Origin of the sequence: Pseudomonas sp. PGPPP1, from assembly GCF_002255865.1 — a bacterium.
Classification (GTDB): Bacteria; Pseudomonadota; Gammaproteobacteria; order Pseudomonadales; family Pseudomonadaceae; genus Aquipseudomonas; species Aquipseudomonas cremoris.
Map to the genome: position 1 here is coordinate 173,015 of NZ_NKIG01000006.1, position 45,380 is coordinate 218,394.

Genomic DNA, 45,380 nt, shown 5'->3' on the forward strand with positions numbered 1-45,380 from the left:
AGAACCTGTTGGCGGCCGTCGAAAAGTTGATGGGGTAAACCTGTGTTCACCTTGATCCCTTCAGCCTTCGGCGGCGCGACGCGTATCCGCATCGACGGTGACCTGAGCATTTACCAGACCAGCGAAGCACGCGATGCCTTTGCCGCACTGCTGCCGCTCAATGCCAGCGCCTGGCAGCTCGATCTTGCCAGCATCGGCGACTTCGACAGCGCCGGCCTGCAACTTTTGCTGGTGATACAACGCACGTTGTCCCAAGGCGGCAGCCCGGTCACGGTGGTCGATGCGACGCCCGCGGTGCGCGAAACCATCGCCCTGCTGCGCCTGGAATCACTGCTGCCCAACGCACGGATCGAGGATTGAACAATGCTCACAGGCGAACAGTGGAACCAACTGCTCCAAGGCTTCCTGAGCGAAGGCCGCGACTTGCTCAAGGACGCCGAAGACAGCCTGTTGCAACTGGAAACCACACCCGATGACAACGAGGCCGTCAACAGCCTGTTCCGTGCGGTGCATACGCTAAAGGGCTCGGCGGGGATTTTTTCGCTGACGCCCTTGGTCAATCTCACGCACCACCTCGAAAGCCTGTTGATGCAAGTGCGCGACGGCCAACGCACGCTCAACGAAGACCTCACTTCGTTGATGCTGCGGTGCATGGACGAGCTGCGCACGATGCTCGAAGCGGTCGAGCCTGACACCGGTGAGTTGCACGTCGACCTGGCCGAACAAGCGCGACTGCTAGAAGCCCTGGCCCAGGCGCGAGGCTTGAACGAGGACACCTCCCCCGTCGAAGCCGCGCCCGCCACACCCGCCATTACAGCTGATGAGCAACTGTGGAACCTCTCGATCGAGTTCAGCGAAGCCTTGCTGCGCAACGGATTCGACCCGACGGCGTTCCTGCGCTATCTCAGCCGCCTGGGCGAAATCGTCACCCTGCAAACCCACACCGAGCGGTTGCCGGGGCTGGACACCTTCGACCCCGAAGCCTGTTACCTGGGTTTTACATTGACCTTGCGCAGCGCCGCGAGCCGCCAGGAGATCGCCGACGTATTCGAGTTCATCGTCGACTTCTGCACCCTCACCCTTGAGCCCTTTGCCGAACCTGCACCCATCCTCATCGCACCAGCGGAAAAACCGCCTGTGGCCCGCGAGCGCCGCACGCAAGACACCACCATGGTCAAGGTTGCCGCACACAAGCTCGACGAATTGATCAACCTGGTTGGCGAACTGGTCATCAGCACAGCCGGTGCGCAGATGCAGGCCAAACGCACGGGCGACAACGCCTGCATCGAAAGCGCCCTGGCGGTGCATCAGCACGTCGAGCAAATTCGCGAGAGCGCCTTGAAATTGCGCATGGTCGAGGTCGGCGAAACCTTCAACCGCTTCCACCGTGTGGTCCGCGACGTGAGCAAGCAACTGGACAAGCAGATCCTGTTGAGCATCCACGGGGGCGACACTGAACTGGATAAATCGGTGATCGACAAGATCGCTGACCCGCTCACCCACCTGGTGCGCAACGCCATCGACCACGGCATCGAGTCGGCCGCAGAGCGCCTCGCGCTCGGCAAACCCGCCGAGGGCAACCTGCAGCTCAATGCCTACCACGACTCGGGCATGATCGTGCTGGAAATCAGCGACGACGGTCGCGGGCTCAACACCGCACGCATCCGCGAAAAAGCCGTCGGCAAAGGCATGATCGAGGCCGACGCGGCGCTCAGCGACCCCGCGATTCATCTGCTGATTTTCGAGGCCGGTTTTTCCACCGCCGAACAGGTGTCCGACCTCTCCGGGCGCGGCGTGGGCATGGACGTGGTGCGCAGTGCCATCGAGCGACTGCGCGGCACCATCGAGATCGACTCACAGCAAGGCGTGGGCTGCACCTTTCGGATTCGCCTGCCGCTGACCTTGGCGATCATCGACGGCTTTCATGTGGGGGTTGGCCAGGACAGTTTTGTCATTCCGCTGGACATGGTCACCGAATGCATGGAGGCCAGCGACGCGTTGCTCAACAGCGACTATGGCTACCTCAACCTGCGCGGCAGGCCGTTGCCGTGTATCGCGCTGGACAAACACTTCGGGCTTCCCGCCAGTACCGCCCGGCGCCGCAACATCGTGGTGGTCAGCCAAGGCCGGCACCACGCCGGCTTGATCGTCGACCACCTGCTGGGCGAGCTGCAAACCGTGATCAAACCGCTCGGCCAGATGTTCCAGCACCTTCGCGGCATCAGTGGCTCGACCATCCTGGGCTCCGGGCAAGTGGCGCTGATTCTGGATGTGCCCAGCCTGTTCCGGCAGTTGCAGGCCCCGGCCAACCTCGATGCAAACCTTTTAGAACCCCTTGCCTAGCCTTTTCAGGAGAAACCGCATGCAATTTGTTCGCAATATGAAAATAGGCATCCGATTGACCGCAGGTTTCCTGGTGGTGGTCGCGTTGACCGCGATCATCGGCTTTATCGGCATCCGCAACCTGGAACAGGTCAACAGCCTGTCCGACCGCATGTACGAGCTGGATGTGACCGGCTTGAGCACCATGCAGGAAGCCAATATCCAGCTGATCGTTGCCGGCCGCTCGATGCGCCAGAGCCTGCTGTCGACCAACCATGCCGCGCGCGAACAGGCGGCCACTCAAGCCAAGGCAGCGCTTGAGAAAACCCGTGCACTGATCCTCAAGGCACGCGCCAGCTTTATCACCAAGGAAGGCATGGCCCAGATCGACCAACTGGAAACGCCGCTCAAGAATTACGAAAACCTGGTGCTGCAGGTGTTGACCCTGCATCAGCAATCCAGCCAATTGCAGGAAACCAGCGACGTCACCGAACTGCTGCCCAAGGCCGTGGTCAGCGGCGAGCAGATTGATCGCCTGATCGGTGAGGTCAGCACCAACAAACAGGAACGCGCCCGTGAGGCCAATCAGCAGATTTCCGAAATCGCTGACCGCTCACGCCTGCAAATGATCGCATTGGTCATCGCCGCCACCCTGCTGGGCGTCGTGATTGGTGTGTTGGTGACCCGCAGCATCACCAAGCCGCTCAATGGTGCCGTAGCCGCCGCCAACCGCATGGCCGCCGGTGACCTGAGCCAGGACTTGCAGGCCAACAGCCGCGATGAAACCGGTCAGTTGCTTGCCGCCATGCAGAACATGACCGAACGCCTGCGCAGCATCCTCGGTGATGTACGCAGCTCGGCGGATTCGCTCTCCTCCGCCTCCGAACAAGTCAGCTCCACCTCGCAGTCGTTGAGCCAGGCGGCGAACGAACAAGCCGCCAGCGTCGAGCAAACCAGTGCCTCGGTCGAGGAAATGTCGGCGTCCATAGCCCAGAACACCGAGAGTGCAAAAATCACCGACGGCATCGCCGGTAAAGCAGCCAACGACGCCGTACAAGGCGGCGGCGCGGTCAGCGACACGGTGCTGGCCATGAAGCAAATCGCCGACAAGATCAGCATCATCGACGACATCGCTTACCAGACCAATTTGCTCGCGCTCAACGCCGCCATCGAAGCGGCCCGTGCCGGCGAACACGGCAAAGGCTTTGCAGTGGTGGCTGCGGAAGTGCGCAAGCTCGCCGAACGCAGCCAGGTCGCAGCGCAAGAGATCGGCCAAGTGGCCTCTAGCAGCGTGCACCTGGCCGAGCAGGCCGGTCGCCTGTTGAACGAGATCGTGCCGAACATTCAGAAAACCTCGGACCTGGTGCAGGAAATCACCGCCGCCTCCCAGGAGCAAAGCGGCGCGGCCGGGCAGATCAATATCGCCATGGGCCAGATGAACCAGATCACCCAGCAAAACGCTGCCGCGTCGGAAGAGCTGGCGGCCACTGCCGAAGAAATGAATGCCCAGGCTGGGCAATTGCAGGAACTGATCGGCTTCTTTCGCTTCGAGCAGGAATCTCCCTCGGCCAAACGCGGCCAGCCGCGCAGCCAGGACACTTACGCCAGCACCTCGCACAGCTGGAACAAGGGCAAGACGACGGTCGATGAAGGCCAGTTCGTCAGTTTCAATTGAGCACTGTGCCCATGACTTCTCTTGCCAATCACCGCTTTCAAACGGCCGACGCACTGGCCGAACCGCTGAGTATCCAGCACTTGTCATTCCGCGTGCGTGACGCGGACTACGCACTGCCGATCGAACTGGTGCGCGAGATCATCGAGTACGCACAAGTGACCGCCGTGCCGATGATGCCGGCGTTTATCCACGGCGTTATCAACCTGCGCGGCAATGTCGTGCCGGTGCTCGATCTGGCTGCGCGCTTTGGTTTCGAGCTGACCCGTGCGGGCAACCGCACCTGCATTGTGATTATCGAGTTGGCCTTGAGCGACACCACCCAGCACATCGGCCTGGTGGTGGACGCAGTGGATGCGGTGCTCGACATCGACCCACAGCAGGTGGTCGCGCCCCCGCCTTTCGGGGCTGGGATCCGCACTGACTTCATCGCCGGCATGGCGCGCAGCGACCAGGCGTTCACGATCATTCTGGATATCGGCCAGGTGTTGTCGCTCGATGACATCGAGCAACTGAGCCTTGCCGTCACGAACGGCCTCTGAATGTCGACGCTTTTGAAACTGCCAAAACTCGCTGAATACGAGTTTCGCCAACTGCAAAAACTCATGGCCGAGGCGTCGGGCATCCAGTTGGCGCCGAATAAACGCCCGCTGGTGGCCGGGCGCTTGATGAAACGCCTGCGCCACTATCGCCTGGACAGCTACGCCGAGTACCTGCAGATGCTCGACAACCCTCTGTTCATCAACGAACGGCGGTTGGTGGTGGACTTGCTGACCACCAACGAGACCTACTTTTTTCGCGAGCATCCGCACTTCGATTTCTTCGGTGAGTGGCTGGCCGGGCAGCGCGGGCCGATCAAGGTCTGGAGCGCCGCCTGTTCTTCCGGTGAAGAGCCCTACAGCCTGGCGATGGTTGCCAGCGAAAGCGCGCGCACTCAAGACTGGTCCATCGTGGCCAGCGACCTGAGCCAAAGCATGCTCGCCCGCGCCCGCGATGGCATCTATGACATGGCCCAGGCCAAGTACTTCCCCGATGGCTGGCTCAAGCGCCATTGCCTGAGCGGCGTCGGCGACATGACCGGACGCTTTCGCGTACAAGCGGCTTTGCGCGAGCGCGTCAGCCTGCGCGAGATCAACATCACCCAACCACTGCCTGAACCACTCGGGCCCTTCAATGTGATTTTCTTGCGCAACGTACTGATCTATTTCAACAACGAAGAGAAGCAGCGGATTGTGCGCCGACTAATTACCCAGTTGGCCGTCGGCGGCCTGCTGTTTATCGGGCATGCGGAAAGCATTCACGGTTTTGATCTGCCGATGCGCCTGGTCTGTCCTTCGGTCTACGAGCTTTTATGAGTCCTTCGATATTCCTGCGCCCCGGCGACTACTTTTTTGGCACCCACGACGGCGTGGTCACGACATTGCTCGGCAGTTGTGTGGCGGTGGTGTTGTGGCACCCGCGCCGGCAGTTGCTGGCGGTTTCGCACTTTTTGCTGCCCAGCGATCCAGGCGCGAGTACACGCCTGGATACCCGTTACGGCGAGGCGGTGTTCAAGCGCATCCACGCCGACATGGCCCGCCACGGCACGCGGCCCGAGGAGTACCGCAAAGGCATTTTCGGCGGCGGCAGCCTGGTGCGCTTCGAAGGCAACCCACGGCGCAGGGTCGGCGATGGCAACAGCGCCTTCGCCCGTGAACAGTTCAGCCTGCGCAATTGGGCGGTCGATGCTTGGGACTTGAGCGGCGATCACTACCGACGCCTGCAGGTCAACGGCCGCAGCGGTGCGATTGAGTGCCAGCGCAACAGCGTGCCGGCATTGCCGGTACGGAGGCTGCGTTGATGATCAAGGTGTTTATCGTCGACGACTCAGCACTGGTACGCCAGGTGCTCACCAGTTGCCTGGCCAGCCACCCCGGGATCACTGTCATCGGCCAGGCGGCCGACCCGCTCTACGCCATCGAGAAAATGCGCCGTGACTGGCCGGACGTGCTGGTGCTCGACATCGAGATGCCGCGCATGGACGGCCTGACGTTTTTGCGCCAGATCATGCGTGAGCGCCCAACGCCGACCATCATTTGCTCCACGTTGACCGAGCAAGGCAGCAGCGTCGCCGTCGAGGCGTTGTCGGCAGGCGCCGTGGGTGTATTCACCAAGGCGCGGCTGGGGCTCAAGCAAAGCCTGGAGGCCTTGTCGGGCGAGTTGATCCGCAAGATCGAGGAAGGCGCCAGAACCCGCCCGCGCATGCTGCCGGCCGTGGCGCCAGCCAGCGCCGAAGAAACGCGGACGACGAAGGTCAACCTGTTGCGCACCACTGAAAAAGTCGTCGCACTGGGCTGTTCCACCGGGGGCACGCAAGCACTGGAATTCCTGTTGCGCCAACTCCCTCGCGACTGCCCGGGCATTGTCATCGTTCAGCACATGCCAGAGAAATTCACCGCCGATTTTGCCCGTCGGCTGAACACGCTGTGCCAGATAGAAGTGCGCGAGGCCAAGCATCTGGACCGCGTCCACAGCGGCCTGGCGCTGTTGGCCCCGGGCGGGCTTCACATGCAACTCAAGCGCAGTGGCGCGCATTACAGAGTCGAAGTGCTGGATGGCCCGCCGGTGAATCGGCATAAGCCGTCCGTCGATGTGCTGTTTCGTTCTATCGCCAAGCACGCAGCGCCCAGCACATTGGGTATCATCATGACCGGCATGGGCGACGACGGTGCGCGCGGCCTACTGGCCATGCGGGAAAATGGCGCCCAGACCATCGCCCAGGATGAGGCCAGTTGCGTGGTCTTTGGCATGCCCAAGGAAGCCATCAAGCTGGGTTCGGCCCAAACAGTTGAGCCGCTTAACAAGTTCCCCCGCTTAATCCAGGAGTTTGCGGATAACACGCGCCACGGCTGAAAAGTCTTCACACTTCACGACTTGCGCGTTCCCCCAAGCGGGCACGGACACTACACCGTCAATCACTGCAGCGAGATAAACGCTGCCTCCCGTTCTCTGCGATTTGGGCTGAAGCCTATGCGTTGTCGAATTCTTGTAGCCAATATATATCCATTGTTACGCGCCGGCCTGCGCGCATTACTGGAGCAAAAACAACACTACGAAGTGATTGCAGAAGCCGACCATGAACACTCACTCCTGGAACTCGCAACGCATTGGCAGCCCGACATTATTCTGTTTGATATGGATATTGAACGTGGGGCCTGCCTGAAAGTACTCAAAAGCCTGTCGATCCACGCACCCACTAGTCGGGTCTTGATGATATCAATCCACAAGGATTCAAGCTTTGTGATGCAATGTCTGCAACTCGGTACAAAAGGCTACCTATTGAAAAGCGCAAGCGTACTGGAGCTTGACCTGGCCCTGGAGGCCCTGCGGGGCGGCAGCCAATACCTGTCGGTTCCGGTAGTTTCGTTGGTGGTCAATCAGGCAGTAAAACAATCGCGCGAAGAAACAAAACATGTCTCGCATTCGAAACTGACCGTGCGCCAACTCGAAATACTCCGATTGATCGCCCGGGGTGAAACGACACGCACTATTGCAAATGGGCTGAGGTTAAGTATCAAAACGATCGAGGCCCATCGCTCTCAGATCATGCACCGGCTACATATTCACGATGTCGCCAGTTTGGTGATGTTTGCAGTCCGCGAGGGCATCGTACAAATAAACGACTGAACTTTTTGTGAAAAACGCAAAGTTCGCTTAAGCACTGCCTGACCCAAAAATCGACAACACCACTCTTGAGGCGTTTAGAAAATCAAAGTGTGTTTTTAATCTGCCCCGTGTCATTTTCCTGAATGGTGTTTTCTACGCCCGCTCACGAAAATACTTCTGCAAAAAATCCACAGCGACCCTGACTTTCGCCGACGTCAGTAGCGGCGAGCAATGAACGGCCCAGATATCCGCAGGCTGGTAATAATCCGACAGCACCTGCAGGAGCCTCCCCTGCTTCAGGTCGTCGTTGATGTCCCACATTGATCGCAACAGCACGCCGCGACCGTCCAGGCACCAGTGCCGGGCGATTTCACCGTTATTGGTGGAGAAGCTGCCTGTCACTTTTGCCGTTTCAACGCCTCGTGGTCCTGTTAACTCCCAGACACCGAAGGGATGGTCACGCTCCTTGATCACCAGGCAATCGTGATGCCCCAGATCAGCCAGGGTTCCAGGCGTTCCGTGGGCTTCCAGATAGCGAGGGCTGGCGCAGAGCACCCGCCGGTTGGCTACCAACGGTTTAGCGATGAAGTGCGGGGCAATGTCGTTGCCCACTCGCACATCAAGGTCCACCCCTTCTTCCAAGAGATTGACGAGCTGATGACGAATGTCCAGGCGCACGTCAAGCGCAGGGTAAAGCCGCCCCAATTCAGCGAGCGCGGGGGCTACCATTCGGCGTCCCAGACCCGGACTGCTCACCACCCGCAAAAGCCCCACGGGGTCATCATGCAAGGCATCGATTTGCGCCTCCAATTGCCCCACCTGATGAAGGAGCGTTTGTGCCCAACGAAGCACCCGCTCGCCGTCATCGGTCAAGGAGACGTTGCGGGTGGACCGATGTAAAAGACGCAGGCCCAAGTCAGTTTCGAGTATCCGTATCCGCTTGCTCACAAAGGCCGGCGACATGCCCAGTTCGTCGGCGACAGAGGTGAAACTGAACCGGCGGGCGACCTGCAAAAAAACCTGGAGGTCATTCAAATTGGGGAGATTTTTCACGCTCTGTAAACCCAGTTTCAATAGTTGGCTCGATTATCTCTGGCACGCGCAGCTATAGCATGGGTCTCCCCTTTTTCCGGAGTATCCCATGACCACTAAAACGTACCGCATCGCCGCCATTCCTGGCGATGGCATTGGCTTGGAAGTCCTGCCGGAAGGCGTTCGCGTGGTTCAGGCTGCGGCCCGAAAACACGGTATTTCCATCGTGTTCGATGAGTTCGAGTGGGCCAGCTGCGACTATTACCTCCAGCACGGCAGAATGATGCCGGACGACTGGTTCGAACAACTGCAGCAGTACGATGCCATTTTCTTTGGGGCGGTCGGCTGGCCCGACAAGGTTCCCGACCACATCTCGCTCTGGGGTTCGCTGCTCAAGTTCCGCCGCGAGTTTGATCAGTACGTCAATATTCGTCCGGTTCGTCTGTTCCCCGGCGTGCCGTGCGCGCTGGCCAACCGAAAGGTCGGCGACATCGACTTTGTGGTGATCCGCGAAAACACTGAAGGCGAATACTCGTCAATCGGTGGAATCATGTTTGAAAATACTGGAAACGAGTTCGTCATCCAGGAGTCGATTTTCACGCGTCGGGGCGTCGACCGAATTTTGAAATATGCCTTCGAACTGGCTGAGAAACGCGAGCGCAAGCATGTCACCTCAGCCACTAAATCCAACGGCATGGCGATCAGCATGCCGTACTGGGACAAGCGCACCGAAACCGTTGCGCAACAGTACCCGTCCGTCACTTGGGACAAGCAGCACATCGATATCCTCTGCGCCCGATTCGTTTTGCAACCCGACCGTTTCGACGTGGTGGTTGCGTCGAATCTCTTTGGCGACATTCTTTCCGACCTGGGTCCCGCCTGTGCCGGCACCATCGGTATCGCTCCGTCTGCCAACCTCAATCCCGAGCGTCATTTCCCTTCGCTTTTTGAGCCCGTACACGGCTCGGCGCCAGATATCTTCGGCCAAAACATCGCCAACCCTATTGCGATGATCTGGTCAGGCGCATTGATGCTGGAGTTCCTGGGCCAAGGTGATGACCGCTATCAGCAAGCGCATGACGACATTATCCGCGCCATTGAAACGGTCATCGCGCAGGGCTCCGTCACACCCGACATGGGCGGCAAGCTGTCCACTCAGGCAGCAGGTTCTGCGGTGGTAGCCGCACTCGAACAGCAAGGCTGATCAAACATCCACCGCTGCAGCACCAGGGCACAATGCCCTGGTGCTCATTGCATAGCGTTTGTTTACCTACAAACTCGACGCAACGGCCTTGTTGATAGCGTGCTTCAGGATGTCCATCAGCGTGTCGATGTCGGCAACGGTGTAGTTCAGAGAGGGGGCAAAACCCAGGATTTCGTCTGCGAAAGCACGGAACACCAAGCCTTCCTCAAACGCATGCTTGAGCACTTTCTGCCCCAGTTTCACGCTGGCAGCCGGTTTCGCCTTGCTGCGTTTATCGACGACCAATTCAACCGCCGCCAACAAACCGCGACCGCGCACTTCGCCCACGCACTCCATCGACTCCAACTCCTTCAAGCGCTGCTGGAAGTACGCGCCGACACTGACACCGTTCGCAAGCAAGCCGCCTTCGTACAGGTCCAGCGTCGCGTTGGCGATAGCGGCACTGACAGGGTGCCCAGCGTATGTCTGGCCATGCCCGAGCGCTGTGCCATCGCTTCCCGCCTCAGCAAGCGCAGCATAAATGGGCTCGGAGATGAACGTCGCGCCCATGGGCGCATAGCCGGAGGTCAACCCTTTGGCGACCGTGAGCATGTCCGGGCTGACGTTATCAGTCTCGCAGGCAAACATTGGGCCGGTGCGACCAAAACCCGTAATCACCTCGTCGACAATCAACAGAATACCCAGACGATCACAGGTCTCACGCATGGCTTTCAAAAAGCCTTTAGGCGGGACAATCACGCCCCCCGACCCCTGGATCGGCTCGCAAATGAACGCCGCTACCGTATCCGCCCCCAGCTGGCTGACTTTTTCTTCCAGCGCCTTGACGGTGCTGAGCAACACTTTCTGCGCATCGGGACCATCGGGATGGCGATACGTGTAAGGGGACGGTATGTGGTGCTGCTCTGGCGTCGGCACATCAAAATAGCGATGGAACAGCGGTAATGCAGTCAAGCCGCTGCCATTGGAGGAAGAGCCGTGATAACCACGCTGCAAACCGATGAACTGCTTCTTTTTCGGGCGACCGATTGCATTGAAATAGTAGCGAACCAAACGAATGGCAGTGTCGACAGCGTCAGATCCACCCTGGCCGAAAACCACACGGTTCAAGCCCTGGGGCGCCAATGCGGTCAACCGTGAGGCCAGTCGAATGGCAGGCTCACTGGCGAAATGAAAATAACCCGTGGCGTAGGGCAGTTTTTCCAACTGCGCTTTGGCCGCGTCGACGATGGTTTGCTGGCCATAGCCGGCATTGACACACCAGAGCCCCGAGAATGCATCCTGCACACGTTTACCGTGGATGTCGGTGAGGTGGATCCCTTGCGCCGAGGTCCAGATGGTCGGACCTACAGATTCATGTTCCAGTAAAGCGGTCACCGGATGAACCCAGTGACGGTCCTGGGTGATCAAATTCTCTACACCACGCATAAAAAGCTCCAATGTCATCAAGGTATTGGGCCAGCCACTCGATGTGTGCATGGCCCGACAGGTAGCACGCGTCGCTCGTCAGGAATTAATCCAGGCCGCCCTGGCAGGTGTATTTGATGTGCATGTACTCCTCCAGCCCGCGGGTTGAACCTTCACGCCCGTAGCCGGAGTCTTTTACGCCGCCAAACGGTGCTGCTTCTGCGGCAATGGCGCCCTCATTGATGCCGACGATGCCGCACTCCAGGGCCTCGGAAACGCGGGTTATCCGACGCACGTCATTCGTGTAGAAATACGAAGCCAACCCGAACGGTGAGTCATTGGCCCACGCCAACACCTCTTCCTCAGTGTTGAACCTGGCCAACGGCGCCACTGGGCCAAAGGTTTCCTCGTGGAAGCACTTGGAAGACCTGTCGACATCAACCAATACCGTCGGCGCGTAGTAGGTAGGGCCGACGCACTCGGCTGAGTGAATACGCTTGCCCCCAGTCGTGATCCGAGCGCCCTTTTCAACCGCGTCGTTGACATGGCTTTCGATTTTTTCGATCGCTTTGGCATTGATCATCGGACCGATCTGCGACGCAGGATTGGTTGCAGGCCCTACGACCAACGCCGCTACACGCGCCGTGAGCTTGCGAACAAACTCATCGTAGATACCGGCCTGGACATAAATGCGGTTGGGGCAAACGCAGGTTTGACCACCATTCCTGAACTTCGCCGCCATCAAGCCTTCAACCGCGTCGTCGAGCACGGCATCATCAAACACGATGAAAGGCGCATTACCCCCGAGTTCCAGGGAGAGTTTTTTCAGTGTGCCTGCCGATTCGCGAGCAAGGTGCTTGCCCACAGGGGTCGAGCCCGTGAAGGTGATCTTGCGCACACGCGCATCATCGAGCCAGACATCAGCCACTTCCTTCGACTGGGCCGTGACCACAATATTCAGCACACCTGCCGGAACGCCAGCCTGCTCAGCCAACTTGACCAGTGCCAGGGAAGTCAGGGGTGTTTCTGCGGCCGGTTTGCACACGACAGTGCAGCCCGCTGCCAGCGCGGGGGCGATTTTGCGCGCGATCATTGCCGCCGGGAAATTCCAAGGTGTAATGGCGGCCACCACGCCGATAGGCTCTTTGAGTGCGGCCATACGGCGTCCAACCGCAGGGCTGGGAATCAGTTCGCCGTTGGCACGTGTTGCTTCTTCGGCAAACCACTCCACATAACTGGCGGCATAAGCCACCTCCCCCACGCCTTCGACCAAGGGTTTACCTTGCTCGGAAGAAATGATTTTCCCAAGGTCCTGAGCATTCGCAATGATCAAGTCATTCCAGCGTTTGAGGATAATGGAACGCTGTTTTGCAGGTACTTTCTTCCAGGTTTCGAAGGCGGCGGCGGCGGCCTCTACAGCGCTCCTCGCATCATCAGCGCCGCTGTCAGGAACAGTGGCGTAAAGCTCTCCCGTCGCGGGATCGACCACACGCAAGGTGTTGCCGCTCTTCGCCGCGCACCAGACGCCGTTAATGAAATTCTTCTGCAGCAGCAGGTCTTTATTATCAATATTGAACGGCATTATTCCTCCAACACACTTGAAAAAACACAACGTGATTACCGGCTGGCGCACTGGGTTTTGCGTTGATAGCTGCATGATCGAACGCGGATACCCACGCCCCACCACCTTTTGTGAACGGCGCCAGCACGCTCACGGTTTCCATGGGTTAACGGCCCTAACTGAGACCTTTCACGATTTCAATAATAGGGTTCGTGGTAACGAGCAGACACCTACTCAAACCTGCAAAAAGAAGGGCAGCTCTAGTACTTTTGAAAGGAAAAAAAACCGAAAAAAAGGGCGCGGTCAAAGTATCCCGCGCCCCGTCAACTGCACTCAGTGCCCGCCCAGATAGGCGTTCCTGACTTCGTCGTTGCCTAGCAATTCTTTACCTGTGCCCGTCATGCGGATTTCCCCGTTGACCATGACGTAGGCACGATCACTCAACCTGAGCGCGTGATTGGCGTTCTGCTCAACCAGGAAGATCGTCATGCCGCTCTTCGCCAGCTCGCGCAGAGTCGAGAAGATGTGCTTGACCACAATCGGCGCCAAGCCCAGGGAAGGCTCATCCAGCAACAGCAACTTGGGCCGACTCATGAGTGCCCTGGCAATGGCGAGCATCTGCTGCTCTCCCCCGGACATCGTCATGGCGCGCTGATTACGACGCTCCTTCAGTCGCGGGAAAAGCTCGAACATACGCTGGCGATCTTCATCCGCGTGCGCCATGCCAATAGGGATGGTGCCCATCAGCAAGTTCTCATCCACCGTCATGTCCGGGAATACACGCCGCCCCTCAGGCGACTGGGCAATACCGTTGGAGGCAACAAAATGCGTGCTCTTGCGGGTAATCTCCTGGCCCTGATAAATGATCTGCCCCGCGCTGGCCTGGGGCTGGCCAAAAATCGACATCAGCAACGTGGACTTGCCTGCACCGTTGGCGCCAATGAGGCTCACGGTCTCACCCGCATTGATATGCAAGGTGACCTTCTTCAGCGCCTGGATCTTTCCGTAATGCACGTCGACGTCATTGAACGCAAGAATCGGGGAACTCATGCCATTTCCTCTTCATCAGCACCAAGATAAGCCGCAATCACTTTGGGATCGTTCTGGATGACATCGGGACCGCCTTGAGCGATGACCACCCCATGATCGAGGACGATGATGTGATCGCACAGACTCATGACCATGCCCATGTCATGCTCGATCAGCAGCACCGTGAGGCAGTGCTCATCACGCAGTCGCCGAATGATCTTGCTCAACGCGATGGTTTCCGCCGGGTTGAGGCCGGCCGCAGGTTCGTCCAGGCAAACCAACTCTGGGCCGGTGCACATGGCACGGGCGATTTCCAGGCGACGTTGCTGCCCGTAAGACAGCTCACCCGCCAGCCGATTCGCATGCTCGACCAGGTCGACCACCTCCAGCCAATAGAACGCCGTATCGACCAGTTTGTTTTCGGCCCGGCGATAACCCGGCGTGTTGAGGATGCCCGCGATCATGCTGCGCTGCGCAAGCATGTGTTGAGCGACCAGCAGGTTTTCCAATACGGTCATTTCCTTGAACAACCGAATGTTCTGGAACGTCCGCGCCAGGCCAGCACGATTGACCAAGTGCGTACCGCCGAACATTTTGTACCAGAGGCGCGAACTGAACTGCTGCGGCTTGACGAAGTCATCTGCCGCGAACGGCTCCCCCAGGATCTGAATGACGTCGGTGTGTTTGTTCTGCGCATTGAGCAATATCTTGCCGCCCGTTGCGGCATAAAACCCGGTCAAACAGTTGAACACCGTGGTTTTCCCGGCACCGTTCGGGCCGATCAGCGCGGAAATGGAATGACGCTCGATGGCGAAGTTGACGTCGTTAAGCGCCTTGATCCCGCCGAAGTGCATCATCAAGCGATTGACCGAGAGAATGTTGTCACTCATGGCGCGACTCCTTTGCGTGGTGCGATGCCGATGCGATGGATACGAACCAGGCCGCGCGGACGCCAAATCATCATCACCACCATCAAGATCCCGAACAGCAGCACGCGGTATTCCGCAAGGCCGCGAAGCAACTCGGGCGCAATGGTCAAGACGAACGCCGCAATCACCACACCAACGGTCGACCCCATGCCACCCAGGACGACGATGGCGAGTATCAATGCCGACTCAAAAAACGAGAACGACGTCGGGTTCACGAAGCCTTGATAAGAGGCAAAAAACACCCCGGCAATCCCGGCAGTGGATGCCCCAATCATGAAGGCCGAAAGCTTGACCAGCACATGGTTCAGCCCCATCGCACGACACGCGATTTCATCCTCGCGCAAGGCTTCCCACGCACGGCCGACCGGCATGCGCGTCAGCCGATGCTTGACGTAAAGCACCAGCGCGACCACCAGCAGCAACACCGCATAAATGAACATGAACTTCATGTCTGAGTTGTAGGCGATGCCAAAGTACTCGTGATAAGGCACTCCACCGTCTTTTGCCCGGCGCGCGAACTCCAGGCCAAAGAACGTTGGTGAAGGCGCAGTCATGCCGTTGGGACCGCCCGTCAGCCCCACGCAGTTGGTGAGCAACAGGCGAATGATTTCGCCAAAACCCAAGGTGACGATGGCCAGGTAGTCACCGTGCATGCGCAGTATTGGAAAGCCCAGGAGCATGCCTGCAAAAGCCGCCATCAACGCGGCAATCGGCAACATGCTCCAGAAGCCCAGCCCCAGGTATTGATAGCCCATGGTCAAGCCGTAGGCACCAATGGCGTAGAAGCCGACAAATCCCAGATCAAGCAAGCCTGCCAGTCCCACCACAATGTTCAGGCCAAGGCCGAGCAGAACGTAGATCAAGCCAAGGATCATGACCGTCAGCAGGTATTTGTTGGCGAAGAACGGAAAGGCCACGGCAAGCAGGATCAACACCGGAACGATCCAGCGTATCTGCGAGCGATAGCCCGGCGGATAGACGCCAACACCGCCACCGGTGTGCGCGAACTGCGCCAGCACCTTTTGCCCCATGGTGGTTTGAAGGAACAGGCTCAACAGGAGCCGGCCCACCATCACCACTCCCACCATCCACGCCACACGGTCAAAACGTAGATCGAAATCGTAGCCCTGCAGCACCACGCCCACTACCGGACCGAACACGATCAGCGCGATCAAGCCGGCCAGCACGCTATCGATCAGGCTTTTTTTCACATCAAGGGAATCAGAAGTTGGTCTCACAGCATTACACCTTGGTTACCTGGGGACGGCCCAACAGGCCCTGAGGACGGAAGATCAGGATCAGCACCAGCAAGGAAAACGAGAAAACGTCCTTGAAGTCGGAGTTCACCAACCCAGCGAAATGCGCCTCTGCCACGCCAAGAATCAGTCCACCCAGCATGGCGCCAGGCAAAGAGCCAATACCGCCCAACACCGCTGCAGTGAAGGCTTTGACCCCGATGATGAAGCCTGCGTAAAAATCGAACGTCCCGTAGTTGACGGTAATCAGCACGCCCCCCAATGCACCCATCGACGCACCGATCACAAACACATAGGAGATGACTCGGTCAGTGTTGATGCCCAGGATTTGCGCCATCTTGCGGTCCTGTTGCGTCGCACGGCACATGCGGCCCAGGCGGGTATTTTGAATAATGAATGTCAGCGCCAGCATGCCGATGATGGCCGCAGCAATAATGAACAGCTTCGTATAGGTGAGCATCACGAAGCCGTCCCCCACAGCCAGGCGGATAGCCCCATCCAGCATCGTGGGAATGCCCTGCTGCCTGGCGCCTTGGCTGAGTTGCACGTAGTTCTGCAGGATCAACGACATGCCGATTGCTGAAATCAAAGGTGCCAGGCGGGTTGAGTTTCGCAGCGGCTTATAGGCAATGCGTTCTATCGCAAAGCCGTAGACACCGGTCACCACAATGGTGAAGACCAGGGTGCCAAGGATAACCAACGGGAAAGAATGAACGCCGAAAAACCCCAGGACGGCGATGGCGATCGCTGCCAGGTAGGCAGACACCATGTACACGTCACCGTGTGCAAAGTTGATCATGCCGATGATGCCGTAAACCATGGTGTAGCCGATTGCGATCAGGCCGTAGACCGACCCGAGGGTCAAGCCATTGATCAACTGTTGAATGAGGGTATCCACTGACGAGTTCCTGCACATTGGGGCGGTAGAGGTGCAGGCCATGACCTGGCCTGCACGCCGAACGGTTCAGCTCAAAGCTGGCTGAAATGACCGTCTGCGTCCCACTGGTACATGACGTACGGCGAGTCCTTCAGATCGCCTTGCGCAGTGAAGCTTTTGCTGCCCAGAACGGTGTCCACCGAGTGGGATTTAAGCCACTCGCTTGCCTTGGGGCCGTCTGTAGTGCCCGCCCCCGCAAAGGCTGCGGCCAGTGCCTGGACCGAGGCATAAGAGAACAGCGTGTAGCTTTCCGGCTCGTAGCCTGCGGCCCGGAACTTCGCGACCACGTCCTTGCCACTGGCAAGCTTGCGCGGGTCTGGGTAGAACGTCATGAGCACACCCTTGGTGTACTGTTTCCCGCCAGCCGTCGCCACCAGTTGGTCAGTCACTGTGCAGTCTGTTGTGACAAAGGGAATGGTCGAACCCTGCTCACGCATCTGACGCACCAACGGGCCCGCTTCGGGGTGGCAACCGCCGAAGTAGACGACCTCAGCCTTGGAGGAACGGATCTTGGTCACGACCGCATTGAAGTCTTTCTCGCCACGCGTCAGGCCTTCGTAGATAACCGCTGGGACACCCTGTTTTTTCAGCGCCAACAAGGTGGTGTCCGCCACGCCCTGGCCAAACGTGTCCTTGTCGTGAATGACCGCAACGGATTTGGCTTTCAGCGTTTGTGCGATGTAATCCGCAGCAACCTGGCCTTGCTGGTCGTCTCGACCCGACATGCGAAATACATCGGGAAGCCCTCGTTCAGTGAGCTTTGGACTGGAGGCCGCAGGCGTTATGGCAATGATCTGGGCTTCGTCATAGATCTCGGTAGCAGGGATGGCCGATGAGGAGCAGTAATGGGCAATCACACCGACCACGTGTTCAACGTTAACCATTTGGTTGGCGGCGGCGACGGCCTGCTTGGGCTCACAGGCATCATCGCCTTTGACCAGTACAACTTTCTCGCCGTTCACCCCGCCGCTCGCATTGATATCTGCTGCTGCTTGCGCGGCACCGCGCCAGATCTGGTCGCCAAATGCAGCGTTGGGCCCGGTGAACGGGGCACCCACACCAATTTTGATATCGGCAATGGCATGCGCTGAAAAAGCCACTGCCATAGCGAGCGAAAGACGGATAGATACTGTGTGCATGCTCTTCTTCATTCTGTTGCCTCTATTATTGTTGACGGTCGGCTTTCATGTGACAGGCCGGCTTATTCGGGCCGAATAAAGTTGCACCGTTAAACACCCGCGCACCTCAGTCACCTGAAACAAACCGAACCTCAGAATTGGCAGCGTTGTACTCAGCCGTCAGCCCTCCCAAAGTGGCTGCGCTTTTTTATTGTTATGGGTCAAACGTTAACGACCACAGCGCCGCTGGCACTTATCGTGCAAAGCATGCTGAAGGGATTGGACGCTCCGTTGCGAAGATCGTAATCGCCGCCTCGCAGGGGCTCTATGCACTTGAAGTAGGATATTTGAACGCACTTTTCCGATTTGCCACCGCAGCACCTTGTTCGACGTAATCACGCGCCCAGGAAACGTGGGGAGCGTGACCGCCACTAAGTCGACAAGGCCTTTTGTCATCCACTTTCAGTAGGAATTGCGCAGCATCAATACCTGCCCCGAATAGGTACTCTCGCTTAATGGCAACGCACTAGCATGGGGACGACTGGCCGATAAACCACAACATTCAACAGCCGTCAGTGGAACGTGGTGCCGTTCTCCACGTTTCAATTCAACCCGTTCTTGCTTTACCCCTTCTTAGCACCACCCCTGCCCTTCAAGTCATACAAACAACTAAAGCATTGTTGGGAGCGCCTTAATGAAAACCAAACTACTGACACTTGCCGTCGCCAGCTGCCTAACCGTAACGGGCTACGCAAAAGACGAGCGCCTGACCATCATTTCGTATGGCGGCGCCAGCAAAGATGCCCAGGTCACAGCGTTCTACAAGCCGTACGAGGCCACTAGCGGCAAACAGATTATTGCGGGCGAGTGGAATGGCGAAATGGCCAAACTCAAGGCAATGGTCGATACAAAAAGCGTGTCTTGGGACGTATTGGACGTCGAGGACACGGACCTCGCCCGTGGCTGCGAGGACGGTCTCTTCGAAACGCTCGACTACAGTCGCCTGGGCATCAAAGAGCCGTTGGTGGACGGAGCAAAAGGCGAGTGCGGGGTGGGCATATTCGTATGGTCCAACGTGCTTGCCTATAACACCGAAAAACTGAAAGAAGCCCCCACCGGCTGGAAAGATTTTTGGGACCTTAAAAAATTCCCGGGCAAGCGCAGCCTTCGAAAATCAGCGAGAGGCTCACTGGAGTTTGCGCTGCTGGCGGACGGCGTGAAACCCGCTGATGTCTACCGGCTGCTCGCCACTCCAGCCGGGGTTAAGCGGGCATTCGCCAAACTCAATGAAATCAAATCAAGCATACAATGGTGGGAAGCGGGCGCCCAACCTCCGCAGTACCTTATCGCCGGCGATGTGGTGATGAGTTCTGCCTACAACGGCCGCATCCATGCCGCCAAAGTGGCCGGCGCTAAGCTGGGCATTGTCTGGGATGGCAACCTCTACCAGTTCGATGAATGGGCCATTCCCAAAGGCACCAAAAATATCGATGCCGCCTACGACTTCATTTCCTTTGCAATGCGGCCTGAGCAGCAAAAACTCTACACCGAAAAAATGGCCTACGGCCCCTCCAACCCGGCCGCTGCAGCGATGCTGGACAAGCAATTGGCATCTGAACTGCCCACCTACCCAGACAACATGAAAAACGCACTGCAAATGGACGTCGCCTTCTGGGCTGAACACGGCGAAGCCCTGGAAGAACAATTCATAGCGTGGTCAAGCCGAAACTGATCAGCAGGACAGGCCGGCCATCAATGCGCAGCGTGATGGCCGGCCTACTATCAAACATCTGCTCCCCCTCAAAAAACCATACCTGAAATAGGAAAAAAGACTGGGTTTATCCTATTTTTAGTTGATAGGGCCAACACACCATTCTGATTAGAGTAAGCAGCCTGAGATAGCTCGGTCCCCCCCCGCGCTATCCGCTTGATTTTGATCACCGTGTAGCCGCTAACACAACAATAGGCAGCCTTATGACATCCAGTACCCCCGCCTCCATTATCGACCTGAACGTGCTGATGAAGCTGCGGGCCAAACTGCAAGCGCAAACGAACGCAGAAATTCGTTTCGACGCCGCGACAAGAGCCCTCTACGCGTCGGAGGCCTCCAACTATCGTCAGTTGCCGATTGGCGTCGTTGTGCCCAGGTCCATTGACGATGTCGTGACCGCCATGCGCCTTTGCCGAGAGGCAAACCTGCCGCTGCTGCCCCGAGGGGCGGGGACCTCGATGTGCGGGCAATCGGTCAACGCCGCCGTGATCATAGACACCTCCAAATACCTGAATGCGATTACCGAGATTGATGCGCAACGACGGACCGCTCGCGTAGAGCCCGGCGTCATTTGCGACCAACTCAAGAACGCTGCAGCAAAACACGGCCTCACCTTTGGCCCCGACCCTGCCACTCACAGCCGCTGCACGCTGGGCGGCATGATCGGCAACAACTCATGCGGCGCCCACTCGGTCATGGCAGGGAAAACCGTCGAGAACATCGAGCGCCTGGAGATTCTCACTTATGACGGCGAGAGGTTTTGGGTCGGCCCTACCGGCGAGGCCGAATACCAGGAACACATGCAGGCCGGCGGTAGGCGCGCCGAGATCGTGCAACAGCTAAAGCAGCTGGCTGACACCTACGCTGATGAAATTCGCGGGATTTTCCCAACGATCAAGCGCCGCGTATCCGGCTACAACCTGGACCAACTCCTCCCGGAAAATGGATTCAACATTGCCCGCGCATTGGTAGGCGTGGAAGGCACCTGCATCACGGTTTTACAGGCGGAAACCCGGCTGGTCAAAAACCCGACTCATCGCCTGCTGGTCGTTCTGGGCTACGAAAACATCTTCCTGGCTGCGGACTCGGTCCCCCAACTCCTGCCCTTGGAGCCCATTGCAATGGAGGGGCTGGACGACGGCATCATCGGCGGCCTGCTAGAGCGCGGGATGAAGGTTGACGACATCGCCGAATTGCCCCAGGGCAATGCGTGGCTGATGGTGGAGTTTGGCGCCACATCGGATGCGCAGGTACTCGAAGCCGCAACGAGGGCACGGGATTTGGCCCAACAACTGCCCGGAAAACCCAGCGCCCTGTTGGTGACGGATCCCGGGCTGATGAACCGTCTCTGGACGATTCGTGAAACCGGCGCGTCTGCGACTTCCCTTGGGCTCAATCCCGATGAACCGGACCCAACAGTGGGCTGGGAAGATGCCGCCGTCGAACCTCATTTGCTGGGCCAATACCTGCGCGAATTTTCCAGCCTGGTTGCCAGCTACGGTTACAAGACAAACCTGTATGGGCACTTTGGCGACGGCTGCATTCACTCACGAATCACCTTCGACTTGAAGTCCAAAGACGGTATTGATAACTGGCGCGCGTTTCTGGATGAAGCCGCACACCTCGTCGTCCGCTATGGAGGCTCGCTCTCTGGCGAGCATGGCGATGGACAAGCCAAAGGCGAGTACCTGCATATCATGTACTCCCCAACAATCATGCAGGCGTTGGCTGAGTTCAAGGCGATCTGGGATCCCCTGAACAAAATGAACCCAGGCAAACTCATTCATGCCATGCCGGTCGACGCGAACTTGCGCATGGGCCCCGACTACTCGCGCAAAGCCGTCAAAAGCCTGTTCACCTACGATGCTCGCCTGGGCGACCTCGGTTTTGCCAGGGAAACGGAACGCTGCATCGGCATGGGCAAATGTCGCTCGCTTGAGGGCGGGACCATGTGCCCGAGTTTCCGCGCGACCAAGGAGGAGCGTTATTCCACCCGAGGCCGCGCACGTTTGTTCTTCGAATTGCTCAATGGAGAGGTCATCCAGGACGATTGGAACAACAAGCAAATCAAGGACTCCCTGGACCTTTGCCTCAGTTGCAAAGGGTGCAAGTCAGACTGTCCCACCAACGTCGACATCGCCCGCTACAAGACGGAATTCCTGTATCGGCATTACCAAAAGTACGCACGCTCGCTCATGGACCTGATGATCGGACGCATCGGTGACTGGCTACCCATGGCGACCAGAGCTTCACCGGTTCTCAACTATGCGATGGGCAATCCGATTGTCAGAGCGGTCGGCGCTGTGTTCGGCCTGGCGGCCACTGTGAAGTTCCCAAAAATTGCCCGCCAGAGTTTCCGTGCAGGTCACACTGCAAAACGTCTACTCAAGGGCCAGGCCACAGATCAAAAACCCGAGGTATTGCTTTGGGTCGATAGCTTCAACAATGGGTTCACGCCCGCCGTCCTGGAAGCCGGTGTAGAGGTGTTGGAGAAGCTGGGCTTCAACGTGAAGCTCATGCAACGGCATATTTGCTGCGGTCGCCCTTACTATGATGTCGGCATGCTCGACCTGGCAAAAGCGAACCTGGAGATGATTCTGCAACAACTCGCCCTCCCCCTCAGCAAGGGAATGCCAATTGTTGTACTGGAGCCCAGTTGCCTATCTGTATTCCGTGATGAAATGCCTGGACTGTTCCCCGATGATCACAGGGCCAAGCAGATGACCCAGTCACTGATGACACTGAGCGAGCTGGTCAAGCATTACGGTATCGAGCTGCCCAAGATTGAGGACGATGTGAGGATTCACGGCCACTGCCATCAGAAGGCATGCGGTGGCCTCGGAGCCGAGCAGTCAATCCTCAAAAAGCTGGGAGACAAGGGTGGAATCATTCCTGCGGGATGCTGTGGCGTTGCAGGGGCATACGGTTATCATCAAAAAAGCGCACCCATTGCCAAGCTGATTGGCGAAAATGAATTCAAACCTCATTTGGACAAACTCCCCGAAGACTCCGTGGTCATCGCTGACGGATTCAGCTGTCGTGGACAGATCCGAAATGTCAGCGCACGCCAGCCAATGCACTTGGCTGAGTACCTGGCAACGGTTCTGCGAGACTGAGGCGATCCGCCTAACACGGGAGCGCATCCGCTTGAAGCAAGCGGATCGCAAGCGTCGGTGACCGTCGAAAAATTACCAGAGTAGTGCCGCCTATGAACCTCGCCACCGCCCTTGAGCAGACCGTCCTCTCCAAAGCTACTGTAGTGGCGGGTCAGAACGCCCTGCATCGCGAAATAGGCTGGGTGCATATTGTCGATCACCCAGAGATCACCAACTGGCTGAAACCAAGGGAGCTTCTCCTGACCACGGGCTACAACTGGCCGTCAGACGACCAGGCCAGCCGAGAGCTCATTCGAACACTGAGTGACATCGGCCTGGCAGGTGTGGTGCTTGCCGTCCCTCACTTTCGAGAGCACTTCCCTGCCGAAGCGATTGAAGAAGCCAACCTGTGCAACTTTGCGCTGCTGGAGCTGCCCTGGGAGGTTCCCTTCAGTGAGATCACGCATGATGTGCTGGGGCGGATTATCAATATTCAGACGGAGATAATCCGCCGATCCGATCTGATTCATCGCACATTGACGAACGCAGCCATACAAGCAAACAACCTCGAAAGCCTGGCGGATGCCCTGAGTAAGGCACTGGAAAAGGACGTCCTTATTGTGTCCGAATCAGGCACCTTGCTGGGCGGCTCTTCAGCCCATTGGATCGAGAAGGATGAGCGCGCCCTGATACGACACCTCACTGCGCGGGAATCCCTGGCGGAAGTGTTCCAACGCAATGAACCCGTACGGTTCAGCCCGAGCGAATACTTGAAAACGCATCGACTGGGCAGCCCTATACGCTTGCCGGGCGAGATCACTGGCGTTGTGTGGCTGGAAAGCGAAACAGACGACTTTGAGGAGCTGGACTCAAGAGCGGTTGAACACGCCGCCGTGATCGCTGCGTTGCATTTGACCCACCAGCGCGAGCTGTCAGACCAGGAGATGAGGTTGGGATACGCTTTCGTCGCGGGCTTGCTGGAGGGCAAGTTCTCCGCCACACCGAGCGCCATCGAAAGAGCGCAGGCGTCGGGATGGAGCGAGAACCGCGATTACCGGGTCTGCCTGATCCTGCTGGACGAGCCCATTCCGCTCAGCCTTGATGGTTTCAACCGACGCAAACGCTGTGCCTCACGCGTCACCTCCCTGATGCAGGACATGAACATTCCTGCCCTGCTGTCCGTCTCGCTGAACCAGGTCAGCTTTTTGCTTCCTAGCGAAGTGCTTCCCGAGTCCATATGGAAAGTCATGAAGCAGGACGGTGGCGCGATGGCGGTGAGCCGGGTTCACCAAGGTACGCTAGGCATGTCACTAGGCGCCCAGGATGTTGAGGCGCTGTTGCCCTTGCTACGGCCAGGACGTCTTCACAGCTTCAGCGAGGTTTTGTTCCCCAGGGCGCTGATGGGTGACGCCGATGCGCGGAGCATGTTGCTGGAGCGCCTGATTTATCCCTTGGCTAACCCCAAGCGCGGCAACTCACTCATCGAGACCGTCACGACCCTTTCCAATGAAGGCTTTCAACTGCTGAACACGGCGAAAGCGTTGAACATCCACATCAGCACGCTGAGATACCGTGTTGCGCGCATCGAATCGATATTGGGAATTTCCCTGGAAAAACCTGAAGACCGGTTTCAAATCCAAGTGGCCGCGCAAATGTATAAGCTGATCAGCGAAGACTAGCCTCGCCCTCCCCTCAGGCTGTTCGTCCTATTCAACATAGGACGAATACTTGCCCGCTTGGCACATTGAATTGGAAGAAAGCCTTTGCGCAATTGCCGATGCTATAGCGGTGCTTGCCTAGACCGTTTATAGAAAATCAATTCAAGAGGCCGAACATGAGTGAGCTTGGCATCCTCAAGATCAATCAACACCGTCTCGTCTTCAACAATGAACTGTTCCACCCAGCCTTCAACGAATGCGACGACTGCTTGCGAGCGCTCATCATGCGGCGCATCAAGCCGATCATCGTGATTCATACCTCTACCGAAGGAGCCGACTACCGGGCAATCGCCGCCCCCACAGCACTCATTGGCCAGACCAAGATGGTTGCTCATTGGGTCGCAAGGCTCAGTGCAGCAGGCTTGGTCAGTGCGCAACTGATGATCGAGCCACGCTGCGGCAATGATAAACACGCAATGATTCCAGCATTGAAAACCCTTCATGCGCTCGCAGAGCTGGGCGTTATTCCGATCGTCATCCCTAACACACTGACGTGGCCAAATGAAAAACCTGGCCGACCTCAACCGGACATGGCCGGCACACTTGCAGCACTTCTCAACGCTCCGTTCATTGAACCGCTCTTAACAAGGAGCTGGAAAAACACCACTTCAAACTTATCAATCCAAACACCAGAGCCTTGCGCAGGTTAATTGTCCTTAGCGACTAAAAATACAACTCCATCACACCTGCACGTGAAAACGACTACCTGCCTAATAAATAAAAACGGGTGAACACATGTCAAAAACTCCAACCTCTACAGCGCTCGGCGATCAAGCGAACAGTTCGCTTGCGCCAGGCCTCAAACAACGACACGTTACGATGCTCTCTATTGCCGGAGTGATTGGTGCGGGCTTGTTTGTCGGTTCTGGTCACGCTATCGCCGCCGCCGGGCCTGCGGTACTGATCTCATACCTGGCTGCAGGCACGCTGGTCGTACTGGTCATGCGGATGCTCGGCGAAATGGCGGTCGCCTCACCCGATACCGGGTCGTTTTCCACCTATGCCAATCGTGCAATTGGCCCATGGGCCGGCTTTACCATTGGGTGGCTGTATTGGTGGTTCTGGGTCTTGGTCATTCCACTGGAAGCCATTGCAGCTGCGGCGATTTTGCACAGCTGGTTCCCGGCAATTGACACCTGGATGTTCGCACTCTCGATTACCTGCGCATTGACACTGACAAACCTCTACAGCGTGGCACGCTACGGCGAGTTCGAGTTTTGGCTTTCACTGGTGAAGGTCGTGGCAATTATCGCCTTCATCGTAGTTTGCGCAATTGCCCTGGCGGGCGCTCTTCCCACTACCCAAGTGAGCGGCTTGGGGACATTGATCAGCAGCAACGGTGGCTTTGCCCCTAACGGCTACAGCCCCGTCCTCGGCGCATTGCTGACGACCATGTTCAGCTTCATGGGCACGGAAATCGTCACGATCGCTGCGGCGGAATCGCACAACCCCAGCAAGCAAATTGCCCGCGCAACCAATTCGGTGATCTGGCGTATAGGCCTGTTCTACCTGGTGTCCATCTTCATGATCGTGTCCATCGTCCCGTGGAATGACCCTGCCTTGGCCACCGTGGGCTCCTACCAGCGCGCACTGGAATACCTGCAGATCCCCAATGCCAAATTCATTGTCGACATTGTGGTTCTGGTCGCGGTTGCGAGCTGCTTGAACTCAGCTATCTACACCGCTTCGCGCATGTTGTTCTCACTCGCAAAACGCGGTGAAGCGCCTGGTTTCCTGAAGAACACCACGCCAGCCAAAGTTCCGCGCCAGGCCGTCATTGCGAGCACGATCATTGGCTGTGTGACGACCATCATCAATTACTTCGCCCCTGAAAAACTGTTCTCCTTCCTGCTTGCCACGTCAGGCGCCGTTGCGCTGTTGGTTTACTTGGTGATCGCGGTTTCGCAGTTGCGCATGCGCAAAAAATTGCTGTCGCACGGTCGCACCCTGGACTTCAAGATGTGGCTCTATCCCGGCCTGACCTGGGCGGTGATCGTGTTTATCGTAGGCGCCTTGGGCGTCATGCTGACCCTCCCCGCCCACCAGAGCGAAGTTCTCGCCACCGCAGGGCTGGCACTGGCTATCGTTGCGACAGGCTTCGCGGTCAAACGCCACGACACACGCGTGGCGTGGACACCCGAGGTGCGCACCTAAAGCCCATGTAGACGCAGCCACCTGACGAGCCCGGACCGCCCCAATCGGCCCGGGCTTTTTTTTATCGATAAACCTCACAAAGTCGCTGTTTTTAATCCTACTTAGAACAGCATCAAGCGACTTTATTCTCCTACTTTGAGTAGATAGAGCCGACGGCGATTTCTTCTTAGGATTCACACACTGACACAAGAAGGTGAACCTCATGACTCATCAGCACACCGCGTCACTGCGTAACCAACACGTTTCAAATGGCATTGCTGTTGCTCACCCGATCACGGTAAGCCGCGCGGCTGGCGCGTACCTCTGGGACGACCAGGGCAAAAAGTACCTGGATTTCGTGGGGGGTATTGGCGTTCTGAACGTTGGCCATAACCACCCGCGCGTCGTCGAGGCTGTCCGTAAACAACTGGATTGTTTTTCACACATCTGTTTCCAGGTTGCTGCGTACGATCAATACATCGATCTGGCCGCGAAACTGAACGCGCTGGTCGCACCCAATGACCACTACAAGTCAGTGTTCCTGACAACCGGTGCTGAAGCCGTGGAAAACGCGATCAAGATTGCGCGTGGCTACACGGGGCGTCCGGGTGTGATCGCGTTTCGTGGCGGCTTTCATGGCCGCACCCTGATGGGCATGACCTTGACCGGCATGAGCCAACCCTACCGTCAAAACTTCGGCCCTTACGCGCCGGATATCTATCACACGCCTTACCCTAACGAATACCGGGGTATGACGTCTGAAAAGGCCATGGCAGCCCTGCAAGAAGTGTTTGATACCCAGATAGCCGCTGACCGCGTCGCCGCAATCATCATCGAGCCGGTCCAGGGCGATGGCGGGTTCTTGGCCGCGCCCGTCGAATTCATGAAAGCGCTGCGCAAAAAGACCGAAGAACTGGGCATTGTCCTGATCTGCGACGAGATCCAGACCGGGTTTGGTCGTACCGGCACGATGTTCGGGTTCCAGCACTCCGGGATTCAGCCAGACTTGATCACTGTTGCCAAAAGCCTTGCCGGCGGCCTCCCTATTTCGGGCGTTGTCGGTAAAGCGCACATGATGGATGCACCGCTGCCTGGCGGCTTGGGCGGCACTTACGGCGGTAACCCCCTGGGTTGCGCCGCAGCATTGGAAGTAATCAAGATCTTCGAGACCGAAAATCTTCTGGAGCGCAGTAAAGCCATTGGTGCTCAACTGAAAGAGGGCTTGAAAGCACTCGAAAGCCGTTTCAGCAGCATCGGCGACGTGCGAACCCTTGGCGCCATGTGTGCGGTGGAGTTTGTGACCGATCAGACAAGCAAAACCCCGGACGCCGCCCTCGCGCAAAAAATCATTGATGCGGCGCGCGAAGAAGGTCTTCTTGTCATCAAATGCGGCGTTTATCGAAACGTCATTCGATTCCTCTGCCCACTGGTTATTTCAGAGCAGGACGTAGCCGAGGCGCTGCACATGTTCGGACGCGCCCTTGAAGCCGCTCATCAGTAAGAGGTGGCCTGCATGACGCCTTATGAAGCATTCGAGACTGTGGACATCCGGATCGGAGAGATCGTACGGGTCGAGCTGAACGAAAAAGCCAAAAAGCCCGCCTACAAGATCTGGATCGACTTGGGCGAGCTTGGAGAGAAGACCACCAGTGCCCAGTACACCCACCACTATCAGCCCGAAGATTTGGTTGGCAAGCAGGTGGTGTGTGTAGTGAATCTAGGGTCAAGAAAGATCGCCGGCTTCACTTCCGAGGTGTTGATGCTCGGCTCCGAATCGGATGCAGGTGCGGTTGTCTACCTGACGACTGAACGTGCGACGCCCTTGGGCAGCACCGTGTTCTAACTAATTCTTCGCCACCAACGTAACCAATAAAGCAGGAATGAAAGATGCAAGTATCTGACTATAAAGCGCTGACGTTTGATTGCTACGGCACCCTGATCGACTGGGAAACCGGCATCGTCAACGCACTTAAACCGCTGGCCGGACGCACAGGCAAAACCTTCACCGACGACCAACTGCTGGAAGTGTTCGGCCGCAACGAGTCTCCGCAACAGACTGAAACGCCGGGCGCCTTGTACCAGGACATTTTGCGTGCGGTGTACGACCGTATCGCTAAAGAGTGGAGCCTGGAGCCGATTGCCCAGGAACGTGAGGAATTCGGTACCTCCGTCAAGAACTGGCCGGCATTCCCGGACTCGGTTGAAGCGCTGCGCTACCTGAAACAACACTACAAGCTGGTGATCCTGTCGAACATCGATCGCAATGAATTTAAGCTGAGCAACGCCAAGCTGGGCGTCGAGTTTGATCACATCATCACCGCGCAGGATGTTGGCTCGTACAAACCTAACCCGAACAACTTTACCTTTATGATCGAAGCCCTGGAAAAGGCCGGCATCCAGAAGAAGGACATCCTGCACACCGCAGAGAGCCTGTATCACGACCATATTCCGGCAAACGAAGCCGGGCTGGCGTCTGCATGGATCTATCGCCGTCATGGCAAAGAAGGCTACGGCGCCACTCACGTACCCGCCAAAATGCCAAGCTACGAGTTCCGCTTCAATTCGATGGCAGAGATGGTCGAAGCCCATAAAAAAGCCTCGAAGGCGTAAGCCTTCAACGCAGGCGCGTCGACGCTATGTACCAACATAAGCCCCTATCCAGGGGCTTATGTCTTTCACGAAAAATGGCGGAGGACGCTAATGTCACACTCCACTGCAGCAACGTTACGCATCCCGATCAATATGCTTTGCGCAATCGGCGCGGTGATTATCTGGAGCACGCTGGCGGTCGTCGTCACGTTCTGTGCAAACGTCAATCCCCTGTTCATCACCGGAGCGGCCCTGCTCATCGGCGGCATTATCGGGCTGCCATGGGTCCGTGCCTGGGCAATGCCTGTGTCGTTGTTCGTGATCGGTACGTTTTGCATGCTGACCTACCACGTCATCTATTTCTATGCGCTGCAACTTGCAGAACCGGTAGGCGTGAGCCTCATTCACTACCTTTGGCCGGTATTGATCGTCATTCTGGCACCCATCGTCGTGCCCCACGGCAGGCCTTCCACGCGCAGCCTGGTCGCCGGTGGTATCGGTTTTATCGGTGCGATTATCAGCTGTAACCCTCACCAACTGCCTAGTGGTAGCGACTGGATCGGTTATGGCCTGGCGTTGGTATCCGCATTTCTCTGGGCGGGGTATTCACTAATCGCTAAAAAGTACCCGAATGTTCAAAGCGCGTCCGTTGGGCTGTTCTGCATCGTTTCGGGCGTGGTGTGCCTGGCGCTGTACAAAAGCGTCAACCCTTGGCCTGCGCTGCGCCTGTCGGAAATGGCCGCCATTTTGTATATGGGCCTAGGCCCCATGGGCGGCGCGTTCTACCTGTGGGATTACGCGATGAAAAAGGCCAACCACGAGCATGTGGCAATCTTGAGCTACGCAACGCCCGTTCTCTCCACCGCATTTCTGGCGCTGTACCTTGGCCTGGGGATGCAGTGGTACATCTGGGTGGGTGCTGCGCTGGTGACTGTTTCCATGGTGATGTCACAGAGGAGCACGTAAGCCGCACCCCGCAAGCTGTGATCGAATCAGCGCGCCCTGTGCTGCGGGTTGAAACACACCAAATCAATTTCCACCAACGCCCTACGCCCCAACCGAGTGACACCCACGGTGGTGCGCGACGGGAGCTTTTGCGGGTTATTGAAGTGCTCTACGTACACCGTGTTGAACGCCGCGAAGTCGTTGTCGTAGTCGCTGAGGTAGATGCGCACAAACAACGTGTCATCCAGGCTATAGCCGGCATGCTTGACGATGCGGTGCAAGTTCTCGAAACACAGCTGCGCTTGTGCTTCGATCCCGTCGCGTAGCTCGGCCGTAGGGTCATCGGGGTCGGTGGGCAATTGCCCGGTTACGTACAGCCAGCCATCGGCCTGGACCGCGTGGGAATACATGGCCGAGGGCGGTGGCGGGCTGGCATTGGGGACAAAGTGGTGCAGCGTGTCTTGGGTCATGTGTAGGGTCCTCAAGTAGAAAAAGTTAGAGCGCCGCCAGCGCGGCCTGGAAGCATTCCACCGGCGCGAGTGCCACGCCAATGCCAATCCAGCCGGTTGCGCCGTCGCGATGGGCAATGCCTGTATGAATACGCAGAGGCTCCCCCGCTGCTACCACGGCTCGGGCATCCAGCCCTGCACCCGCGCCGTCGACACCGGCCAGCGCCGGGGCAATCAGCGGATGCTGGCCGGTAAACAGCTGGCGCATGCGGCGTCCTGTCGCCTCGGCCTGCGTCCAGTCTTGCCCCATCAGCCGTGCCAACTCGGGCGCTGCGTGGGCGATGGTGCCGCCCAGGCCGTAGGCTTCGACGATGGCGCTGTCGCCCAGGTCGGGCTGGCCATCGCTTGGCTCGTGCGGGGGGAAGAAGCAGCCGTGTGGCTGAGTGGCCGCATGGGTAAACCAGCGTTGCCCTGCCCCGGCGATGCGCACGCCGCAGTGCACACCATTGCGCGCAATGGCGGTGATAATCGACGAACCCTGGATACCACTGGCGCGGTCCAGGGACAGCTTGGCGGCGGCCATGGCGTAATTCAGAAAGTGCTGCGGGTTGCCCAGCAACCATTGGCGCACTTCGGATTGAAGGCCTGGCAACTGCTGTGCAAACGCATACATCGCGCCGACGTTGCGTTGGTGAGTGTCATCCCCTAACGCCACGCCCTGGGCAATCAGCGGCAATAGCGGTAACCCTTCGGCGGGCAATGCCTTGATGAGGCTTGGGCCAATCACCCGGTCGAGATAATCGAGCTGCTCGGCGATCACGCTGTCATAGCAACCAAACCGCAGCGCGCGGCGCCCGGACTCGGCGAGGGTGGCGTGAACCACTTCGTTGCCCGCACGGTTCTCGATGCGCATCAGCAACTGGCCAGGGCGCACCACACCCGCCATCGGCGAGACGGTACCCAGGTCGTGATTGGCGTGCAGGATGATCTCGCCGTCGAGAATCAGCCGCCGGGCGCCGCCCAGATCGCCCGCCCAACCTTCGTGCAAAGCCGCGCCGGCCAGGGCGTTGAGCACCACGGGCGGGATCTGGCTGGCCTGCGCGAACGGCAGCCCGGCATGCCCCAAATGTCCGGCTTGCAGCCCCAGGGCAGACGACGCGGTTTGCGCGCCGACCAGCACCGGCTCGGTGGCGAGAATGCGTTCTACCGCCAGCGTATTGGCATGCGTTTCAGACATGTTGGGCGACCGCTGCGGGATGGCGATGGGAAAGAAATTCCTGGGCACGACGGGTTTGCGGCGCACTGAAAAAAGCCGCCGGGGTAGCCGTCTCGACAATCCGCCCGTGGTCCATGAACACAATACGGTCGGCGCTGCGTCGGGCGAACTCCATCTCGTGGGTGACCACCACCATGGTCATACCTGCCTGAGCAAGGGATTGCATGATCGACAGCACCTCGCTGACGCGCTCTGGGTCGAGGGCACTGGTGGGCTCATCGAACAGCAGCAACTGCGGTTTACTGGCCAACGCACGGGCGATGCCGACACGTTGTTTCTGCCCGCCGGACAAGGTGGCCGGGTACACATCGGCTTTGTCGCTCAGGCCCACCTTGGCCAGCAACTCCAGCGCTTCGGTGCGCACTTCGGCCTTGGGTCGGCGCTGCACATGCAGCGGCGCCTCCATGACGTTTTGCAGCACGGTGAGGTGTGGCCACAACGCAAAATTCTGGAACACCATGCCGGTTTGGGTGCGGATGTGGGCAATATTGCGCTCCGACATCTTGCCGCCGTCCTGGTTGAAACCGATGCGCTGGCCGGCGATCTGAATGCTCCCGGAGTCCGGGACTTCGAGCCAGTTGAGGCAGCGCAGCAAGGTCGACTTGCCCGCGCCCGAAGGCCCAAGCAAGCACACGGTTTCACCGACCGTCACCTGCAAGTCGATGTCATGCAGTACCGGTCGCCCGGCGAAACTTTTATTCAACCCCGTCACCTGCAACGCAGTCGGGGTCGGGCCATTCAGGGACGTCATTGGTAGCGCTCCGCCTTGCGCCGCAGCACCGACACCGCAAGTTCGATGACGACGCAAATCAGCCAATAGAAAAACACCGCCGAGAACAACGCGGCGAAGGGAATGTAGTAGTTCGATTGCAGGCTGTTGGCGGCCGAGGTCAGCTCAGGCACGGCAATGATGGTCAGGAACGAAGTGTCCTTGACCACTTGAATCATCTGGTTGCCCAAGGCCGGTGCGCTGCTGGTCCACAGGTTCGGCAGGATCAGCCGCCGCGCCAGCAACACGCCGCGAAACCCAAACGCGAGCCCCGCCTCGATTTCTTCACGGGGCCGCGCCAGCCAGCCGGCGCGCAAAATCTCTGCGACATAGGCGCTGTGGTACAGCAACAACGCCAGCAAACCGGACTCGATATTGCTCAGGCGCACCCCGAAAGACGGCAGGCCGTAGTACACCAGGTACGCCAGCAACAGGAACGGCGTGCAACGCATCAACTCGATAAAGCCGCGCAGAACCGACGCTAGCAGGCGATGGCGGCTCATCAGCAGCATTGTCAGGCCGCACCCTATCAGCAGCGAAAACGCCCCGGCTGCCAGCGACAACACCACCGTCAGCGCGGCACCGTCCAGCAGGTCGCCGACGTGTTCCCACGCCACCGCAAATTCACGGGCGATCATGCGAGGCGCGCCTTGTGTTGACGTTCGAGATAACGCTGCAACGCCACCACCAGCCAGATGATCACGATGTACAGCAGCAGCGCCGCAATCAATGGCGGTAACGGTCGGTAGGTGTTGGCGCCGATGCGCACCGCCGTACGGGTCAACTCGACAATGCCGATCACCGCCACCGCCGGGCTGTTCTTGATCAGGATGGTCATTTCATTGACCAGCATCGGCAGCACCTGACGGCCGACCTGGGGCAATACGATGCGCCGCAGACGCAATACCGCGCCCATGCCGCCGGCCTTTGCCGCGTCCACCTGGTCACGGGGGAACTGCGCAAAGCCGCCGCGCCAGATTTCGCAATTGAAGGCCGAGGTATTGATGCTCATGGCGAGGATCGCCGCCGCCGGTGCCGAGATGTCATAGCCCAGCGCCGGGGTAATGAAGAACACCGCCAGCGCCAGGGTCAGCAAGGGCGTGGCGCGGATCACGCTGATGTAGGCCGCCAGCAGCGGGCCCAGCAGTGGTACCTGCCGACGCCGTAACAACGCCAGGCCCAAGCCGAACACCTGGCCGAGGGCGATGGAAATCGCCGTCAGCCCCAACGTCACCAGCGCGCCCAACAGCAAGGCGCCTGGTTCAAGGCCCCATTGTGTGAAGTTCATGGGGGCTCAATCAGTATTCGGAGACGAAATGCGCCGGCGGCTCAGGGAATACCGTGCCAAACCACTTTTGCTGCAGTTGGGCGATGTCACCGTTCTTGCGCTCCTTGTCGAGGAAGGCGTTCAGGTAGTCGAGCACGCTCTGGTTACCCTTGGCCACGCCCCAGGCGACATAGGTCTTGCTTGATACCGCCTGCCCCAGTTCGAACACACCGGGCTTTTCCTTGAGCAAGGCATTGAGCCCGACGATGTTGTTGACCACGTAGTCGGTGCGGCCCAACGCCAGGTCCTGATACGCCTCGGGGTACGAGGTGTACTGGACGATCTTGCCGAGTTTGCCACCGCTGGCAGCGAGCAGTTTTTCCAGTTCCGGCAGACGTTGATACATCGCACTCCCCGCCTGGATGCCCAGGGTCAGGCCGTTGAGGTCCGCCACGTTTTTGATCCGGTCATCTCCCTGGCGCTTGAGGTAAAACACCGTGGCTTCGGCAATCGGCGTGGTGAAATCCAGCGACTGCTGACGCTCACGGGTGATCAGCAACCCGGTAATCGCCGCGTCGTACTTGCCACTGACCACGCCTGCGAGCAGCCCGGTGAACGGCATGATTTGCTGATGCACATCCAGTGGGCCAGCAGCCTTGAGCTTTTGCACCAGCTCGTTATCGAAGCCGCTGGGCTTGCCGTTGTCGACGAATTCGAACGGGCGGAATTCATCTTCAGTGGCCACTGACAGGTAGCCGCGTTGCTTGACCTCATCCAGGGTCGCAGCCTGCGTCAGCAACGGGGACAGAAGGGTGGTGAGCGCCAAAACCATGCGCAAGGAACGTCCATGACCAGGCTTGCAGCCTGCGTGAGCGAAAGAAAACACTGTCATGAGGATCAACCTGTAGAGGGTGCTGCCATGTGGGGGAATGGCAGCGAGCGTAGCGGTGATTTTTAAGGCCGGAAAAGAATATCGAGATCTATTGATATTCAAAAAAGCATGCTGAGCGACTGCGCACGCAGCATCGGCACATTCGCCTTTGGTGCCACCTGAACACGCCGTCACGCCAACCCGGCCAATTGCGCACTGTCCCGCCACAGTTGCTGCGCAACATCCTCACGGCGTGCCAGTTCAGAAGGCTCGGGCCAAGTCAGCTCGCCTCTCTCAAGTGAGGCATACAGATGCCCGGCAGGCGGTACGATGCGCCCCAGTGCAAGATCTGCCAGGACTTGCCCGGCGCGCAGGCGCGCGGCCTCTGCCAGCTGCGGGCTTGAAGTCGGCAGTGTGCCGGCTGGCAGGTTTCGCCCAAGGCCGGTGCCGGGAATATACCCAGGGTTGTACGCGATCACGCGGGCCTCGGACACCGCCGCGAAAGCACGCGCCGTCAACAGGTTGCACAACTTCGACGTGGCATAGGCACGAAACCCGGATTCGAACGCCAGCGCCCCAGACAGCGTTTTTTCAAGGGCCTGGTGCGCCAGTTGGCTCGCATCGACATAGGGAAACGGCGCGACCGGACTGAACATCGGGTCATGGGTATTGCTGGTGGTCAGCACCACAATTGCGTGACGTACCAACGTCGGGGCAAGCAGACGCAGCAGCAAATAGTGCCCCAGATGGTTGACCGCAAACGTGGTTTCATAACCGTCCACGGTGCGAGCCTGCGTGGGAAAGCTGAGCCCTGCATTCAATACCAGGGCATCGATCTTTGTTTCGCCCAGGGTATCGAGCAGGTGCCCGGCGAAACGCCTGACACTGTTCAAACTGGCCAGCTCCAACGGCAAACGGGATTGCCGACCGCCCAGGATGAGCCGGTTGCCCGGGATCGCGCTCAGCCGCTGTGCTGCCGCCTCCCCTAGCCCGAAAGTCCCGCCTGTCATGATGATTGTGCTCATGCTCCAAACACCTCAACCAGTATCACTTCGGTATCGTCGATGGCCTCGACAACCAGCCGGGATTCCAGCGTGATCGCCAGACCGTCGCCCGCTTCAACCCTCGCTTGGTTGACCTTCACTGCACCGAGCGTCGGCACCAGATAGCCCTGGCCGGCCATCGAATAGTTCAAGCGCTGACCTGCCTTAAGCGTTGCCCCGAGCACCCGTGCATCGGCGCGGATCGGCAATGCGTCCTGATCGGACGGCATCCCGCTGGCCAGCACGGCCCATTGACCTGTACGGTCCGCCTTCGGAAAAGGGCGTGAGCCCCAACGGGGAAGCCCACCGTTTTCGCGCGGTCGCAGCCAGATCTGGAACAGCCTTAACGGCACATCTTCTGCGTTGCGTTCTTCATGCCGAATCCCGGTGCCGGCACTCATCACCTGCACATCGCCAGCCTCGGTACGGCCTTGGCCGCCAGCACTGTCCCGATGCGTCACCGCTCCCTCCAAGATGTAGGAAACGATCTCCATGTTTTCATGGCCATGGATCGGGAAACCGCTGTCAGGGGCGATCAGGTCATCATTCCAGACCACCAGTGGCCCCAACGGACGATGAGCGGGATTGCCGCCGGCCGTTACCGTGAAGTGATGACGGGCGTTGAGCCAGCCATAGTCGCCGCCGCCAAGATCGGCCTTGAGTCGATGCTCTAACATTTCAGTTCCTGTAGGCACGGCTGATTGCCGCGTGAGGAGGCCGACGTTGCCCGCTTGGGTAACCTGAAAATGGGCGTATCAACGGCGGCGAGCGTCGAGACTGAAACGACCGGCACCAAACGCCACGATCTGCAACAGGCCGCCCGCCATCGCAATGTTCTTGAAGAAGTGGATGAATTGGTTCTGGTCGCCCAGTGCATTGTGGAAAGCCAATGCGGTGACCACGCTGAACAGCGCCAGGCCTGCGGCGACCAGACGGGTGCGATAACCCGCGATCAGCGCCAGGCCACCGCCCACTTCAACGATGATTGCCACCACCAGCGCCACCTGCGGAAGCGGCAGCCCGACGGAACTGATGTAACCGACCATCATGGCGGGAGCGGCGAGTTTCGAAACGCCAGAGAGGATAAAGATAGCGCTGAGCAATACGCGGCCAATCAACGAGGCCGAGTCTTGAGTCACGTCGGCGCGGTTGTGTTCGGCGTTGGCTGCCAGGACGGAGCCTTGAGAGGTAGACATAGGGTATTTCCTTCAACGGGAAGCGGTTCGACATGAACCGCCGTGTTGAAGAAATGTTGCGCCTCGCCAGCTAATCTTAATAGCTGGTTAATTTAGATCATTAGGTTCGATTAAATCGGCAAGCTATCCTGCATTCCCCCGTAAGCTTGAGGAAATAGACATGCTTTCTGAGCCAGGTACACCCACACTCGACCAACTGCGCGTGTTTCTGACCGTGGTGGAAGTGGGCAGTTTTGCAGCCGCCGCCAGGAAGCTTCACCGAGCTACCTCGGTCATCAGCTATTCAATCACCAACCTGGAAATGCAACTCGGCGTGTCGCTGTTCGACCGCCAGACAACCCGCAAACCGCAGCTCACCGATGCAGGGCGTACAGTCCTGGCCGAAGCCAGGACCATTGCCAACGGCATGAGTGGTTTGCGTGCCAAGGTCAAGGGGCTGCTGCAAGGGCTCGAAGCCGAAGTGCATGTTGTGCTGGATGTGATGCTTCCCGCCGACCGTGTGGTGGACGCACTCAAATCGTTCCGAGAAGAATTCCCGACGGTGTCGCTTCACCTTCACATGGAAGCGCTCGGGGCCGTTACCGACCTGGTCCTCAATCGCGGCGCGATAATCGGCGTAAGCGGCCCCATGAATGAGCGCATCAACGGCATCGAAAGAATTGCCATCGGCAGTGTCGAGCTGATCCCTGTGGCCGCGCCGAATCATCCGCTGGCCTCAAGCGAACCCAATGCGCCTGGTGCCGGGCGCGAGTTCACACAATTGGTGCTGTCTGATCGCTCGCGCCTGACCAAGGACAAGGAGTTCGCGGTCCTCAGCAACCGCACCTGGCGCCTGGCAGACCTGGGTGCAAAACACATGTTGCTGCGTGAAGGCATTGGTTGGGGGAACATGCCAGCCCCGATGGTCCAGGAAGACCTGGACAGTGGCCGACTCGTGCACTTGAACATCCCTGAATACCAAAGCGGTAAATACGCCTTCGACGTTATCTACCGCACGGATTTACCGCCGGGCCCCGCTGCCAAGTGGTTGATTGAGCGCTTTGTTCAGCAAAGCTGCCATTCAAAGAGCACCGAGGGTGCTCTTTGACCGACGCTCTTCCAACAGCGTCCTGGGCAACACAAACCCCTCAAAACTGCGCTGGGTAATCGGGTTGTTAGCCTTCTCCGCCCCAATCCGATAACGCATCAGCCCATCGGCAACGGAAAAGGTCAGGTCAACGCTGGTATCAGTTCTTCCATTGAGGTGCCCACGGCTGAGCAATCGAAACAGCGACCAAGGCCCGCGATAGCTCAAACTGGCGGTGTTGCCGGTGCTGTGCACCAGCGTCAGTTGGCTGCCATTGGTATTGCTCAGGCTGTTAGGCCACACCAGCCCTGTGCGTTGCGGTGCGCCGTGCTGGTATGGGATCAGTTGGCCGTCGACGCTGAGCATGCTGCTCAGGCGGGTTGTGCTCAGGGCCAGGGGTTCGATGGTGAGTTGCACCGCCAGATGGCCGCGATGGTTGAAGAAGGTGTCGCGGATGCGCTCGACGTTTTTCAGTTGTTCCAGCACATCGGTGCGCACCAGGTATCCGCCAAGGCTGTCGGAGTAAAGGGCGTCGAGGTTGTCTTTGAGGAACACGCTCAGGTACTGATCGTGGAAGTGTTGCAAGCGACCTTGTGGCCCGAAGAAGGCTTCGAAGTCTTCCAGCGAGGCGTCCTCGCCGCTGGCCTTGAACGGATAGCGGCCTGCCAGACGATCACGGTAGAAGCTGTAGATTTCACTGTCCCAGCGTTTTTCCAGTTCGCGCAAGGCGGCGATCACCAATACCTGCGAGGTTTGGTCGGCGAGCTTTTTGACCTGCTGGTTGAGTGGCTCGGGCAGGCCCACGGCAACGCGTTGCAGGTTGGCGATGGGGTCGGCACCGCCCAGGGAGAAGCGGTTGAGTACGGTTTTCAACGCAGCCTTGCCGGGGTCGGGATTGTCGTGCACGGCTTTGGCATAGTCATAGACCGCGCTGACCGAACGCAGGGTTTCTTCGTAGTAGGACGGCTGCTCGCCACGCGCACTGATCAGTTCCGCCAGGTTGGAAAAGGCACGCCGGATGCCAGCGGCTTGTTGCTGGCCGTCCGAGACCTTGTCCAGCGTGAGTGGTGCTTGTCCTTCGGCCAAAGGCACCGAAGGATAAATCACGCTGTTGTCGCGCAAGGTTTCCAATAAGCGCCGCAGGGGCGCGGCCGGGCCGGTTACTTGCTCCAGCACCGCCACGCCGTGGCTGAGATCGTCAAAATCGGTGACCGCAAACTGATTCAGCGCACGCCGCCAGCTGTCCACGTAATCGGCACTGTAGAGGGCGCGGATACGTTGGGTCAGCACTTTGCGGTCCTCATCGGAGTAGTCCAGGCGTTGCCGTTCGCCGAGCACCCACTGGTCGATCATGGCCAGCTCGATGATGCCCTCGGTACCGGGTTCGAAGTAGTCCTTGAAGCCTTTGGCGGTGAGCAGGGGCGCCAATAGCAAGCCGCTGCCTTCTTGATCGGTGTCCAGCGGACGATAGACGATATCAAACGCCGGCCCCACCTCGTTGCGTAGGTCCAGCGGACGATGTAGGCGCTCCAGAGCATCCTGTTTCAGACTCATGTAGACCCGCTCGGCCATGGGCAACTGGCGCAATTGCTGCTGCACCTGGGTGATGCGTTCACGATAGTGCGGCAGGTCGGCATCGGCGTATTTCAGTGCGTAACCCAGATGCCCCATCAAATCGGCCTGCAGTTGGCCCTGGCCCGGATAGGCGCGTTGCCATTGTTTGGCGACCCACTCTTCGACAATCGCCGGGCGGCGATTTTGCCGCTCTTCGAGCATGCGGTAGACGCGCAAGGCCGCCAGTTGTTGATTGCTGTCGGCGGGCGCCGCGTTGATGGCGTCCAGCACACCGCTGGCAATCGCCGGCAGGAAGCGTTTGGACAGCAGGTTCAGATAGGCCTCATCCACGGTCGGGCCAATCGCCCTCCCCTGGTACAACCCCGTATCCGCGAGTAACGGCCATGCCTCGCGGTAATCGCCATACACCAACACCGCATCACGAATCTGGTCCAGCGGCACCAGCAGGTTGCGACCAGTGGTGTCGACCCTGGCGTCGATGTCGCGGCCACTGAAGTCCTGGCTCTTGGCCAAGACGCTGGCGGCTTTGTCGCGGTTGATATTGAAATAAAACTGCCAGGTTGCGATGACTACGAAACAGCCCAAGGACGCGACGCTGAACCCGGCAATCAGCAGCCGCCGCTTGTTGCGGGCCACTTTGATGTTGTCACCCGCCAGGCCCGCTTCAGGGTAGATCACCCGTTGGAACAGTTGCTGGGCAAAGTAGATCGCCGTGCCACCGGCAGGCTTGACCTCCGGTGGTGGTGGCGGCAGTTGATACGCCTGCCCCGCTTCTTTGACGAAGGCATTGCTCAGGGTGCCTTGTTGCAAGACCGATGAAAAATACAGCCCGCGTACCAGCGCAGGGGTAGTGAAACGATCACTGCCGAGCATTTCGCTCAAGAAGCCGAACAGTGCCGGACGTAGGCCCGCCATCTGGTGCATCAGTGCCTGTAGTCGATCGCGTTCGGTCAACGGGCGCGACTCACCGATACCATCGAAGATCTGTTCGCTTAAGCGGTCGACAAAGAACTGGTATTGGCGGATCAGCTCTGCCATCCAGGCGTCGAAATCACCCACCGCATCCAGGCTGAAGGTGAAGCCCAGAAGGTCTTCACGCCCGCTGCGCGACAACCGGGTGAAGAACTCTTCAAAACCTTCCAGCAGGTCGAATTTGCTTAGCGTCACGTACACCGGCAAGCGCGTGCCCAATTGCCGCGTCAGCTCAAACAGCCGAGTGCGCAGCAGGTTGGCGTGGGCCTTGCGCTGCTCGGGTCGTTGCCCCAGCAAAGCCTGCACATCAATCACCAACACAACCCCATTGAGCGCCCGACGGCTGCGATTGCGCGCCAGCCAATCAAGCAGGTGCCGCCAGAGACGTGGATGGGTGCCTGCGGGCAGGACCGGCTTGACCTTACCGTGGTTCGTGCCCTGCTGCCCGGCGTCGCCTGCCGACGGCTCCGAGTGGCTGAGGAACTCGCCGGGCGGGTCAATCAACACGGCCTCGTCACCGATCCACCAATCCACCGGATAGGCCAGTTGTTCCTCTTGATGGGCCCTGACCCCGGCCTTGGTCACATGAGACAAAGAAAAACTCTGGTTGGAGCGCGTGATCAAGCTGGTCTTGCCGGCATTTTCCTCACCCAGCACCAGGTACCACGGCAGTTGATAGAGCGAACGGCGGCGCTCCATGTTGTTGAGCAAATTGCCCAAGCTGCGGTCCAGCGCGCGCTCCTGCGCCTCGACGTAAGGCAGACATGGGTCGGCTTGCACTGCGGCCTCGTGCTGACGCTCGACCTGCAGGCGCTGGTAACGATTACGCACCCGCCACGCCCAGATCAGCAACGGCACCACCAACACCACCACGCTGGCCGAGACACGCATCGCCCACTCGCTCAGTGGCTGACGCTCGCGCCAAGTCCACTGGGGGCCCAGCCACCAGATGGCGATCAATAAAAACACTACGCCCAGCAGCACCAGTACGGGCACGGCCTGGTTGAATTGACGCAGTACCGGCAGGCCCCAGCGTTTGAGGTAACTCCAGACCATCAACATAAATCGCTCCTAGTATGTTTCGCTGTTCATTAGTCCACTGCTGAACCCTGTGTTCCATGCGGGCTCGCCTAAGAACCGACCACGCTGTCGCTTGAAGAAATAGCCACCGACGATGATCTGGCTCACGGCTTCAACCTTCCTGCCGCTGATCGAGTGCCCAACGCCATACGGTAATTCCGCGCGCTGTGCCGCTGGCAATGTCAGGGAAAATATCCCCGGCCTCGAAGCGACGCAGGGATTGATGGCTGGCATCGCTCCACCAAAAACCGCCTTGCGGGCAGGTCTGGCCTGAATACAGGGTGGATTCGATAGGGGGCGGTGGGTATTGGCGGGCGTAGTCGACCCAATCCTTGGGGTAAAACGGCATGTCGCGGTAGCTGCTGTCGTCGATACGCAGCAGCCAGGTCACGGCGGCGGCTTCCCAGGACCAGTAGCCGTAATGGGTGTAGCCGCCCTCTTCATGCTGATCGATGTAGGGTTCGCGGCGGCTAGCGTGGTACCACTCGTCCAAGTAGGTTTCTAGCATCTCCGGACGTTTTGCCGGAGCAACGCTGAACACCTTGAGCAGTTTTCGGTACGGCAGATGGCGCGTGCAGCTGTCTGGAGGTAGGCCACGATCCGTTCCAAACGGACCAACCAAACGCTCCAGTAAACCGTCGCGTACGCCCATCAATTCGTTAGCGTAATCCAGAAACTTCATGACCCGAGGCATCGTATGGGCGTAGCCGCTGAGCAAGCCGAAGCAAGTCAGACGCAGCGCCACGATCCAGTACTCTTCCGTGCGCAGAGCCGCGTGAGGGGTCGTGTAATTACCAGCCTCGGGAGACTGATGATAGTGCGCGTGAAAATCACCGTACTCTTGCGCCCACTCAAGCGCATAGGGCCAGACCTCTACCAGTTGCGCCACGGGGGCACCGGCTGAATATTGCAGGTTGAGCCAATCGAGGGTGTCCCATAACCTCTGGTTTGTGGAGGTCATCAGTCCACCGGGTTTGGAGCGCTCGCTATATTTTGGCAAGTCCGTAGTGATCATGTGCATACGGCCCATGAAGTCATCGAAGCGCTCAGGATAATTTTTATAAAGCACATAGCGCTCACGACGCTGCTCAAAATCTGCTTCGCTGACCTTCCAACTGAACCATCGAGGCCAGTCAGGGATAGGGAGTTTTTTCATGGAGGTCACTCTCGTAACATCTGGGTTGGCAAGACAAATTCAGTGCCGATCTGATGCGACACCGAGGCTTTACAACATTTGGGGGTGACAGGACCTTTGGCCCGATCATGCAAATTGTGGTTGGGACCGACCACCGTGATCAGGCTGCGGTCGTATGGACACTTGACCAATTGGCGGAATGCTTCACCGCTTTCAAAGCGAGTCTCAGCATCCATCTTGAACTCGACGCCTCTCCAATCTTCAATCTGGCGCCCCAACACCACCTTGTGCTGTTCAACCAACTGAGCATCCCGAATCTTCGCCGCAATCCACTTATGACTCAGTTGCCTCCCATCCCCCACCGTGGGCTTGTTCACCGCACGCTCTACCCGCTTTTCATCCTCCATGCCCAGGTACGCATCTATCCCGTACTCCAGCCCCGCAAACACTGCCTTCGCCGTTTCCAGCTTATGAAACGCACCACCCGTGCCCTTGGTGTCACTGACCCGATAGCTCAACGGCAAGCCACCGCCATGCCATACATGGTCAATACCCCGGTGCCCCGGTTGGCTCATTTCATACAGCTTGCCGCGATGGTTGATCTTGGCCCGGCGCCGCTGGCGTTTGACGAAGTAGTAGTCGGCGATGTGCTCGCCCGACACGCTGATCTGGTGCGACGTTTTGCCTGAGCGTTCGCTCTGGCGTTGCTGCGCCGTGACCCGCCCTTGGGCCGGTAATTGAGTCCCCGCCGTGGAGATCGCCACATTGCCGCTGGCTTGGCTGTTGGGCGCAGGTGCTTTAACCCCGCTGGGAGCAGCCGACGTGTGCGCCGTGGTATTGGGCAAGGGATCGGACAGGGCTTTTTGGTGAGCGCGCTTGAGGGTGTTCATGGCCTCGGTGATCTGGCGCTGAGCCATATCTTGAAGCTGACGTAACTGCTCGATCAGACGCTGAACACCTTTGCGCCCCAACGCCCACGTCGACAGGCTGCGGCTGAGCATGGTGATCAGGCCGGACAAGATCGCGTCGATGTTCTGGATGATCTCGGCGGTGTAGCGCGCCCAATCCAGCTTACGAAACCATGTCTCGATGTCGCCGCGCACGTGACGCGGCAAACTGTCGAGAATGCGCCCCATGGGTTTGCCGTGACGCAGCATGTTGAATACGTTTTTCAGTGCATCGCCGAACCCCGGTACCAGGGCGACCAGCGACAACACCAAATCCAGCCAGTGCTCGCCACTGTCAGGGGTGCGTGTGAGGCGATAAAGACAACGCAGAATGTTGTACGCATCGACGGCCTGCCCGACAAAAGGGATCAGGCCTAACACCGTGCTGACCATCATCTGCGCCAACGATGCGCCACGGCCTTCGACGACTTCTTCGACCCAGTTGAGGATTTCCAAGAAGGTGTCGTCTTCAAGGCGGGAAACGCCGGACGGGCTCATGACGCTACCTCTTGGTCGTTCTCTAATGAAACCTGTTCATGCTCACCGGGTGTCAGGGGATCTGACTCATCACTGACGGGATCCTCGGTGTAGGCATAGCTTTCAATCATGTCGTCGTAATCCAGCTTGCCAGCCTCCAATGCTTCAATTTCATCGGCAAAGTACGTGTTTTTCCGGTGTTCACCTTCCTGTCGACGGTAGCGCTCAATGGCCTGCCCAGCCTCCTCCGGCGTATTGGGTAAAAAGCCAAACACGTCATTTTTTGTCTGCTTGCTCGTGGAAAATGGCGCTCTGATGTCATAGCCAAAATAGGCAACTCCCGTACCGGGAGGGTTATCGATAAGCGCAGTCCCCTGATCATCAAGATTGCCGGTTCTTACCGTGCCGTCCTTAAACTCGACTCGATACAGTGCTCCGACTTCCGGCTTCAGATCGGCATAGGTGTAATGCAACTCAAGTGGTGGCCTCTTGATGAGTACCGAACTGTCGTGCCCAGACTGTTTGATATTGAGGTCCACCTCAGCGCCGCTAATAACAACTGGCCCGGATGCACTGAAGTCGAACGTACAGCCGTTGATAAGCACAATACCGTCGGACTTCATCACCAGAATTGACTTGCCTACTTCAATCACAAATTCATCTTCGACATGGATGGCGTAGGTGTTTCCAACCTGTTCGAATTTGTTCAGCCCGACTTGCTCGCTCTGGCTGAGTACCACGCTAGTGTTCATGGCCCCACCGACTGTTCGCTGGTAAGCCGCGCCGATGGTCAGCGCCTTGGCCAAACCGATGGTTTCGGCTTTTGCCATCTTGATGGTTTCGGCCTTGTTACCGCCGATGGTCACGCTGCGGTTAGCACCGATGCTGATGGTTTCG

Annotated in this window: 40 protein-coding genes and 1 pseudogene (1 of these 41 cut by a window edge); 20 read left to right on the forward strand and 21 right to left on the reverse strand. The window is 58.4% G+C overall.

Annotated elements, in window-relative coordinates; translation table 11 throughout:
* The 9 genes from CFE47_RS10375 to CFE47_RS10415 all read left to right on the forward strand — a co-directional run.
* On the forward strand, positions 1-38 hold the 3' portion of the coding sequence (locus tag CFE47_RS10375) for a response regulator (protein WP_185710514.1). 328 nt of this gene lie to the left of the window's left edge; the window shows 38 of its 366 coding nt (coding positions 329-366); the start codon falls outside the window, past its left edge; it ends in the stop codon at positions 36-38.
* A 4-nt stretch (positions 39-42) separates the two neighbouring features.
* Positions 43-360, forward strand: a complete 318-nt coding sequence (locus CFE47_RS10380; protein WP_286836756.1) for an STAS domain-containing protein — start codon at positions 43-45, stop codon at positions 358-360.
* A 3-nt stretch (positions 361-363) separates the two neighbouring features.
* Complete coding sequence (locus tag CFE47_RS10385; protein ID WP_286836758.1) at positions 364-2,343, forward strand: chemotaxis protein CheA; 1,980 nt, start codon at positions 364-366, stop codon at positions 2,341-2,343.
* Positions 2,344-2,362: 19 nt separating this feature from the next.
* On the forward strand, positions 2,363-3,997 hold the full coding sequence (locus tag CFE47_RS10390; protein WP_185710517.1) for a methyl-accepting chemotaxis protein: 1,635 nt from the start codon (positions 2,363-2,365) through the stop codon (positions 3,995-3,997).
* Between the two features lie 11 nt (positions 3,998-4,008).
* Positions 4,009-4,536, forward strand: coding sequence for a chemotaxis protein CheW (locus CFE47_RS10395; protein ID WP_286836760.1), 528 nt, complete (start codon positions 4,009-4,011; stop codon positions 4,534-4,536).
* Positions 4,537-5,349 carry a CheR family methyltransferase gene (locus CFE47_RS10400; RefSeq protein ID WP_286836763.1) on the forward strand — a complete coding sequence of 271 codons (813 nt, stop codon included), beginning with the start codon at positions 4,537-4,539 and terminating at the stop codon, positions 5,347-5,349.
* Entirely contained in the window at positions 5,346-5,834 is a 489-nt protein-coding gene (locus CFE47_RS10405; RefSeq protein WP_286836765.1) for a chemotaxis protein CheD, read from the forward strand. Before CFE47_RS10400 ends, CFE47_RS10405 begins: the two co-directional genes overlap by 4 nt.
* Positions 5,834-6,886, forward strand: a complete 1,053-nt coding sequence (locus tag CFE47_RS10410; protein WP_286836829.1) for a protein-glutamate methylesterase/protein-glutamine glutaminase — start codon at positions 5,834-5,836, stop codon at positions 6,884-6,886. The genes CFE47_RS10405 and CFE47_RS10410 overlap by 1 nt, the downstream gene beginning before the upstream one ends.
* Before the next feature lie 117 nt (positions 6,887-7,003).
* Positions 7,004-7,660, forward strand: coding sequence for a response regulator (locus tag CFE47_RS10415; protein WP_286836767.1), 657 nt, complete (start codon positions 7,004-7,006; stop codon positions 7,658-7,660).
* Between the two features lie 132 nt (positions 7,661-7,792).
* On the opposite strand, the gene CFE47_RS10420 is transcribed toward CFE47_RS10415, so the two are convergent.
* Positions 7,793-8,692, reverse strand: coding sequence for a LysR substrate-binding domain-containing protein (locus tag CFE47_RS10420; RefSeq protein ID WP_286836830.1), 900 nt, complete (start codon positions 8,690-8,692; stop codon positions 7,793-7,795).
* A gap of 88 nt (positions 8,693-8,780) precedes the next feature.
* On the opposite strand from CFE47_RS10420, the gene CFE47_RS10425 reads away from it, so the two are divergent.
* Positions 8,781-9,875 carry a tartrate dehydrogenase gene (locus tag CFE47_RS10425; protein ID WP_286836769.1) on the forward strand — a complete coding sequence of 365 codons (1,095 nt, stop codon included), beginning with the start codon at positions 8,781-8,783 and terminating at the stop codon, positions 9,873-9,875.
* Positions 9,876-9,941: 66 nt separating this feature from the next.
* Here the strand turns inward: CFE47_RS10425 and CFE47_RS10430 are convergent, their stop codons facing one another.
* The 7 genes from CFE47_RS10430 to CFE47_RS10460 all read right to left on the reverse strand — a co-directional run bounded on the left by CFE47_RS10430 (position 9,942) and on the right by CFE47_RS10460 (position 18,142).
* Positions 9,942-11,300 (reverse strand): aminotransferase class III-fold pyridoxal phosphate-dependent enzyme, encoded by a 1,359-nt coding sequence (locus CFE47_RS10430; protein ID WP_286836771.1) that lies wholly within the window; start codon positions 11,298-11,300, stop codon positions 9,942-9,944.
* An 85-nt stretch (positions 11,301-11,385) separates the two neighbouring features.
* Positions 11,386-12,861, reverse strand: a complete 1,476-nt coding sequence (locus CFE47_RS10435) for an NAD-dependent succinate-semialdehyde dehydrogenase (protein ID WP_286836773.1) — start codon at positions 12,859-12,861, stop codon at positions 11,386-11,388.
* Positions 12,862-13,173: 312 nt separating this feature from the next.
* Positions 13,174-13,890 carry an ABC transporter ATP-binding protein gene (locus tag CFE47_RS10440; protein ID WP_286836775.1) on the reverse strand — a complete coding sequence of 239 codons (717 nt, stop codon included), beginning with the start codon at positions 13,888-13,890 and terminating at the stop codon, positions 13,174-13,176.
* The gene (locus CFE47_RS10445) at positions 13,887-14,759 is read right to left on the reverse strand and encodes an ABC transporter ATP-binding protein (RefSeq protein WP_286836777.1); all 873 of its coding nucleotides are present in this window, start codon (positions 14,757-14,759) and stop codon (positions 13,887-13,889) included. Before CFE47_RS10445 ends, CFE47_RS10440 begins: the two co-directional genes overlap by 4 nt.
* Positions 14,756-16,009: a high-affinity branched-chain amino acid ABC transporter permease LivM gene (livM, locus tag CFE47_RS10450; RefSeq protein ID WP_502695466.1), complete on the reverse strand. Its 1,254-nt coding sequence runs from the start codon at positions 16,007-16,009 to the stop codon at positions 14,756-14,758. The genes CFE47_RS10445 and livM overlap by 4 nt, the downstream gene beginning before the upstream one ends.
* A 31-nt stretch (positions 16,010-16,040) precedes the next feature.
* Positions 16,041-16,952: an ABC transporter permease subunit gene (locus tag CFE47_RS10455; protein ID WP_286836781.1), complete on the reverse strand. Its 912-nt coding sequence runs from the start codon at positions 16,950-16,952 to the stop codon at positions 16,041-16,043.
* A gap of 71 nt (positions 16,953-17,023) precedes the next feature.
* The gene (locus CFE47_RS10460; RefSeq protein ID WP_286836783.1) at positions 17,024-18,142 is read right to left on the reverse strand and encodes a branched-chain amino acid ABC transporter substrate-binding protein; all 1,119 of its coding nucleotides are present in this window, start codon (positions 18,140-18,142) and stop codon (positions 17,024-17,026) included.
* 661 nt (positions 18,143-18,803) lie between these two features.
* On the opposite strand from CFE47_RS10460, the gene CFE47_RS10465 reads away from it, so the two are divergent.
* The 9 genes from CFE47_RS10465 (at position 18,804) to CFE47_RS10505 (ending at position 30,381) form a co-directional block, all read left to right on the forward strand.
* Positions 18,804-19,841 carry a polyamine ABC transporter substrate-binding protein gene (locus tag CFE47_RS10465; RefSeq protein ID WP_286836785.1) on the forward strand — a complete coding sequence of 346 codons (1,038 nt, stop codon included), beginning with the start codon at positions 18,804-18,806 and terminating at the stop codon, positions 19,839-19,841.
* 242 nt (positions 19,842-20,083) lie between these two features.
* Positions 20,084-22,996, forward strand: coding sequence for an FAD-binding and (Fe-S)-binding domain-containing protein (locus CFE47_RS10470; protein ID WP_286836787.1), 2,913 nt, complete (start codon positions 20,084-20,086; stop codon positions 22,994-22,996).
* Positions 22,997-23,088: 92 nt separating this feature from the next.
* A complete protein-coding gene (locus CFE47_RS10475) occupies positions 23,089-24,654 on the forward strand; it encodes a PucR family transcriptional regulator (protein WP_286836789.1) in 1,566 nt (521 codons plus the stop codon).
* A gap of 155 nt (positions 24,655-24,809) precedes the next feature.
* The gene (locus CFE47_RS10480; RefSeq protein ID WP_286836790.1) at positions 24,810-25,343 is read left to right on the forward strand and encodes an amino acid kinase family protein; all 534 of its coding nucleotides are present in this window, start codon (positions 24,810-24,812) and stop codon (positions 25,341-25,343) included.
* A gap of 85 nt (positions 25,344-25,428) precedes the next feature.
* Entirely contained in the window at positions 25,429-26,847 is a 1,419-nt protein-coding gene (gabP, locus tag CFE47_RS10485; protein WP_286836792.1) for a GABA permease, read from the forward strand.
* Positions 26,848-27,049: 202 nt separating this feature from the next.
* On the forward strand, positions 27,050-28,327 hold the full coding sequence (gabT, locus tag CFE47_RS10490) for a 4-aminobutyrate--2-oxoglutarate transaminase (protein WP_286836794.1): 1,278 nt from the start codon (positions 27,050-27,052) through the stop codon (positions 28,325-28,327).
* 12 nt (positions 28,328-28,339) lie between these two features.
* A complete protein-coding gene (locus CFE47_RS10495) occupies positions 28,340-28,669 on the forward strand; it encodes a tRNA-binding protein (RefSeq protein WP_286836796.1) in 330 nt (109 codons plus the stop codon).
* A gap of 44 nt (positions 28,670-28,713) precedes the next feature.
* On the forward strand, positions 28,714-29,436 hold the full coding sequence (locus CFE47_RS10500) for an L-azetidine-2-carboxylate hydrolase (protein WP_286836799.1): 723 nt from the start codon (positions 28,714-28,716) through the stop codon (positions 29,434-29,436).
* Between the two features lie 90 nt (positions 29,437-29,526).
* Positions 29,527-30,381 carry a DMT family transporter gene (locus CFE47_RS10505; RefSeq protein ID WP_286836801.1) on the forward strand — a complete coding sequence of 285 codons (855 nt, stop codon included), beginning with the start codon at positions 29,527-29,529 and terminating at the stop codon, positions 30,379-30,381.
* Between the two features lie 26 nt (positions 30,382-30,407).
* Here CFE47_RS10505 and CFE47_RS10510 read toward each other — a convergent pair whose 3' ends face one another.
* The 9 genes from CFE47_RS10510 to CFE47_RS10550 form a co-directional block, all read right to left on the reverse strand.
* Positions 30,408-30,830, reverse strand: a complete 423-nt coding sequence (locus tag CFE47_RS10510) for a RidA family protein (RefSeq protein WP_286836803.1) — start codon at positions 30,828-30,830, stop codon at positions 30,408-30,410.
* A 25-nt stretch (positions 30,831-30,855) separates the two neighbouring features.
* Positions 30,856-32,046: an oxamate carbamoyltransferase subunit AllG family protein gene (locus CFE47_RS10515; RefSeq protein ID WP_286836805.1), complete on the reverse strand. Its 1,191-nt coding sequence runs from the start codon at positions 32,044-32,046 to the stop codon at positions 30,856-30,858.
* The gene (locus tag CFE47_RS10520; RefSeq protein ID WP_286836807.1) at positions 32,039-32,836 is read right to left on the reverse strand and encodes an amino acid ABC transporter ATP-binding protein; all 798 of its coding nucleotides are present in this window, start codon (positions 32,834-32,836) and stop codon (positions 32,039-32,041) included. The genes CFE47_RS10515 and CFE47_RS10520 overlap by 8 nt, the downstream gene beginning before the upstream one ends.
* Positions 32,833-33,492 (reverse strand): amino acid ABC transporter permease, encoded by a 660-nt coding sequence (locus CFE47_RS10525; protein ID WP_286836809.1) that lies wholly within the window; start codon positions 33,490-33,492, stop codon positions 32,833-32,835. The genes CFE47_RS10520 and CFE47_RS10525 overlap by 4 nt, the downstream gene beginning before the upstream one ends.
* The gene (locus CFE47_RS10530; protein ID WP_286836811.1) at positions 33,489-34,142 is read right to left on the reverse strand and encodes an amino acid ABC transporter permease; all 654 of its coding nucleotides are present in this window, start codon (positions 34,140-34,142) and stop codon (positions 33,489-33,491) included. Before CFE47_RS10530 ends, CFE47_RS10525 begins: the two co-directional genes overlap by 4 nt.
* Before the next feature lie 10 nt (positions 34,143-34,152).
* Positions 34,153-34,953, reverse strand: a complete 801-nt coding sequence (locus CFE47_RS10535) for a transporter substrate-binding domain-containing protein (RefSeq protein WP_286836832.1) — start codon at positions 34,951-34,953, stop codon at positions 34,153-34,155.
* A gap of 230 nt (positions 34,954-35,183) precedes the next feature.
* A complete protein-coding gene (locus tag CFE47_RS10540; RefSeq protein WP_286836813.1) occupies positions 35,184-36,017 on the reverse strand; it encodes an SDR family NAD(P)-dependent oxidoreductase in 834 nt (277 codons plus the stop codon).
* Entirely contained in the window at positions 36,014-36,712 is a 699-nt protein-coding gene (locus CFE47_RS10545) for a pirin family protein (protein ID WP_286836815.1), read from the reverse strand. Before CFE47_RS10545 ends, CFE47_RS10540 begins: the two co-directional genes overlap by 4 nt.
* A 78-nt stretch (positions 36,713-36,790) precedes the next feature.
* Positions 36,791-37,231: a DoxX family protein gene (locus CFE47_RS10550; RefSeq protein WP_286836817.1), complete on the reverse strand. Its 441-nt coding sequence runs from the start codon at positions 37,229-37,231 to the stop codon at positions 36,791-36,793.
* A 160-nt stretch (positions 37,232-37,391) separates the two neighbouring features.
* On the opposite strand from CFE47_RS10550, the gene CFE47_RS10555 reads away from it, so the two are divergent.
* The gene (locus CFE47_RS10555; protein ID WP_286836818.1) at positions 37,392-38,318 is read left to right on the forward strand and encodes a LysR family transcriptional regulator; all 927 of its coding nucleotides are present in this window, start codon (positions 37,392-37,394) and stop codon (positions 38,316-38,318) included.
* Here the strand turns inward: CFE47_RS10555 and tssM are convergent.
* The 4 genes and pseudogenes from tssM to CFE47_RS10575 form a co-directional block, all read right to left on the reverse strand.
* Entirely contained in the window at positions 38,292-41,906 is a 3,615-nt protein-coding gene (gene tssM, locus CFE47_RS10560) for a type VI secretion system membrane subunit TssM (protein ID WP_286836820.1), read from the reverse strand. The two genes, CFE47_RS10555 and tssM, sit on opposite strands and share 27 nt — an antisense overlap.
* 130 nt (positions 41,907-42,036) lie before the next feature.
* Positions 42,037-43,080 (reverse strand): PoNe immunity protein domain-containing protein, encoded by a 1,044-nt coding sequence (locus CFE47_RS10565; RefSeq protein WP_286836822.1) that lies wholly within the window; start codon positions 43,078-43,080, stop codon positions 42,037-42,039.
* A gap of 5 nt (positions 43,081-43,085) precedes the next feature.
* Positions 43,086-44,504: a hypothetical protein gene (locus CFE47_RS10570; RefSeq protein ID WP_286836823.1), complete on the reverse strand. Its 1,419-nt coding sequence runs from the start codon at positions 44,502-44,504 to the stop codon at positions 43,086-43,088.
* A pseudogene (locus CFE47_RS10575) lies at positions 44,501-45,380 on the reverse strand (hypothetical protein); the annotation flags it as partial. The gene CFE47_RS10570 and the pseudogene CFE47_RS10575, both read right to left, overlap by 4 nt.

Coding starts and splice junctions, on each gene's coding strand:
- CFE47_RS10385 (WP_286836758.1), top strand. CDS start 364: ATGCTCACAGGCGAACAGTGGAACCAACTGCTCCAAGGCTTCCTGAGC.
- CFE47_RS10390 (WP_185710517.1), top strand. CDS start 2,363: ATGCAATTTGTTCGCAATATGAAAATAGGCATCCGATTGACCGCAGGT.
- CFE47_RS10395 (WP_286836760.1), top strand. CDS start 4,009: ATGACTTCTCTTGCCAATCACCGCTTTCAAACGGCCGACGCACTGGCC.
- CFE47_RS10400 (WP_286836763.1), top strand. CDS start 4,537: ATGTCGACGCTTTTGAAACTGCCAAAACTCGCTGAATACGAGTTTCGC.
- CFE47_RS10405 (WP_286836765.1), top strand. CDS start 5,346: ATGAGTCCTTCGATATTCCTGCGCCCCGGCGACTACTTTTTTGGCACC.
- CFE47_RS10410 (WP_286836829.1), top strand. CDS start 5,834: ATGATCAAGGTGTTTATCGTCGACGACTCAGCACTGGTACGCCAGGTG.
- CFE47_RS10415 (WP_286836767.1), top strand. CDS start 7,004: ATGCGTTGTCGAATTCTTGTAGCCAATATATATCCATTGTTACGCGCC.
- CFE47_RS10425 (WP_286836769.1), top strand. CDS start 8,781: ATGACCACTAAAACGTACCGCATCGCCGCCATTCCTGGCGATGGCATT.
- CFE47_RS10430 (WP_286836771.1), bottom strand. CDS start 11,300: ATGCGTGGTGTAGAGAATTTGATCACCCAGGACCGTCACTGGGTTCAT.
- CFE47_RS10435 (WP_286836773.1), bottom strand. CDS start 12,861: ATGCCGTTCAATATTGATAATAAAGACCTGCTGCTGCAGAAGAATTTC.
- CFE47_RS10440 (WP_286836775.1), bottom strand. CDS start 13,890: ATGAGTTCCCCGATTCTTGCGTTCAATGACGTCGACGTGCATTACGGA.
- CFE47_RS10445 (WP_286836777.1), bottom strand. CDS start 14,759: ATGAGTGACAACATTCTCTCGGTCAATCGCTTGATGATGCACTTCGGC.
- CFE47_RS10460 (WP_286836783.1), bottom strand. CDS start 18,142: ATGAAGAAGAGCATGCACACAGTATCTATCCGTCTTTCGCTCGCTATG.
- CFE47_RS10465 (WP_286836785.1), top strand. CDS start 18,804: ATGAAAACCAAACTACTGACACTTGCCGTCGCCAGCTGCCTAACCGTA.
- CFE47_RS10470 (WP_286836787.1), top strand. CDS start 20,084: ATGACATCCAGTACCCCCGCCTCCATTATCGACCTGAACGTGCTGATG.
- CFE47_RS10475 (WP_286836789.1), top strand. CDS start 23,089: ATGAACCTCGCCACCGCCCTTGAGCAGACCGTCCTCTCCAAAGCTACT.
- CFE47_RS10480 (WP_286836790.1), top strand. CDS start 24,810: ATGAGTGAGCTTGGCATCCTCAAGATCAATCAACACCGTCTCGTCTTC.
- gabP (WP_286836792.1), top strand. CDS start 25,429: ATGTCAAAAACTCCAACCTCTACAGCGCTCGGCGATCAAGCGAACAGT.
- gabT (WP_286836794.1), top strand. CDS start 27,050: ATGACTCATCAGCACACCGCGTCACTGCGTAACCAACACGTTTCAAAT.
- CFE47_RS10495 (WP_286836796.1), top strand. CDS start 28,340: ATGACGCCTTATGAAGCATTCGAGACTGTGGACATCCGGATCGGAGAG.
- CFE47_RS10500 (WP_286836799.1), top strand. CDS start 28,714: ATGCAAGTATCTGACTATAAAGCGCTGACGTTTGATTGCTACGGCACC.
- CFE47_RS10505 (WP_286836801.1), top strand. CDS start 29,527: ATGTCACACTCCACTGCAGCAACGTTACGCATCCCGATCAATATGCTT.
- CFE47_RS10510 (WP_286836803.1), bottom strand. CDS start 30,830: ATGACCCAAGACACGCTGCACCACTTTGTCCCCAATGCCAGCCCGCCA.
- CFE47_RS10515 (WP_286836805.1), bottom strand. CDS start 32,046: ATGTCTGAAACGCATGCCAATACGCTGGCGGTAGAACGCATTCTCGCC.
- CFE47_RS10520 (WP_286836807.1), bottom strand. CDS start 32,836: ATGACGTCCCTGAATGGCCCGACCCCGACTGCGTTGCAGGTGACGGGG.
- CFE47_RS10525 (WP_286836809.1), bottom strand. CDS start 33,492: ATGATCGCCCGTGAATTTGCGGTGGCGTGGGAACACGTCGGCGACCTG.
- CFE47_RS10530 (WP_286836811.1), bottom strand. CDS start 34,142: ATGAACTTCACACAATGGGGCCTTGAACCAGGCGCCTTGCTGTTGGGC.
- CFE47_RS10535 (WP_286836832.1), bottom strand. CDS start 34,953: ATGGTTTTGGCGCTCACCACCCTTCTGTCCCCGTTGCTGACGCAGGCT.
- CFE47_RS10540 (WP_286836813.1), bottom strand. CDS start 36,017: ATGAGCACAATCATCATGACAGGCGGGACTTTCGGGCTAGGGGAGGCG.
- CFE47_RS10545 (WP_286836815.1), bottom strand. CDS start 36,712: ATGTTAGAGCATCGACTCAAGGCCGATCTTGGCGGCGGCGACTATGGC.
- CFE47_RS10550 (WP_286836817.1), bottom strand. CDS start 37,231: ATGTCTACCTCTCAAGGCTCCGTCCTGGCAGCCAACGCCGAACACAAC.
- CFE47_RS10555 (WP_286836818.1), top strand. CDS start 37,392: ATGCTTTCTGAGCCAGGTACACCCACACTCGACCAACTGCGCGTGTTT.
- tssM (WP_286836820.1), bottom strand. CDS start 41,906: ATGTTGATGGTCTGGAGTTACCTCAAACGCTGGGGCCTGCCGGTACTG.
- CFE47_RS10565 (WP_286836822.1), bottom strand. CDS start 43,080: ATGAAAAAACTCCCTATCCCTGACTGGCCTCGATGGTTCAGTTGGAAG.
- CFE47_RS10570 (WP_286836823.1), bottom strand. CDS start 44,504: ATGAGCCCGTCCGGCGTTTCCCGCCTTGAAGACGACACCTTCTTGGAA.